Origin of the sequence: Mumia flava (genome assembly GCF_002797495.1) — a bacterium.
Classification (GTDB): Bacteria; Actinomycetota; Actinomycetes; order Propionibacteriales; family Nocardioidaceae; genus Mumia; species Mumia flava.
In genome coordinates this window covers 2,487,758-2,545,428 of sequence record NZ_PGEZ01000001.1, presented here as the reverse complement: position 1 = coordinate 2,545,428, position 57,671 = coordinate 2,487,758, and the positions used below count along the sequence as shown (strand labels likewise).

The window sequence follows — 57,671 nt, the reverse complement described above, 5'->3', positions numbered from 1 at the left end:
CGCCGGAGGTCGTGTCCTGGGCGTCGCCGGCCTTCTTCGCAGCGGCCTTCGGCGTCGCGGCGGCCGACGTGGCCGCACGCTTGCGGGTGGCGGTGGTGGTGCTCACGGTCTCTACTTCCTCGTCTGCCTCTGGGTGGTGATGGTGTGACGCATCAGCGCATCAGCGCCCCTGCGCCCTCGGCGAGCATCTCGGCAGCGAGACGCTCGCCGACCCCGGCCGGATCACGCACGGACCCGGTCGCGGACAACCTGATGAACGGTGTGCCGGACTCGGCGCCGACGAAGCCGCGCAGCCACAGCTCGTCGCCGTCGTCGCCGGAGACGACCTCGGCCCAGGCGCCGACCGGTGCCGAGCATCCCGCCTCCAGCGCGGAGAGCAGGCTGCGCTCGGCAACCACGGCGGTCCGGGTGGCCGGGTCGTCCAGCCGGGCGAGCAGCGGCTCGACCTCGTCGCCCGCGCGGCACTCGCACGCCAGCGCGCCCTGGCCGGGGGCCGGAAGCACCTGGAGCGGGTCGAGCAGCTCGGTCGCCTCGTCGATCCGGCCGAGCCGGCGCAGGCCGGCTGCGGCCAGGACCACGGCGTCGAGCTCGCCGGAGCGGACCTTGCCGATCCGGGTGTCGACGTTGCCTCGCAGACCGACGACCTCGAGCCCGAGCCCGAGCGCGTTGATCTGAGCAGCACGACGCGGGGACCCCGTCCCGAGCCGCGACCCGGGCGGCAGCTCGGCGAGCGTGAGCCCGTCGCGGGCGACCACCGCGTCGCGGGGGTCGACCCGGGTCGGGACGGCGGCGAGGGCGATGCCCGCTGCGGGCGCCGTCGGCAGGTCCTTGAGCGAGTGGACGGCCACATCGACCTCACCGGCGAGGAGCGCCTCGCGCAGCGCGGAGACGAACACGCCCTGCCCGCCGAAGTCGGTCAGCGGCCGGTCGTTGCGGTCACCCTCCGTCGAGACGGTGACGAGCTCGGTGGCGATCCCGGTCAGCTCGGTGATCCGGTCGGCGACGAGCCCCGACTGGGTGGTCGCGAGCGCGCTCGCGCGGGTCCCGATCCGCAGGGTGGTCATGGACGATCACCCCCGTGGTCCTCGACGGACGTGACGGCGTCGATCGTCGCGCGGTCCAGCGCGAACAGGTCAGCGAGCGCGTCGGCGTACGACAGGGCGTCGGGACGCCCCGCCATCTCCTTGATCCGCACCGTGGGCTGGTGCAGCAGCTTGTCGGCGACGCGTCGCACGGCGTGCCGCACCTCGTCCAGGACGGCGGGATCCACCTCGCGGAGGCGTCCCTCGAGCCGCTCCATCTCGGAGTCGACCACCTCGGTCGCCATCGACCGCAGGGCCACGACCGTGGGCGTCACCCGGGCGGCGCGGCGCGCGGCCAGGAACGCCGTGACCTCACCGGACACGATCGAGCGGACCTGGTCGACGTCGGCGGTGCCCTGCGCGTCGGTCAGCCGCCGCTGCAGCTCGGCCAGCCCGAGCACCGCGACCCCCGAGAGGTCGGCGACCTCGTCGGCCACGTCGTGCGGCAGCGCCAGGTCGACCAGGACGTACGGGCGGTCGCGGTCGGCGACGACGGGGGCGACGGTGTCGACGCCGATCACGGTGCCGGTCGCGCCCGTGCAGGAGATCACGAGATCCGCCTCGGCCAGGGCGGCCTCGCGCTGACCCCAGTCGACCGCCGTGGCGCCGATCGTCTCGGCGAGGCGGCGGGCGTTCGCGTACGTCCGGTTGGCGACGGTCACCGACCGCACGCCACGGCGCGAGGCGGTGGTCGCGGCGAGCGCGGCCATCGAGCCCGCGCCGAGCACGAGCACCCGCAGGTCGGACAGCCGGTGGCCGGCGCGCTCGACCTCGTCGAGCGAGGCCTGCACCAGCGACGGACCGGCCTGGTCGATGTCGGTCTCGGCGTGGCCGCGCTTGCCGATCCGCAGGGCCTGCTGGAACAGCACGTTGAGTGCGGGTCCGACCGTCTCGCCGTCCTGGCCGCGCTGGAGGGCGGCGCGGACCTGCCCGAGGATCTGGCTCTCGCCCACGACCATCGAGTCGAGGCCCGCTGCGACGGAGAAGAGGTGGGCGACCGCGGCGTTGTCGTAGTGCACGAACAGGTGACGAAGGAGCGTCTCGCGGCTCAGGCCGGACCGCTCGATCAGCAGGTCCGTGACGTGCTCGACCGAGCCGTGGAACCGCTCCGCCTCGACGTAGATCTCGGTGCGGTTGCAGGTCGCCACGACGAGAGACTCCGCGACGTCCTCGGCCTCGAGAGCGGACTGCGCGACCTTCGCCGCGTCCTCGGCGGTCAGTGCGACACGCTCGAGCACCGGCACCGGGGCGCTGCGATGGGAGATCCCGACGACGAGGACGCTCATGACCGCACCTCCCCCGGGAGCCGCTTGCGCTGCTCGTGGTACGCGAGGATCTGCAGCTCGATGGACAGGTCGACCTTGCGGACGTCGATGCCGCTCGGGACCGTCAGCACGGCGGGGGCGAAGTTCAGGATGCTGGTGACGCCCGCGCTGACCAGCCGGTCGGCGACGCCCTGGGCGGCGTCGCCCGGGGTCGCGATCACGCCGATGGAGATGTCGTTCTCCTTCACGATCCGGTCGAGGTCGCTCATCGACTCGATCACCAGGTCACCGTGCTGCTCGCCGACCCGTGCGGGATCACCGTCCACGAGGGAGACGATGCGGAAGCCACGTGACCGGAACCCCCCGTAGTTCGACAGCGCCTGACCGAGGTTGCCGATCCCGATGATGACGACGGCCCAGTCCTCGTTCAGGCCGATCTCACGGGCGATCTGGTAGCGGAGGTACTCCACGTCGTAGCCCACGCCACGGGTGCCGTACGATCCCAGGTACGAGAGGTCCTTGCGGAGCTTCGCGGAGTTGACGCCCGCCGCCGTCGCGAGCTGCTCCGAGGAGACGGTCCGAAGGCCCGTCTCGCCGAGTGCCGTGAGCGCCCGGAGGTACAACGGGAGCCGCGCGACGGTGGCCTCCGGGATGCCCGGTGCCACCGGACGGTCTTCCGCCGGGGGTCGCAGGTCGTTCACGTCGCTCCTGGGCGCTGCGTACGGTGGACGTTCGGTTGCCGGCGGGTGAACACCCGCGGACCGACTGATCCACTGTAAGAGCTTGTGAACGTGAGAACAAAATCCGCGGGGCTCCCGACGGGGGTGACCCGGCTCACCCGCGTCCCTCAGGGCCGCAGCGCCGCGGCCAGCCGCGACGGATCCACCCGCCAGAAGTCGTGCTGGGCCCCGTCGACGAACGTCACGGGGATCTGCTCGCCGTAGATCCGCATCAGCTCGGCGTCGCCGCTGATGTCGACCTCGCGCCAGGTCGCGCCCTGGTCGGAGCACACCGCGGCGACCACCGCGAGGGCGTCCTCGCACAGGTGGCAGCCCGGCTTCGCGTACACCACCACCCGGGCGTCACCCGGCCCCGACGCGCTCACAGCAGCCCCTGGATGCCGCGCCGGGCCTCGGCCGCGCGCAACCGGCTCTTCGAGATCTCCCCCGTCGCCGTGTGCGGCAGCGCGTCGGTGACCTCGATGTCGCGCGGCACCTTGAACGCAGCCAGACGCAGCGCCGCGTACGCCCGCAGCCGCTCCGCCGTCTCCTCGGGGTCGGCGTCGGGCACGACCGGGACGACGTACGCGCGGACCGCCTCGCCGGTGTAGGGGTCCCCCACCCCGACGACCGCGACCTCGGCGACACCGGGCGCCTCCGCCAGCACCTCCTCCACCTCGCGCGGGTAGACGTTGAAGCCCGACACGATCACGAGCTCGCGCAGGCGGTCGACCAGCACGAGCGACCCGTCCGGCGCCCGGATGCCGACGTCGCCGGTCGCGAACCACCCGTCGGCGTCCGGACCGTCGGTCCCGTCGGGCCAGAATCCGGTCAGGAGGTTGGGGCCCCGCAGCCAGATCTCGCCCGGATCGTCCGGGTGGGCGTCGGAGCCGTCGGAGTCGACCAGCCGCACCTCGAGCCCCTCGACCGGGGTCCCCACCGAGCCGGGCACGGGGTCGGTCTGCGCCAGGGTCGTGGTGACCACGGGCGCCGCCTCGGTCAGGCCGTACCCCTGGTGCAGGGTCGTCCCGCCGGTCGCGCTGAACTCCTCGACCAGGTCCGCCTCGATCGGCGCCGCGCCGCTGAGGACCGTACGGACGCCGGCGAGCGCCTCGGCGACTCCCGGCCGGCCGCACCAGGCGGCGACGACCGGCGGCGCGACCGGGAGGACCGTGATCGCGCCGCGTGCGACCTCGGCCAGCGTCTGGTCGTCGAACCGGTCGAGCAGGACGGTGGTCGCGCCCTGGTGCAGCGCCTGCCCGAGCACGCCGTTGAGAGCGAAGACGTGGAAGAGCGGCAGGACCAGGAGGATCCGGTCAGCAGCCACGATGGGCTGCGGACGGATGGCTGCGACCTGGACGATGTTGGCCAGCAGCGCCCGGTGGCTGAGCATGACGATCCGAGGGCGGGTGCTGGTCCCCGACGTCGACATCAGGACAGCCAGGGACTCGGGATCCTGGGGCGGCGGCGGCAGAGCGGGTCCATCGGCCGCCAGCGCGTCGGCGAACGCGACGGCGGCGTCGGGCCGTGCCGCGGGCACGTCCTCGTCACGCAGCGGAGCGGCGATCACCGTCCGCAGGCCGGTCTCGGTCAGCGTGCTGGCCCAGCGTCGTTCGGCGACGACCACGCGGGTCCCGGTCTGCGCGCACAACGCCAGCACCTCGTCGTGTGCGCCGCGCGGGTTGACCGGCACCGCGACCAGCCCCAGACGCAGAACGGCGAGGTAGGCGACAGGCAGCTCGAGGCGGTTCTCGAGGACCAGCGCGACCCGCTGCCCGGCCACCAGGCCCTGACCGGACAGCCAGGCGGCGAACCGGTCGACCTGTGCGTCGAGCTCGCTCCACGTCAGCGTGCGACGGTCGCCGTACGCCTCCTCGAACGCCACGTCGTCGGGGCGCGCGGCGGCCTGGCGCGACGCGATCTCGGCGAGGTTGTGCACCATGGCTCGAGTCTGGCACAGCCGGTCCGACACAGACCCTCCACGCGGACGTGACGTCGTCGTAGGGTGACAGGCGTGGATCACGGCTACCGCACGCCCCGCAATCTCCGTGCTCGTTCCCTGCTCGCGGGCGAGGCGTCCGCAGCGGCCGCCGAGGTCGAGTCCGCCTTCCTCGCGACGCCGGACCCGAGTGCCGCCGCCTTCTTCGACGTCGACAACACGATCATGCAGGGCGCGTCGCTGTTCCACCTCGCGCGCGGCCTCTACAAGCGCAAGTTCTTCACGACGTCCCAGCTGCTCGACGCGGCGTGGAAGCAGACGTACTTCCGGCTCGCCGGTGTGGAGGACCCCGAGCACGTCGAGTCCGCCCGCGCGAGCGCGCTGGCGTTCATCGCCGGGCACGAGGTCGCCGAGCTCGAGGCCGTCTGCCTGGACATCTTCGACGAGCAGATGGCGTCGCGGATCTGGCCCGGCACCCGCGCCCTCACGCAGATGCACCTCGACGAGGGCCAGCGGGTCTGGTTGGTCACGGCCGCGCCGGTCGAGATCGCGCGCGTGATCGCCGCGCGGCTCGGCCTGACCGGTGCCCTCGGGACCGTCGCCGAGTCCGTCGACGGCGTCTACACCGGCCGACTGGTCGGCGAGATGCTGCACCACGAGGCGAAGGCCGACGCCGTGCGCGCGCTCGCGCGGACCGAGGGTCTCGACCTGGAGCGCTGCTCTGCGTACTCGGACTCCGCGAACGACCTCCCGATGCTGTCGCTCGTCGGCCGTCCCTGCGCGATCAACCCGGACCGGCGACTGCGCGAGCACGCACGCAGACACGGCTGGCAGGTCTGGGACTACCGCACCGGGCGCAAGGCGGCGAAGGTCGGCGTCCTCGGTGCCGCGGTCGCCGGTGGGCTCGCCGGTGCGGCGTTCGGCGTCTCGCGAGCCCGCCGCGGCTGACCCGCCTCATCCTGCTCGCGAGTCCGCCACGGGTGGCTCGCGGTCAGCCGAAGGGGTGGCCGCGATCCACGAGCAGCGCGTACAACGTCTGCTGGATCGTCTCGCGGACCTGGTCGGTGACGTTGAAGACGAGCATCGGGTCGTCTGCCGCCTCGGGGGGGTACGCGTCCGTCCGGATCGGGTCGCCGAACTCGATGATCCACTTCGACGGCAGCGGGATCAGACCGAGCGGGCCGAGCCAGGGGAAGAACGGCGTGATCGGGACGTACGGGAGCCCGAGCAGGCGCGCGAGCGACGGGACGTTCCCGATGAGGGGGTAGATCTCCTCGGCCCCGACCACCGAGACGGGGATGATCGGCACTCCGGCCCGCATGGCAGCCGAGACGAAGCCGCCGCGACCGAAGCGCTGGAGCTTGTAGCGCTCGCTGTACGGCTTGCCGATCCCCTTGAACCCCTCGGGCCACACACCGACGGCATGACCCTCGGCGAGCAGCCGCTCCGCGTCCTCGGTGCACGCCAGGGTCGCACCGATCTTGCGCGCGGTCGCGCCGACGAACGGCAGGGTGAAGACCAGGTCGGCTCCGAGCAGGCGCAGCTTGCGGTCCGCGTGGTCGTTCACGACCAGCGTGGTCATGGCCGCGTCGACCGGGATCGTGCCGGAGTGGTTGGCGACGAGCAGCGCACCACCGGCGGTGGGGATCTTCTCGGCCCCGCGGACCTCGATCCGGAACCACTTCTCGGCGATCGGGCGCAGTGCCGCCATCACGATCGCATGCAGCTGGGGGTCGAGCCCGAACTCGTCGATCTCGTAGTCGCCCTGGATCCGGCGGCGCAGCTGCGCCAGGAGCTGCGCGGCCTTCGCCTCCCAGTCCTCCCCGAGCACGGTCCGTGCGCCTTCGATCAGGGCGGCGACCCAGTCGGTGAGCGGGATGCCGGTGTGCTCGTCCTGCGTGTCGTCGTCCTCGGTCACGATCAACGACAGCCGGGGCCGTGCGTCGTCAGCGGCCGCAGCGTCCGCGGGTGCGGTGTCGTCGGTCGACGGATCGGGCTCGCCCGACGTCCGGTCCGCCGCCTCGCCGTCCGACGTGCCCCGGCGCTCCGAGCCGAGCACCTCGACCGGGCTCCCGATCGGCGGGACGTCCGCGCGCGGGACGATCAAGCGCTGCGGCTCTTCACGCGGAGTCTCCGACGAGCTCGACCCCGGCGTGGGTTCGACCGGCGGCGCGGTCTCCGACGGAAGGTCCTTCGGCGCGACCCGCTTCGGTGCACGCTTCGGCGGGGTCGCCTTCTTCGCCGGCGCAGCCTTCGTCGCCGCCGCCTTCGTCGCCGCCGCCTTCGGCGCTGCTGACTTCTTCGCTGGTGACTTCTTCGCCGGCGCTGACTTCTTCGCCGGCGCCTTCGGTGCTGCGGCCTTCTTGGCCGCTGCTGCCTTCGCCGGGGCCGCCTTCTTCGCCGCTGCCGCCTTCTTCGCCGCTGCCGGCTTCTTCGCGGCCTCGCCGTTCGCGCGCTTCGGCCGCGTCGACCCGGCCAGCGAACGCGCGGCCGAGGACGGTGTCGACCGGCCGGCCCCGCGCCCGGGGCGACCGCGCGTCCCGAGCGGGGTCGCCTCGTCGGGTCCTCCTGCGTCGGGCGCCTCAGCCACGCGGGCCTCCCACGGTCGTGAGCAGTCCAGGGTCGATCGCCTCGGCGAACGCGTCGAGCGTCTGGGGGGTCGAGTAGAGCATCTCGTACCCGAGGTCGCGCGTCAGCCGCTCGCCGTCGACCACGCGACCGTACATCAGCAGCCGGCTCAGCTCCGGGTAGTAGTCGGAGTTCATCAGCCGCACCACGCGGCTGGTCGTCGGGCTGAAGCCGATCGACGGGATCCGCAGCAGCGGACGCGACAGGCGACGGGCCATCTGGCTCACCGTCGTGACCTGCGGACCCGCGACGTTGTACGTCCCGTCGACGTCGCCGGTCGCCGCGAGGGTCAGCACGTTGAGCACGTCGTAGGGGTGCACGAACTGCAGGCGCGGGTCGTACCCGAGGGTCGCGGGGATCACCGGGAGGCGGAGCAGCTCACCGAACGGGCTGAGCACGTCGCCGGCCAGCACGCTCGCGACGCGCAGGGTGGCCACGGCGATGTCGGGACGACGCCGTCCGAACCCGCGGACGTAGCCCTCGACGTCCACGACGTCCTTGCCGAATCCGCTGGACACGCCGGCGCGCGCCGACATCTGCTCGGTGAACATCGCCGGGTCGCGCGGCGACGAGCCGTAGACCGCGGCCGACGAGCTCACCACCAGCCGCTCGACGGTGCGCGAGCTCTGGCAGGCCGCCAGCAGCTGCATCGTCCCGATGACGTTGGTCTCCTTGACCGCGGTCCGGGACCCGAGCTGTCGCTGCGGCGGTGCGAGCGCGGCGTGGACGACGGTGTCGACGTCCTCCACGGCCAGCACCTTGCCGACGACCGGTGTGCGGATGTCCGCACGGACGAACTTGACGCCGTGCAGGTCGCCGCCGGGCGGCAGCACGTCGAGACCGACGACCTTGTCCACCCCGGGAGTCGTCGCCAGCCGCCGCGCGAGCCTCGAGCCGAGGTCGCGCGCGACGCCGGTGATCAGGACGACGCGCCCCATCGCGGCGTCTCGCGACTACTTGCCGAGCTTGCGGCGCTGCACGCGCGTGCGCTTGAGGAGCTTGCGGTGCTTCTTCTTCGACATCCGCTTGCGGCGCTTCTTGATGACAGAACCCACGGTTCACCTTCTCTTGCTGCTTCGGTGCCCCGGGCGAGGCGACCGAAGGTCAAGCGTACGGGCTGGACGCACAGGAGCGTCAACCGGCTGTCAGCACGGCCACATCCGACGGGTGGGCGCGGGTCCACCGGCCCGGCACCGGGCCTCAGGTCGGACAGCTCAGGGCATCGGGTCGAGGCCGTAGAGCGGGAAGATCTCGTTGCGGGTGGCCAGGATGGTCCGGTCGAGCCAGCTGGCGGGGTCGTAGCCGTCGGTCCAGGAGCGGTACGCGGTGGAGCGGCCGTCGGTCATCCGTGTCGGCGCGCTGCCGCCGCCCTTGAGGCTCACGACGCGCTCGCGCCACTGCGGAGGGGTGAGGGTCTCCGGCTCGATCGGGTGCCCGGCGACGATCGCGAGCAGGTGCGTCCAGGCGCGGGGGACCACGTCGAGGACCGAGTAGCCGCCGCCGCCGAGCGCGACCCAGCGGCCCGACGCGGTCTCCTCGGCCAGGTCGCGCAGGGCGAGGTACGAGGCCCGCTGGCCGTCGACGCTCAGCATCAGGTTGGTCAGCGGGTCGTCCATGTGGGAGTCGCAGCCTTGCTGGGTGACAAGGATGTCCGGCTTGAACTCGCGGACCACCGGCGGGACCACCGCGTGGAACGCGCGGAGCCAGCCGGCGTCGGAGGTGCCCGGCGGCAGTGCGACGTTGACCGCCGTGCCGGCGGCGTCCCCACCGCCGATCTCGCTGGCCATCCCCGTCCCGGGGAACAGCGTCTGCCCGGTCTCGTGCAGCGAGACGGTCAGCACCCGCGGGTCGTCGTAGAAGATCTTCTGCACCCCGTCGCCGTGGTGGGCGTCGACGTCGATGTAGGCGACCCGGGCCGCGCCGTTGTCGAGCAGCCAGCGGATCGCGATCGCGACGTCGTTGTAGATGCAGAAGCCGCTGGCGCGTCCCGGCATCGCGTGGTGCAGCCCGCCGCTGACGTTCAGGGCGTGTCGCGCCTGACCGGTCCACACCCGGCGGGCGGCCTCGATGCTCGCCCCGGCGATCAGCGCCCCGGCGTCGTGCATGTGCGCGAAGGTCGGGTTGTCGTCGGTGCCGAGGCCGACGTCCGGGCGCCGACGCTCCGGGTGCTCGCTGACCGCTCGCACGGCCTCGATGTAGGCGTCGGTGTGCACCGTCGCGAGCGTCGCGTCGTCGACCGCCGACGCGCCTGCGCGGGCGAGGTCCGCGCCGCACACGCCGAGCTCCTCGGCCAGCCGCAGGGTGAGATCGACGCGGACCGGGGCCATCGGATGGCTCGGGCCGAAGTCGTACCCGATCAGCCGTTCGTCGTAGACGAGGCAGGCGGGATCTGGACCGGCGGTCATGCAGCCAGCGTAGCCGCCGCGTGACGCGCGTCTCGTCGCGCCGTCCTGTGCACCGCTCGCCGACGGCGGCACACGGCCGACGACGGTCAGCCGGCGAGCTCGCGGGACCGGTCGCGCGCAGCCTCGAGCGCGGCCAGGAACGCCGAGCGGAGACCGTGGTCCTCGAGTGCCCGCAGCGCCGCCGCGGTCGTCCCGGCGGGCGAGGTCACCTGCTCCCGCAGGAGCGCAGGGTGCGTCCCGCTCTCGTCCAGCAGCGTCGCGGCCCCCCGTACGGTGTGGACCGCGAGCTCGGTCGCGGTCGCGCGCGGCAGGCCCAGGTGGACACCGGCCTCGATCATCGCCTCGGCGACGAGGAAGACGTACGCCGGCCCGGAGCCCGACACGGCCGTGACGGCGTCCTGCTGCGACTCGGGGACACGGACGACGTGACCGACGGCCGCCATCAGCTGCTCCACGAGCTCGAGGTGCTGCTCGCTCGGGTGGGCGCCGGGTGAGATCGCCGCCGTGCCGGCCCCGACCTGGGCGGGGGTGTTCGGCATCACGCGCACGACCGGCGTGCCGGGTGCCAGGGCCGCCTCGATCGTCTCGGTGGTGACCCCCGCCGCGAGCGAGACGACGAGGGCCGAGGGCGCCAGGTGCGCGGCGACCTCGCCGAGGACGGCCGGGAGATCCTGGGGCTTGACGACGAGCGCGACCACGTCGGCGCTGCGCACGACGGCGTCGATGTCGCCGACCTCGACGCCGTGCCGGTCCCGGAGCGTGGCTGCGTGGTCGGCGCGCTTCTCCGCGATCGCCACGTCACCGGCGTCCCAGCCGTTGCGGAGCATCCCGGCCACCAGCGTCTCGCCCATCACGCCGCCACCGATCACCGCGACCGTCGTCATGCTCGCCCTCCTCGGCTCGTCGAGGACGTCCGGCCGGTCCCGGCCGCACGCCTCGGACCGAGGATAGGCCGACGGCCCCGCCGCCGCGCAGGGGCGGGGCCGGCGGCTCGCTCCATCTCAGTCGAAGGCGAGCGCCACGTCGCGCTCGGCCTCCGCGACCGCGGCCGGGTCGTAGCCGGCGCGCGGACCCGGCAGGTAGCGGACCGTGCGCAACGTCCCGCTCCACCGGTACGCCCCATGGCGCTGGTAGACGTCCCAGTCCACCGGCCCCGGCCGGTCGAGACCCACGTCGATCCCGCTGAACGGGGCCATCCCGAGCAGCATCCACACCGGCCCGCCGCGGGCGACCGTACGGCCGTCGAGGAGGACGCGGACGCCCCACTTGAATCCGGGCCACGCGTCCATCTCGAGGCGTACGAGGTGGTCGCCCGCGCCGATCGGGCCGGCGTCGAAGCGGCGCAGCCGCCCGTACTCGTTGTACGACAACCGCAGCCGGTCGTCCTCGACGATCAGTGCGTAGCCGCCGCCCTGGTCCCCGTGCGCGACGAGGACGCCGGCGTCGTCCCCGCTGGTGGCGAGATCGACCTCCACCGCGAACGAGCGCAACGACGTCAGCACGCTGGAGCGGTAGCGCTCGAGCCGCGGCGTCCCCGGGAGCAGGGTGACCGGCTGCTCGAGCTCACGCTCGGCCGGGCGGCGCACGGCCGCGAGGCCCGGCGCGTCCGGGAGGGGGAAGACGGTGTTCTCCCACGCGGCCCGCTCCCAGGCCAGCGCCATCGCCCGCAGCCGCTCGGGCTCGTCGGCGGCGAGGTCGCGGACCTCGGTCGGGTCGGACTCGACGTGGTAGAGCTCCCACTCGGCGTCGTCGAACGGGGTGCCGGGTGCGTGCTGCGTGACGACCTTCCAGCCGTCGGCGTAGTAGCCCCGGTTGCCGCCGAACTCGGCGTACTGCTCGTGCCGTGTGCCGCCCGCGCCGGCCGTGCACAGCGTCTCGGCGAAGCTGACCCCGTCGATCGCCTGGGTCGGCGACCCGTTGCGGCGACCGGGATGCGTGATCCCGGCGAGGTCCAGCAGGGTGGGAAGCACGTCGGTCACGTACTGGTAGCCGCGCCGGTAGCCGTCGTCGTCGTGACCCGCGCGGAGCCGGTCACCGTAGGCGACGATCATCGGCACCCGCACGCCGCCGGCGAACGTCTGGCCCTTGGCGAAGCGGAACGGCGTGTTGGAGACCATCCCCCACCCGCGCGGATAGTGCACCATCGTGCGCGGCCCGCCGATCAGGTCGAGGTCGCGGTCGACGTCGGCCTCCCAGTCCCGCGGCACCCCCGGGACGTGCACGAAGCGGGAGAAGTACGAGCGGGTGCCCTCGGCGCCACCCTCGAAGGTGCCGCCGTTGTCGGAGGTGAAGACCACGATGGTGTCCTCGAGCTCGCCGAGCGCGTCGACGACGTCGAGGATCCGACCGAGGCTCGCGTCGATCGAGGCGACCATCGCCGCGTAGACCTCCATGTAGCGGGCGTAGCGGATCTGCTCGGCCTCCGACAGGCTGTCCCACGCGGCGACGTCGAAGCCGGGCGACTTCTCGGCGTCCGGGAGCACGGTGCCGGTCGGCAGCAGGCCGGAGGCGATCTGAGCGGCGTGCCGGCGGCGGCGTACGGCGTCCCACCCGTCGTCGTACCGGCCGCGCTGCGCCGCGAGGTCCTCGGGCTTCGCGCCCAGCGGACCGTGCATCGCGTGGTGCGCGAAGTAGAGGAAGAACGGCTTGCGGGAGTCGTTCGCGCGCAGCCCCTTGATCATCGCGACGGCCTCGTCGGTGAGGTCGTCGGTCAGGTAGTAGTCGGGCGGCAGCTCGGTGACGTCCACCGCGCCGTTGTCGCGGATCAGCTGGTTGGGGTGGAAGAAGCTGTTGCAGCCCTCGAGGGTGCCGTAGTAGCGGTCGAAGCCGCGCTGCAGCGGCCAGGTCCCCTTGTCGGCAGCGTGGTTCATCAGCGCGTCCCGGGTCAGGTGCCACTTGCCGATCCCGAACGTCGCGTACCCGTGCTCCCGCAGGGCCTCGGGCAGGGTGAGGACGTCGTCGTCCAGCTCGAGTCGGAGGTTCGGGAAGCCCGGGTCGGAGTTCGCGACGCTGCCGTAGCCGGCGCGGTGCGGGTTGAGCCCGGTCAGCAGGGCGGCGCGCGCCGGAGAGCAGACCGGCGTCGTGTGGTAGTTGGGGAGCACGATCCCGCGGCGCGCCAGGCCGTCGAGCACCGGCGTCGCGATCTCGGACCCGAACGGGCCGACGTCGCTGTAGCCGAGGTCGTCGACGACCACGACGACGATGTTCGGGCTGCCGTCGGCGGCGCGACGCTCCCGCGGCCACGCCCGTTCGGACTGCGACGCCGTGCGCCCCACCCGGCCGGGGAACCGCTCGTAGCCCCGTGCGTACTCCGGCACGCCCTCGCGCGGCCCGCTCTGGCCGCCGGTGCCGCTCGTGTCCGGGGCGCTCACGAGCCGGCTCCCGTCAGCACGTCGTTGAACCGGTCGTCGAACTGGGCGGAGACGTCCAGCTTCTCCTCGATCAGGCCGAGCCGGTGGTACGCGTCGGCCTGCTCCTGCTGCTGCGCGATCACGGTGTCGTCGATCGGCACGTACCGCGATCCCTCGCGCTCCAGCACGGCCTCGGCGATGTCCGCGGGCAGCCCGCTGACCTCGGTGTAGACCGGCAGCCAGGCGTCCGGGTTCTCCACCGCCCACGCCTGGGCGCGGGCGAGCCGCTGCACGAAGTCCTCGACGTCGGCGGCCCGCTGCTCGTCGGCCAGCGCGGCGTCGGTCGCGACCACGACCGAGTAGCCGCTCGTGGTGCCGACGCCGTCGCCGATCACCTGCGCCCCTTCGGCGACCATCTGGGCCCGTTGCGGGTCCAGGGCCGTCACGGCGTCGACGTCACCGGACGCGAACGCCGCGGCTGCGTCCGGCGGTGCGAGCGGGACCGGCTCGATGTCGTCGTAGCTCAGCCCGGCCTCCTCCAGTGCCCGGACCAGCGTGTACTGGAGGATCGTCGCCTCGGTGGTCGCGACCTTCTTGCCCTTCAGGTCGGCGACCGAGTCGATGCCGGACCCCGGGGCGGCGAGGATCTCGACGGTGGAGGTGTCCGGGGCGGTCGACTCCTCGACCGCGACGATCTTGGTCCCGATCCCGGCGACCTGACCGAAGATCGGAGGCGTGTCGGCCATGGACGCGACGTCGACGGACCCGCTCGGGACCGCCTCGAGGAAGGCCGGTCCGCCGGCCGGGTACAGGCTCCACTCGATCTCGTACGGCAGGTCGTCGGCCTCACCGGAGGCTTCGAGGAGCGCCTCCTCGATCTTCGTCGCGCCGAGCTGGCCGACGTTCAGGGTCCGGGTGGCGTCGTCGCCGGAGGCCGAGGTGCACCCGGTCAGCGCGGCGAGCGCGACCAGGGCGAGACCGGCGGCGAGCGCGACGATGACGGGGCTGGACGGTCGGTGCTTCATACGTCTCCTTCGTTTGCGGGTTTGCGTTGCCGGCAACGGAAGCTGGCTCCGGGCACCGCGACAGTGCGCGTTTCCTCGGTGACGGGAGCGAGTTCTCGGTGCCCGGTCAGTGGTCGTCGTCGCCGACTCCGAGCTCGGCGAGCAGCCGGGAGCGGAGCGCGCCGAAGGCCGGGGACTGGCGTCGCCCGGTGGCGGGGAGCCGGACCGGGAGGTCGAGCGAGAGCCGCCCGTCGGTGAGGACGAGCACCCGGTCGGCGAGCAGCACGGCCTCGTCGACGTCGTGGGTGACGAGCAGCACTGCCGGGCGGTGGCGGCGGACCAGGTCGCGGACGAGCCGGTGCATCCGGATCCGGGTGAGCGCGTCGAGGGCGCCGAACGGCTCGTCCATGAGCAGGAGCCCGGGCTCGCGTACGAGCGCCCGGGCGAGCGCGGCACGCTGGGCCTCGCCGCCGGACAGGGTCTTCGGCCAGTCCCCGGCACGGCCGTCGAGGCCGACCTCGGCGAGCAGCGCCTGGGCGCGGGCTCGGGCCGCCCGGCCCCGCAGCCCGAGCGTCACGTTCTCGAGCACCCGGGCCCACGGCAGCAGGCGGGAGTCCTGGAAGGCGACGGCGGGCCGGCCCGGCACCTCGATCGAGCCGCGGTAGTCGCCGTCGAGCCGGGCGAGGATCCGCAGCAGCGTGCTCTTGCCGGAGCCGCTGCGTCCGAGGAGGGCGACGAACTCGCCCCGCCGGATCGTGAGGTCGATGTCGTGCAGGATCCCGCGGCCGTCGAACGAGCGGCTGACGCCGTGCGCGCGGACGATCGCGTCGGTGGTCGGCGCCTCTAGCGCGCCTGCAGGGTGGAGCGCCATGACAGCGCCCTCCTCTCGATGAGTCGGACGAGGGTGTCGGAGGTGAGGCCGAGCAGCGCGTAGACCACGAGGCCGACGACGATCACGTCGGTCGCGCTGATACTGCGGGCCTGGGTCATCAGGTAGCCGATCCCGCTGCTGGCGTTGATCTGCTCGCTCACGACCAGGACGAGCCAGGCGATCGCGACCGCGAAGCGCAGCCCGGTGAAGAAGCCGGGCAGGGCGCCGGGAAGCACGACCCGGCGGATCAGGGCCAGCCGGGACAGTCCGACCGTGGTCGCCAGGTCGACGTATCTCGCGTCGACGCTGCGGATCGCGGCGTGGGTGTTGAGGTAGACGGGGAAGGTCACGCCGAGCGCGACGAGCACGATCTTGACCTCCTCCCCGATCCCGAACCAGACGATGGCGAGCGGGACCAGTGCGAGGATCGGCATCGCGCGGAGCATCTGGAGGTTCGAGTCGAGCAGCACCTCGCCGGTCCGGCTGAGGCCGGAGAGCAGGGCGAGCAGCACCCCGGTCACCACGCCGATCAGCAGCCCGGCGCCGGCCCGCTGGAGCGAGACCAGGAGGTGCTCCTGGAGCTCGCCGGCGCGCAGCATCTCCGCGGCTGCCGCGAAGACCTGCCCGGGCGACGGGAGGGTCGTCTCGGGGACCAGGCCGGTCGCGGTGAGGACGAACCACGCCGCGAGCGCGATCAGCGGACCCGTGAGCTTCAGTCCGACGTCGCGAGCGGCACGGCCCGCGCTCGCCGACCGGCGCGGGAGGGCGAGACGGTCGTCGACCCCGGGTCGGAGGGCCTCGTCCTCTATTTTCTCGCTAATCTCTACTGACATAGTCGAGATACTAGACAAGCGGTGGCGCCGTTGTCACGAGTGACCTGGATCACCCGCGTGTCGGCGCCGCGCGACGGGTCAGGCGGAGAGGGCGACCGGGACCGCGAGGCACTGCTGCACCAGCGGTCCGTGCAGAGCGACGACCTCGGACCGCGGCATCGACGCCAGCGGCTCCAGCCGACTCACGTAGCGGGCCGCCATCATCCCCAGGACGTGCGACATCGCCGTGCAGACCGCGACGTCGGAGAGTCCCCGGTCGCGCAGGGCGACCGGGATGGGGCCGTCGGTCAGCAGCGCGCGGAGCAGCCCCGCCTGCTCGACGTCCCCGACGCCGATCCGCATCGCTGCGGTGACGGCGTCGGCCCACGAGGGGTCGTCCCACGCCCGCACGAGGCTCTCGACCAGGGCCTCCCCGGTCCGCTCGAGCGGCGCGGCCAGCACCGGCGCGAGAAACGGCTCCACGTCGATCGCGGGCACGATCGCCGCGTCCGCGAGGTCGGCCTTGTCACGGAAGTAGTGGTGGACGAGCGCGGGATCCACGCTCGCCCTCCGTGCGACTGCGCGCAGCGATGTCGCCGCGAAGCCGTGCACCGCGAACTCGGCACGTGCCGCCGCCACGATCTCGCCCCGAGTGTCCGGCGATCCTGGTCGTCGTCCTGCTGCCATGCCCGCAACGTACCCACGTCTTCAGGCCCGTGACCTGGAGTTGCGAGAAACTTGTACGACATCACAGCCCCCACGGACGAGGCGGCGGGCCGCCCGTCAGACCGCGAGCGCGGCCAGGTGCAACCGCGCGAAGGCCAGCGCCTCGGCCAGGTCGGCCTCGCGCTGAGGCCGACCGGACGCCTTGCGCGTGGTCACCTCCACGGCCACGTCACCGCCGTACCCCTGCTCGGCGAGCATGCCCAGCAGCTCCGCGACCGGCTGGTTGCCGCGACCCGGGACGAGGTGCTCGTCGCGCACCGAACCCGAGCCGTCACCCAGGTGGACGTGGGCCAGCCGACCGCCGAGCGCCTTGGCCATCTCGACCGCGTCCGACCCCGAGGTGGCGCAGTGCGACGCATCGAGCGTGACGTGGGCGTAGTCGAAGTCGAGCGGGTCCCAGCCCGGGGCGTACGCCTGGAACTCGCGCCGGCCCGTGCGCCACGGGTACATGTTCTCGACCGCGAAGACCACGCCGGTGCTCGACTCCAGCCGGGCGATCCCCTCGACGAAACCCCGGGCGTAGTCGCGCTGCCAGCGAAACGGCGGGTGCACCACGACCAGGCCCGCCCCGGTGACGCGCGCCATCTCCGCGCTGCGCTCGAGCTTGCCCCAGTTGTCCGTGCCCCACACGCGCTGCGTGATCAGCAGGCACGGCGCGTGCACCGACGTGACCGCGATCTCGTGCGACTCGGCCAGCGCGGCGACGGCGTCGATGTCGGTGCTGGTGGCGTCCGTGCCGACCATCACCTCGACCCCGTCGTACCCCAGCCGCTTGGCCATCTCGAACGCCGCCTCGGTCGGCTCGGGGTAGACCGACGACGTCGACAGCGTCACCCGCGAGGCGGGCACTCGTACGGCGTGGTCGGCGGGGTCGGGCACGGTCCCAAGCCTACGCCGACCGGTCACATGTGGTCGTGCCGCTCGAGCAGCACGCCCTCACGCAGGGCCCACGGGCAGACCTCGAGCCCGCCGAGGTCGAACAGGTCCATCACGGCATCGGCGACGACGGCACCGGCCACCATCTGGTGCGCGCGGTTCGCGGAGACGCCCGGCTGCATCGCGATCTCGTCCACCGGCATCCGCCGCAGCTCCTCCAGCACCGCCGCGAGCGCGTCACGCTCCAGCATCCGCCGGACGTACGGGCCCTGCTCGGACGGCGCAGCGCCGCTGAGCCGGGCGAGCGACCGGAAGGTCTTGCTGGTCGCCACGGCGTGGTCGAACCCGCCGGCGCGCATCAGCGACCCCGCCTGCTCGGCGATCCGCTGGCGCACCGCCAGGCGCAGCGCCTCGTACTGCTCGTCCGTCGGCACCCCGGTCGGGAACCACTCGCGGGTCAGGCGCCCGGCGCCCAGCGGGAGCGACGTGCACACGTCCGGGGACTCGTCGGAGCCGCACGCGATCTCCAGCGACCCGCCGCCGATGTCGAAGACCCCCAGCCGCCCGGACGACCAGCCGAACCAGCGCCGCACCGCGAGGAACGTCAGCCGGGCCTCCTCCTCGCCGGGCAGGACCTGCAGCGCGACCCCGGACTCCCGCTCGACCAGGGACAGCACGTCGTCGGCGTTCACCGCGTCACGGACCGCGGAGGTGGCGAACGCGATCACCTCCGAGCAGCCCTTCTCCGCCGCGACCACCCGAGCCTCGTCGACGAACCGGACGAGGGCCTTCCGGCCGCGCTCGTCGACCGCTCCCTGCTCGTCGAGGTGCTCCGCGAGCCGCAGCGGCTCCTTGTAGGTGTAGGCGGGCAGCGGCGGGGCACCGCGATAGGCGTCGACCACGAGCAGGTGGCCCGTGTTCGACCCGATGTCCAGGACTCCGATCCGCATGCGATTCAGCCTACCGAGCCTGCTGCCACGCAGCCGCGACCCGCGCCCCGTTCGACGAGCGCCGACTCGCGCTACGGTGGAGCTGTGCCCGAGGTGCTGGACGATTTCCCTCGCGCCTGGGTCGAGTTCGCCGACCCGGCCGACGAGACGCAGGTCTTCCGCTGCGACCTGACCTGGCTGACCTCGCGCTGGACCTGCATCTTCGGTCAGGGCTGCCGCGGCATCTACGCGAGCGCACCCGACGTCGGATGCTGCACGCTCGGCGCGCACTTCGCCGACTCCGACGACTACAAGCGCGTGAAGAAGTACGTCAAGAAGCTCGGTCCCGCCGACTGGCAGCACCACGACGTCGGACGGGCCGAGGGGTGGACGGAGCGCGACGAGGACGGCGAGCTCAAGACCCGGACGGTCGGGGGCGCGTGCATCTTCCACAACCGGGAGGGCTTCGAGGGCGGCTACGGCTGCGCCCTGCACAAGTGGGCGCTGGACCACGACGTCAAGCCGCACGAGACGAAGCCGGACGTCTGCTGGCAGCTGCCGATCCGACGGGAGTACCGCGACGTCGACCCTGGTGACGGGCAGACCTACACGGAGGTCTCGATCGGCGAGTACACCCGGGCCGGCTGGGGCCCCGGAGGCCACGACCTGGACTGGTACTGCTCCTCCAACACCGAGGCGCACGTCGGGATGGAGCCGGTCTACCTCGCCAACGCCGACGAGCTGGCCGCGCTGATGGGCGACGCCGGGTACGCCGAGCTCGTCCGGCACTGCGAGGAGCACCTCGCACGGATGCCCGACCTCGTCCGCCACCCGGCCGACCCGTCCTGAGACCCCACCCGTACGGGGTGTGACGGTGCTCACGCACAATGGCGCCCATGCACCTCGACCACCTCTCCTTCGCCGCCGGACCCGACGGCCTGGATGCGACGACCGCCCGGCTCGCGGACCTGCTCGGCGTCCCGTGGTTCGACGGCGGGGTCCACCCCCGGTTCGGGACGCTCAACCGGCTGTTCCCGCTGCGCGGCGGCCAGTACGTCGAGGTGGTCGCCGTGCTCGATCACCCCGCGAGCGACAAGGCGCCCTTCGGCCAGGCGGTGCGGGCCCGCTCCGACATGGGCGGCGGCTGGCTCGGCTGGGTCGTGCGGGTGGACGACATGGCGCCGGTGGAGAAGCGGATGGGCCGCCACGCCGTGCCGGGCAACCGTCGCCGCCCCGACGGGTTCAACCTCCGGTGGCGACAGATCGGGGTCCGGGGTACGCAGGCCGACCCGCAGCTGCCCTTCGTCGTGCAGTGGGACGTGGACGCCGACGAGCACCCGTCGCGCGTCGGCCCGGCGCAGGCCGGGCTCGTCTCGCTCGAGATCGCCGGCGACCCCGGGCGCGTGACCGACTATCTCGGCGAGTCCGTGCTCGAGGCCCTCGAGGACGTCGACGTCCAGTGGGTCGCCCCGAACGGGATCCCCGGGATCGTCGCGGCGACCTTCGCGACACCGGACGGGGACGTGCGGGTCTGAGGCTCCGGCCGTCGGCGACCGTGCGGGAGACGGCACGACGAGAACGGTGTTCGGCACGCAACTAGTTGAAACTGAGTAGGACAACGGATACCGGCACGCGGTCCGGTCGGCGACGCTGGAGCGCATGAGCAGTGTGCTGGGACTGCACGGCCCGTTCGGCCCCGCCACGTCCGTCGTCGGCTCCGTGGGCATCACGCTCGCACTCGGCGTCGCGGCCACCGACGTGGTCGTCGACCAGCACCCTGACCGCTCCGGCTACGCGACCGGCGCCGTGCTGCTCTCCGTCGTGGCGTTCACGTGCTTCGCCGGGGCGGTCGCGATGATCCGGATCACCCGACGGCTCCGGCCGGCGCTGTGGGGATACCTGCCGGGCCTCGGTGCCGTGCTGGCGATCGGGCTGCTCGTGAGCGAGGCCCAGCGCTCGACGAGCGCGGGGACGCTCTCGCCGTGGTGGGGCCTCGTCGTCCTCGCCTCGCCCACGGTCTGGGTGCCGCTGTACGCGGTGATCCGGGTGCACCTCGAGTCCCGGCGCGTCGACAGCCGGGTCCGGTCCTGGCGCGGGCGGATCTGAGCTCGACCCGTACGCCGCGCCTGTCGCAGCGCCGGCCACCGCTGCCGATGCGTGTCTGCCGAGCGCTGTCGGTGCCGCACCGTAGCGTGTGCGCCATGGCGAAGACCACCACGACGTTCCGCTGCGCCGAGTGCGGCTGGTCCACGACGAAGTGGGTCGGTCGGTGCGGCGAGTGCCAGGCCTGGGGCACGGTCGACCAGGCGGGCGGCCCCAGCCCGTCGCGTCGGACCACCGCCACCAGCGTCAGCCGGACCGCCCAGCCGATCGCGCAGATCGACGTCGAGGCCTCGCGTGCGCGGAGCACGGCGATCGGCGAGCTCGACCGGGTGCTCGGCGGCGGTCTCGTCCCGGGAGCCGTCGTCCTGCTCGCCGGTGAGCCCGGCGTCGGCAAGTCCACCCTGCTGCTCGAGCTCGCCGCACGCTGGGCCCGCTCGCTCGCGACGACGCTGTACGTCTCGGGCGAGGAGTCGACGTCCCAGATCCGGCTGCGCGCCGACCGCACGCGCGCCGTGCACGACTCGCTCTACCTCGCGGCCGAGACCGACCTCGGTGCCGTGCTGGCGCACATCGACGAGGTCGACCCGTCGCTGCTCGTGCTCGACTCCGTTCAGACCGTCGGCTCCTCCTCCGTCGACGGCATCCCCGGCGGCGTGACGCAGGTCCGCGAGGTCGCCTCGACGCTCGTGCAGGTCGCCAAGGCCCGCAACATCCCGACCATCCTCGTGGGTCACGTGACGAAGGACGGCAGCATCGCCGGACCCCGGGTGCTGGAGCACCTCGTGGACGTGGTGCTCCACTTCGAGGGCGAGCGTGATTCCCGGCTCCGGCTCGTCCGGGCCGTCAAGAACCGCTTCGGACCGGTCGACGAGATCGGATGCTTCGACCTTGCCGACCACGGGATCGTGGAGGTCCCGGACCCGACGGGGCTGTTCGTCTCCCGTCACCAGCAGCCCGTCTCGGGGACCTGTGTGACGGTCACCATGGAGGGCCGACGCCCGCTCCTGGCCGAGGTGCAGGCACTGGTGTCGACGAGCGAGATCCCGCAGCCCCGCCGCGCCACCAGCGGCCTCGACCCCAGCCGGCTGGCGATGATCCTCGCGGTGCTGTCGCGGCGCTGCTCGATCCACCTCGCCAAGTCGGACGTCTACGCCGCCACCGTCGGCGGGGCTCGTCTGCGTGAGCCGAGCGCCGATCTCGCGACCGCGCTCGCCGTCGCGTCCTCCACCCACGACGTGGTCGTCCCGACCGACGTCGTCGCGCTCGGCGAGGTCGGGCTGGCCGGTGAGGTCCGTCGCGTCGCCCACCTGGAGCAGCGGCTGCGGGAGTGCGCACGCCTCGGGTTCCGCCGCGCGATCGTGCCGCAGGACGGCTCGAGCGACCTGTCCGGGCTCGAGGCGCTCGACGTGATCCGGGTCGCCGATCTCGCCGCGGCGCTGCGGGCAATCGGGGTCGGGCGATGATGCCGCGCCGCGTGGTCTCGGCGCCGCTTACACTGAGCAGGACGTCGTAGGAAGCCCGTCGGGGGAGCACCGTGGCCAGCAACGAGCGATCGACCGGGACACCGGCGAGCATTCGCGCGACCCTGGGGTCGGTGGCGCCCGGGACCGACCTGCGTGAGGGACTCGAGCGGATCCTGCGCGGGAGGACCGGTGCGCTGGTCGGCCTCGGTCTCGACAAGCAGGTCGAGCAGATGTGCACCGGCGGCTTCGTCCTCGACATCCCGTTCTCCCCGACCGCGCTGCGCGAGCTCGCGAAGATGGACGGGGCCATCATCCTCGACCGGGACGCCACCCGGATCCTCCAGGCGGGCGTCCACCTGATGCCGGACCCGGCCATCCCGACGCAGGAGACCGGCACCCGCCACCGCACCGCCGACCGGGTCGCGCGCCAGGCCAGCGTGCCGGTGATCTCGGTGTCGGCCTCGATGCACATCATCGCGCTCTACATCGACGGCACTCGCCGGGTGCTGGAGGAGGCCAGCGCGATCCTGGGCCGCGCGAACCAAGCGCTCGCCACGCTGGAGCGCTACAAGCTGCGCCTCGACGAGGTCTCCGGCGCGCTCTCCGCGCTGGAGATCGAGGACCTGGTCACGGTCCGCGACGTCGCAGCGGTGGCCCAGCGGCTCGAGATGGTGACACGGATCGCCGCAGAGATCGAGGACTACGTGCTCGAGCTCGGCACGGACGGTCGCCTGCTCTCGCTCCAGCTCGACGAGCTGGTCACCGGGGTCGAGGTCGAGCGGGAGCTGCTCGTGCGCGACTACGTGCCGGCAGGCCGGCGGGCGCGCTCGCTGGACGAGGTGCTCGACTCGCTGTCGTCCATCGTCGGCGGCGACCTCGTCGACCTGCCCGCGGTGGCTCAGGCGATCGGGCTGGGGGCCACCGAGCACCTCGACTCCGCGGTCTCTCCGCGTGGCTACCGCCTCCTCGCCAAGGTCCCCCGCCTCCCCAACAGCGTCGTTGACCGCCTGGTCGACCACTTCGGGACCCTCCAGAAGCTGCTGGCCGCGAGCACGGAGGACCTCCAGGCCGTCGACGGTGTCGGCGAGCTCCGGGCCCGCAGCGTCCGCGAGGGCCTGTCCCGGCTCGCCGAGTCGAGCATCCTCGAGCGCTACGTCTGAGGGTCCGACCCGCCCGCCGTCGGCTTCTTCTCGGGCTTCGCTTGGTCGGTCCCGTCCTCGGCCGTCCCGTTGCCGTCGTCGTCTCCGCCGGCGTCTTCGTCGGCCCCGGGCTTCTTCTTCGTCGGCTTCGCGGTCGGCTTCGGCGTCGGCTTCGGCGTCGGCTTCGGCGCCGGGGGCTCGGTCAGGGTGAACTCCTGCTGAGCAGGCTCACCTCCCAGCAGCGCGGCCTTGATCGTGTAAGCACCGGGCGAGGCGTACCCTCCGTCGCCGCACTCGTCGTCGCCGGCACGGCCGTCCCACGACACGGCGACGACCGTGTCCCAGCCCTTGCGGACGTCGACCGTCCGGCGGTCGATCCCCCCGCAGCGCTGGCTGTCCCACACGGTCGAGTCCCCGGTGGCGACCGCGAGGACCAGCGAATCGTCGTCCAACCTCACCGTGCACGGCTCGGGCCCGGTGAGCGAGAGCCTCAGGAGGATCCGGGCGGCATCGCCGGTGTGCGTCCCCGCCGGCACCGCCGGGGCCACGGTCACGTCCTCGGCCGGGCACGCCCCGGCCACGTCGTCGAGGGCGACGTCGACGACGACGTTCTTCGCCTTGCGGTCCTTCGGCCCGGCCTCGGGCTGCGGCTCGGCCGTCGGCGCCGGGGCCGTGGCCTCCGTCTCGGCCGGAGCGGCACTCGAGGCGGGATCCTCGTTCCCTCCGCCGGAGAACGTCCTCAGCACGAGCCACCCGAGCAGCACCACGATCGCCAGGAGCACGAGCCGCCGCCGCCAGTACACGCGCGGGGAGAGCTTCCCCGACGGCCGCACGACGCTGCTCACGGCCTCACGCTAACCCGCGGGCCGGCCGTGGCAGGATCGACTCGCCATGGCGATCCGACTCGATCTCGACCACCTCGATCCCCTCCACGACGCCGTCCTCACCTGGTACGACGCCGAGCGCCGCGACCTGCCCTGGCGCTCGCCCGGCACCTCTCCGTGGCAGGTCCTGGTCTCGGAGGTCATGCTCCAGCAGACCCCGGTCGCCCGGGTCCTCGAGCCGTACGCCCGCTGGATCGAGCGCTGGCCGACGCCCGCGGCCCTGGCCGCCGAGCCGGCAGGCGAGGCGGTGCGGGCGTGGGGTCGTCTGGGGTACCCCCGCCGCGCCCTGCGGCTGCACGCGTGCGCCGTCGCGCTCACCGAGGTCTACGACGGCGTCCTGCCCGAGGACGTCGACGAGCTCCGCGCGCTGCCCGGGATCGGCGAGTACACCGCCGCCGCTGTCGCCGTCTTCGCGTACGGGCGCAGGCACGCGGTGCTGGACACGAACGTACGGCGTGTCCTGTCGCGCCTGGTCGACGGCGAGCCGTACCCACCGTCGACGCTCACCGTCGCGGAGCGGCGACGAGCCCGGGCCCTGCTCCCCGACGCCCCGGCGCGGTCGGCCCGCTGGTCCATCGGTCTGATGGAGATCGGCGCCCTGGTGTGCCGTGCTCAGACGCCGAGGTGCGATGCCTGCCCCGTCCGGACGTGGTGCCGCTGGGAGGGCGCCGGGCGTCCGGCGTACGACGGACCGCCGCGCCGAGGCCAGTCCTACGCCGGGACCGACCGGCAGTGCCGGGGACGGCTGCTGGCCGTGCTGCGGTCCAGCGCGGCCGCGGTCCCGGGGGCGGTGCTGCGTGGTGCGTGGGACGACGACACCCAGCGCGAGCGGGCGCTCGACTCGCTGCTCGACGACGGCCTGGTCGTGATCACCGCGGACGGGAAGTACGCGCTGCCGGCCTGAGCCGGGCTCGGACGGAGCGCACCGTCCACGGATCCGAGACGGGCCGCGATCCTGGCCTCAGCCCTTCCGGAGCCCGCGGATCGCGCTCAAGGGCCCCCGCCGACGCTGCGGCTCGGACGTCTGCGCGGTCTTGCGGCGAGCGCCCTGGGCGTGGTTGCGCCGGGGCTTGCGCACCCGCCGGAAGTGGTCCGTCGCCAGCGCCACCGACGCGGCGTGCACGCTCGCGTACCGCGCCGCGAGCGCGTCGAACGACGCGTCGTCCGCCTCGTCGGTCTCGATCAGCCCGGCGTAGGCCTCCCAGAGGGACTCCCCGATCGCTTCGAGCGTGTCCGGAACCTCCAGCGAGGACCAGTCGACCTGGGAGCGGCGCAGGCCCGCGTCGAGGAACTCGTCCACGGGGTGCTGGGCGAGGCTCGTGGGCGGATCGAGGCGCAGGTCGAGCGCCGATCCGATCCGGTCGGCCTGCCGGCGCCAGTCCTCCAGGAGGTCCGGGTAGCGGACCGTGACCCGGCGGTGGCCGCGGGTGACGCGCTCGGAGATCAGGGCGATGTTGACCCAGCCGGCGATCTGTCGGACGGCGAGCGCGCGGCGTCGGTCGGCGTCGTCGGACTTCGCGTAGTGCATGGTCCGGCTCCCCGAGACCTCGGCCGGGTGGCGCATCATCGTCAGGAAGCCGGGCTCGACGCCGAGGTCGGTGGCCGCATCGATCCACAGCTGGGACAGCAGGACCGTGCGCGGGTCCTTGATGATGATCTGCCGCGACTCGGTGAGCGCGCCGGCCAGCCACTCGCGGAGGCGGTCGGGCGCGTCGCCCTCGCGTGCGGCCTTCTCGGCGACCTCCGGGGCGTCCGGGGCCACATCGAGGGTGCTGACGTTCGCACGGCCCAGGATGTCCTTGTGGAAGTCCACCACCCACTGCGGCTCGTAGAACCCGCGCGGGTTGGAGTTGTTCGGTGGGACCTCCGGCTTCGGGACGTCCACCCCCATCCGCGCCAGGGTGCCCGCGACCGAGCTCGTGCCGCTGCGGCCCGGGCCGAACAGGATCACCAGGCGGTGGTCGGAGAGATCGGGCGAATCAGACATCAGGGAGTACCTCGGGCGGACGAGACGGATGGGGAGGAGCCGCCGGCGTCACCGTAGCACCGCGGCTTCGGGCGGATCAGCGACGACGGACGGCGCGGGAGACGCGGCCGAAGGCCTGCCGAGCACGGCGGCCGGCACGCGTGGTGAGCGACGATCCCGGCGCCTGAGCGGCCGACGGCGCCTGGGCGGCGTCGCGTGCCTTGCGCTGCGCGGCCTGCTTCTTGGCACGGGCCTCGGCCCGCTGGAGCCGCTTGCCGCGCTTCTCGGCCGCCATCTGCGTGTACCAGGAGACGGCTTCGGCCTCGGCGTAGTCGTCCGCGAACCGTTCGGACAGGCTGTCCAGCGCCGCCTCGGCCTCCGCGGAGCGACCGTCGGGCGCGTCGGCGAGGACGGCGAGCGCGTCCCAGACGCCCTGCGCCACCTCCTGCAGACGCGCAGGGGCGTTCAGGTCGTCCCACGTCGTCGAGGCCCGCCGCAGACCCGGCTCGATGAACCCGTCGACGGTGGCCTGGGAGGCCTCGTCGTCGGGGAGGTCGAGCCCGAGCGCCGGACCGATCCGCGCGACGACCGAGCGCCAGTCGGACAGCAGATCGCCGTACCGGACGAACGCGCGCGCACTCCCCCGGGTGGCACGCTCGGCCATCAGGTTGGCGTTGATCCAGCCCGTGAGGTTGGTCGACAGGAAGTTGATCCCGAGTCGGTCGCGGCGGGCGCCGTAGTGCGTCTCACGGGACCCGTGGACCTCAGCCGGGTGGCGCAGCATCATCAGGTCGGCGGTCTGCAGGCGCAGCTCCTCGGCAACCTCGTGCCACAGCGCGAGCGCCCAGACGGTCCGCGGATCCTTGACGACGGTCTGGGCCCGACCTGCGGTCTGCTCGCTCAGCCAGGCCCGCAGCCGCACCCGGTCGTCGTCGTTCAGCGCCTCGCCGACCAGCTCGAGCGCGTACGGGCGCCCGTCGGTCAGGTCCACCTCGGCGCGGGAGAGGATCCGGTTGTGGAAGTCGACGGACCACCGCGGCTCGAAGAAGCCGCGAGGGTTCGACTCGTTGGCGCCCAGGCTCGGCACCGGACTGTGCACGCCGAGGTGGTTGAGCGTGCCGGCGATCGTGCTGGTGCCGCTGCGGCCGGCGCCGCTGACGACGACGAGACGCGACGTCGGGGGGTCTGTCGGCATGGGGACCTCTCGCGCGGGACAGGGACTCGGGGATGCTACCAACGCACGGCGACGGACCCGCGGCCGATCGGCCGCGGGTCCGTCGTCAGCAGGTCAGCCGGCCGCCGAGGCTCCGCCGGTCGCGGGCCCGGACGAACCGCCGGAGCCGGTCCCGCTCGCCTCCATGGGCGTGTCGGGCAGCTCGGCCTTCGGCTCGCCACGGAAGGTGAAGGTCGCCCCTGCGCCCTCGCCCTCGACGTCGACCAGGACGATCTGGCCGGGTCGGACCTCGCCGAACAGCAGCTTCTCCGCCAACGTGTCCTCGATCTCGCGCTGCACCGTCCGACGCAGCGGGCGGGCACCGAGCACCGGGTCGAAGCCGCGGGAGGCCAGCAGGTTCTTGGCCGCGGACGTGAGCTCGAGGCTCATGTCCTTGTCCTTAAGCCGCTTCTCGACCGAGTCGAGCATCATGTCGACCATCTCGATGATCTCGTCCTGCGTGAGCGGCGGGAACACCACGATCTCGTCGACGCGGTTGAGGAACTCCGGCCGGAAGTGCTGCTTCAGCTCCTCCGACACCTTCGCCTTCATCTTCTCGTACGAGCCGAGGGTGTCGCTGGCCTGGCTGAACCCGAGGTTGACGCCCTTGGCGATGTCCCGGGTGCCGAGGTTGGTCGTCATGATGATGACGGTGTTCTTGAAGTCGACCACCCGACCCTGCGAGTCGGTCAGGCGCCCCTCCTCCAGGATCTGGAGCAGCGAGTTGAAGATGTCCGGGTGGGCCTTCTCGACCTCGTCGAACAGCACCACGCTGAACGGCTTGCGACGGACCTTCTCCGTGAGCTGGCCGCCCTCCTCGTAGCCGACGTAGCCCGGAGGCGAGCCGAACAGACGGGAGACGGTGTGCTTCTCGGAGAACTCGCTCATGTCGAGCTGGATGAGCGCGTCGTCGTCGCCGAACAGGAAGTTCGCGAGCGCCTTGGAGAGCCAGGTCTTGCCGACGCCCGAGGGGCCGGCGAAGATGAACGACCCGCCGGGACGGCGCGGGTCCTTCAGACCCGCACGCGTGCGTCGGATCGCCCGGGACAGCGCCTTGATCGCCTCGTCCTGGCCGATCACGCGCTTGTGCAGCTCCTGCTCCATGTTGAGCAGGCGGCTCGACTCGTCCTCGCTGAGCTTGACGATCGGGATGCCCGTGGCGAGGGCCAGGACCTCCGCGATCAGCTCGTCGTCGACCTCGGCGACCTCGTCCATGTCACCGGCGCGCCACTGCTTCTCCCGCTCGGTCTTGGAGGAGACGAGCTCGCGCTCCTCGTTGCGCAGCGACGCTGCGGACTCGAAGTCCTGCACGTCGATGGCGTTCTCCTTGCGACGGCGGACGTCGGCGATCTGGTCGTCGAACTCGCGCAGGTCCGGCGGAGCCGTCATCCGGCGGATCCGCAGCCGGGACCCCGCCTCGTCGACCAGGTCGATCGCCTTGTCCGGAAGGAAGCGGTCGGAGATGTAGCGGTCGGCCAGCGTCGCGGCCGAGACCAGCGCCTCGTCGGTGATCGTCACCCGGTGGTGCGCCTCGTACCGGTCGCGCAGGCCCTTGAGCATCTCGATCGTGTGCGCGATCGACGGCTCCGCGACCTGGATCGGCTGGAAGCGCCGCTCCAGCGCCGCGTCCTTCTCGAAGTGCTTGCGGTACTCGTCGAGCGTCGTCGCACCGATCGTCTGGAGCTCGCCGCGCGCCAGCATCGGCTTCAGGATGCTGGCGGCGTCGATGGCGCCCTCGGCCGCACCTGCGCCCACGAGCGTGTGGATCTCGTCGATGAAGAGCACGATGTCGCCGCGGGTGCGGATCTCCTTGAGCACCTTCTTCAGGCGCTCCTCGAAGTCACCGCGGTAGCGGGAGCCGGCCACCAGCGCGCCGAGGTCCAGCGTGTAGATCTGCTTGTCGCGCAGGGTCTCGGGGACGTCGCCGCGGACGATGTCCTGGGCCAGGCCCTCGACGACCGTCGTCTTGCCGACGCCGGGCTCGCCGATCAGGACCGGGTTGTTCTTGGTGCGGCGCGACAGCACCTGCATGACGCGCTCGATCTCCTTCTCGCGCCCGATGACCGGGTCGAGCTTGCCCTCGCGCGCCGCCTGGGTGAGGTTGCGGCCGAACTGGTCGAGCACCAGCGAGCTGGACGGAGCCGACTCCGACGGCGCGCCGGCGGCGGCGGTCTCCTTGCCCTGGTAGCCGCTGAGCAGCTGGATGACCTGCTGGCGGACGCGGTTGAGGTCGGCGCCGAGCTTGACCAGCACCTGCGCCGCCACGCCCTCGCCCTCGCGGATCAGACCGAGGAGGATGTGCTCGGTGCCGATGTAGGAGTGACCGAGCTGCAGCGCCTCGCGGAGGCTGAGCTCGAGAACCTTCTTGGCACGCGGCGTGAACGGGATGTGCCCGCTGGGCGCCTGCTGACCCTGGCCGATGATCTCCTCGACCTGCTCGCGCACGGCCTCCAGCGAGATGCCGAGGTTCTCCAGCGCCTTGGCAGCGACGCCCTCACCCTCGTGGATGAGACCAAGGAGGATGTGCTCGGTGCCGATGTAGTTGTGGCTGAGCATGCGCGCCTCTTCCTGGGCGAGCACGACCACCCGTCGGGCGCGGTCGGTGAACCTCTCGAACATGCAACTCCCCTTGATCCGGGGCCTTCGACTCCTCGGCCCCTGTCCGAACCATGCTAGTCGCGACCGACAACGCCGCCGCGTTGCGCCGATGCCGTCGGTTCCGCCTGTTCTAAGGGATCGCGGGCCCTCGGTGTTCCGTTGTTCGCCACGGGTGAACGGGATCGGGGCGGATGTTCACTGATGGCGAACACCAGCGGCGCCGAAGGGCGGGGTCAGCGCCCGAGCAGGCCCTTCAGGCGCCGCTTCACAGCGCCGGCCGCGTTGCGCATCGGGTGCCGCAGACGCTCCTCCGCGACCTTCGCTCGCCGACGCTCCGCCTCGAGCTTCGGGCGCAGCCGGTCGCGCGTGCGGCGAACGGCCTCGTCCCGCTCGCGGCGCTCCGCCGCCCGGACCTCGCGCTCGGTCTCGGCGCGGGCCTCGGCGACGGCCGCGCGGGTGGCGTCGAACGCGATCGAGGTCGCGTCGCGGTACAGCGTTTCGTACGCCGTCCGGGCGCGATCGAGCCCGTCTGCGCTGCCGGCCGGGTCGGACTCGACCGCGAGCATCCCCGCGTACACGTCGTCGGCGACGTCGCGCAGGTCCGGCGGGACGGCCAGGCCGTCCCAGTGGGACTGGTGACGACGCAGACCGGGATCGATGAACCCGTCGACGTCGGCCGCGACCGACGGGTCGTCGACACCTCGCTCGAGTCCCAGGTCGAGCGCCGTCGAGATCCGCCGGGTCTCGGCCCGCCAGTCCTCGATCAGCGACTCGTAGCGGACGACGACGCGATCGCGGCCCCGGGTGTGCCGTTCCATCAGGAGGTTCGCGTTGATCCAGCCGCACAGGTTGACCGGGACGAACGTGTCGACCTCGATGCCTTCGCGCTCCTGGTAGTAGGTCGTGCGGCTCCCGACCACCTCGGCAGGATGGCGGACCATCGTGACGAACCCGATCGGGATGCCGACCTCGTCGGCGACCTCGGTCCACAACCACGGGGCCCACGCCGCGCGGGGGTCCTTGACGACCACGTGCTCCTGCTCGGCGAACAGCGCACCCAACCAGTCGGCGAGCCGCTCGCGGTCCTCATCCGTCACGACGGCCCGCACCCGCTCGGCGGCCTCGGGACGGCCGTCGACGGTCTCGATCCTCGCGCGACGCATCAGCGACTGGTGGAAGCGCACCGGCCACCACGACTCGTAGAACCCCTTCGGGTTGGAGGCGTTGGCCTTCAGCGCGGGCAGCGGCACGTGCAGACCGAGCCTGTTCAGGGTGCCGCTGATCGTGCTGGTGCCGCTGCGGCCTGCGCCGGCGACGAGGACGAGCCGGCGGTCGCTGTCGGGACGCGGAGGGTGCCCGCCCTCTCCGGTCGTCGGGCTCATGCGCCCTCCTGGTCGTCGTGGTCGTCGGCCGCCTCCGGGCGGCCGGACAGGCGGAGGCCGAATCGTCGGTCGGCACCCGGGAGCAGCCGCACCTCGAGCGTGTCGTCCGCCAGGTCGTAGGGTACGGCGACCGCGAGCGCGGCTCGCCAGCGCAGCGGCCGCTCGGGCTGCTCCGGATCGTTCGCGAGACGACCGACGAACCTCAGGACGTAGCGTCCGTCGGGAAGCGGTCGGCCGTCCTCGGACTCGAGCGGCAGGTCGAGGGTGAACGTGCCGTCCTCGCCTGCTTCGGTCCCCCCGGCGGCTGTCCGGTCATGACGCGACACGCGGGCACCCACCTGCCCCACCGTGCCGTGCGCCTCACCCCGGATCCGCAGGGTGCCCGCGGCCAGGCCGATCGCGGTCACGGTGACCGAGGCCCGCGACGTCGGTGCGAGGCGCACGCGCGAGGCGTGGGTCAGGTACGGGCGCACGGAGGTGACCGCGGCGCGGTCCAGCACCTCCGCCGGCGCCCGCAGCCCGACCCGGTCACCGTCGACGACCGTCTCGAGCCGCCACCGCGCCTCGGGGTCGAGATCCTGCGGGGCCGCCCATACGGCTCGCCATCGCCGCTCCTGCAGAGCCCGGAGCTCGGCGGGCACGACGTCGTGCGCACCGGCGCGGGCGAGGTGGACCTCGGTGAGCGCGACGTCCGCAACCGACTCGAGCTCGACCGCGAGGCCCTCCTCCGTCTCCTCGAGGAGCCGTGCTCGGACAGGGCACCGCTGCACGTCGAGGCTCAGGACCCCGTCGTCGTGCACGCCGAGCGTTCCCGTGACGTCGGGCGCGATCCACCGCGTCGCGGGCCCACCGACCACCCATCCCGGGAACTCGGCGACCAGCGGCACCTCGCGTACGTGGGGTCCGTAGCCCAGGGTCGCGACGAGCTCCCACCGCGCGGCCCCGGCATCCGCCGGGAGGTCGCCCGGGTCGAGCACGGCCTCGAACGTGCCGTCGACGACGTCGATCCAGGGTCGCGGGCTCGCGGGCCCGGGCCATCCTTCCCGACGGGCGCGGACGCAGAGCTCGACCCGGCGTCCGGTCGTACGGTCGAGGGCGGCGACCGCGATCTCCCGGCCGGCACCGATCTCGATCGGATCGAGGTAGGCACAGCCGTGCACGCGGACGGCCCCGTCCTCGGACCACCCGACGGCGAGGGCGCGGGCGACTCCGACGATCTCCTCGGGGTCGAGCTCGAAGGCGGACGGCGGGATGCTGTGTCGGTCGTCGACCGGGAGCTCCGCGACGACTCGCCCGTCACGCACCCGTACGGGCCAGCGGTTCCGGGCGCGTCCGCCTGCGGCCACGAACCGGCGCAGCGCCTCGGGGTCGGGCCCGAGCGCCAGGTGGAGCATGACCTTGTGGAGAGCGGAGACCCCGGGGATCCGCCCGACGTCGTCGGCCGTGATCGCGCTGCGCACCATGCGTACGGCGGCTCGCAGCGGCTCGTCCTGCTCGAGCCGGGCCGTCGTGGCGAGGTAGAGCGGGAGGTGGCTGTCCATCAAGGTCCACAACCACGCGTCGCGCACGCCCTCGTCACCGCAGGCGTCGACGACCGGCCGGGTGAGGGTGATGGCCTCCTGGCGCTCGGCGATCTTGTCGGGAGCGAACATCCCCTGGGTCAGCGACGACCCGTCCGTGCGTCGCCGCCAGCGGTACGCGGCGTCGCTGACGATGTCGATCGCACCGGCGCGGCAGTACGCGTCCGTGATGAGCGGCTGGTCCTCGAACAGGACGCCCTCCCGGAACGCGAAGCCCTGTCCACGCCAGAAGGACGTGCGGAAGATCTTGTTCCAGGTGTAGAAGTCGCGGACGACCCGCGGCACGTCCGTGACCGGGACCCCGATCCGGTCGACCGCGTGCAGCGTCTCCGCCCACGGCAGGTGCACGACCTCGCCGTCGACCAGTCGCTCGGTCCGGCCGACGCAGAAGTCCGACCCGCTCTGCTCGAGCGTGCCGACCATGGCTTCGAAGGCACCCTCGGGGACCACGTCGTCGGAGTCGACGAACGTCAGGTAATGGCCCCGAGCCTCGTGGGCGCCGGTGTTGCGGGCTGCTCCGAGGCCGCCGTTGTCCCGCCGCACGATGCGGACCCGGGCGTCCTCCGCCGCGAACCGCTCGGCGATCGCGACCGATCCGTCCGGCGACCCGTCGTCGACCACGACGACGTCCAGGTGCCGATACGACTGCCCGAGGACGCTCTCGAGGCACTCGGCGAGGTAGTCCTCGACGTTGTAGACCGGGACGACGACACCGAGCACCGGCGGCGGCGCGTCCTCCTCCGGTCCCGTCCTGCGACGACGGGGGAACCGCGGGAACGTCACCACCGTCGCCCTCCAGCACCTTGCGTAGGGACGGCCCGATGCACCGGCCGTCGCGGTCATCGTAGCCAGCCACGTCGTCGACACGGCGCCGGCTCGAGCGCATCGCCGGTGTGAGCGGGCGCCGAGTTCCGTGCACCGCGAGCCAGCCGGACCGTGGCGCGCAGCCTCCTGCTCGCCCGCCCGGTTACCCTGAACGGCGACCACCGGCAGCGCCGCCACCCTCTGGGTCTGCGCTGCCACCCGACGAAGGAGATCACCCCGCATGGCTCGGAACACGGCGGTCACGCGTGCCGCGCGCCAGGTCTGGCAGCGCGTCCCCGCGCCTCTGCGTGCGCGGCTGCGCCCGCACGTGCGCACGCCTGTCCTGAGCGTGATCATCCCGGTCTACAACGTCGAGGACTACCTCGCCGAGTGTCTCGACAGCGTGCTCTCGCAGTCGCTGGAGAACCTCGAGGTGATCGTGGTCGACGACGGGTCGACCGACGACTCGCCCGCTGTCATCGAGCGCTACGCGCACGCCGACCACCGGGTCCACGCGTACCGGCAGGAGAACGCCGGGCAGGGCGCGGCCCGCAACCTCGGGGTCGAGCACGCCCGCGGGGAGTTCATCACGTTCCTCGACGCCGACGACATCATCCCGCCCGGCTCGTACGCCGCGATGGTCCGCGGGCTCCAGGCGAGCGGCTCGGACTTCTCGCTGGGCAACGTGCAGCGGATCCAGAACGGCCGGCGTTCGAAGGCCCCGTGGAACCTCGCGATCCACGACCGCGACCGGATCGGGATCACGATCGACGACTACCCCGACATCCTGCAGGACGTGATCGCCTGCAACCGGATGCTGCGCCGGGACTTCTGGGTCGAGCAGGTCGGTGGGTTCCGCGGCGGGATCGCCTACGAGGACCACGTCCCGATGGTGCAGGCGTTCACCCGCGCGACCCGGTTCGACATCCTGAAGCGGGTCACCTACCTGTGGCGGATCCGCGAGAACCAGACCTCGACCGGCCAGCAGAAGCACATGCTGCAGAACCTCAAGGACCGGGTCGAGGTGAAGGCCGAGGCCCAGGAGGTGCTGGGGCGCGAGGCGTCTGCGGAGGTCTTCGCCGCCTGGCTCGGCCGGGTCCTGGCGATGGACCTGACGCCGTTCATCCGGCACGCCCTGGCTGCGGACGACGAGTACCGCGCGGTCCTCGAGGCCGCCTTCGCCCGACACGTCGCGCTCGCCTCTCCCGAGGCCTGGGCGCACGTGCCGGTCTACCAGAAGCTCCGGGCGTGGCACGCCTCGCGCGGTCTGTGGGACCAGGTGGCCGACATCGACCACTACCGCAACCGTGCGGGCATCCCCTTCCCGACCCGCGTGGAGGACGGCCGCCTGGTCGCCGAGCTCCCGATCCTCGACGAGCTCGACCCCCAGATGCCGCGCACCCTCCTGGAGCTCTCGGAGCTCGAGACCAGGGCCAGCGCGAGGCTGATCGGCGCCACCTGGCCGGACGACCACACCGTCGCCCTGCGCGGCTGGGCGTACGTCGAGGGCCTCGACGTGGCGTCCACGCCGACGACGGAGCTGTGGTGGGAGCGCGTCGGCGGCGACGAGCGGGTCGACGTGACCGGGCTGGAGCACGTGGTCGAGCACCGCGCCTCCCTCACCACGCCCCACCCGCACGCCGAGTACTCCCGCAGCGGCTTCGCCGCCGACGTCGACGTCGCCGAGCTGGTCCGATCGGGACACGGGACCTGGAGCCTGCGGGTCCGCGTCGTGGTCGACGGGATCGAGCGCACCGGCGGATTCGTCGAGTCGGTGCCCGGCTCGTCGGCGACCCCGACGAACCTCGAGTCGCGCTGGGTCGGCGACACGCTCGTCACGCCGCGGTGGGATCCGAGCCTCGGGTTCGTCGTCGCGGTGCAGCCCCGCGCGGCGCTCCTCGTGGCCGACCGTCTGTCCGTCACCCCCGCGGGCGAGCTGACCGGCCGCCTCACCGTCCCGGACGGGACGACGCCGCGGGTGGTGCGAGCGCGACGTACCGGGATCGCCGGGACGGTGCGGGCCCACACCGGCCACGTCGACGCGGACGGCGCGGTGCCGTTCACCCTCGACCTCGCGGACGCCGAGCCCGGCAGCTGGCGTCTCGAGGTCAGCGACGGCGACGTCAAGACGCCTGCCGTGGTCGCGCCGGGGACCGATGTCCGTGGGGCCTTCGACGGCACGGCCTGGCGGGGCTCGCCGGCACTCGGTGTCGTCGGGTCCGTCCCTGCGGTCCGGGTCGAGATCGAGAACGGCGAGCTGAGCGACGACCACCTCTCCCTCGTCGTCTCCACGCTGGGGGTCGAGGGGGAGCAGCTGCGCAGCGCCGTGATGCGCAACGCGCAGCGCGACGTCGCGGTCGAGTCGGTCACCGACGTCGACGAGGGGCGGTACCGTCTGGACTTCCCGAGCCGCTGGGCGGACTTCGGCGGGACCCCGATGCCGATCCCGACCGGCTTCTACGAGTTCGTGGTCCCCGGTGGGGCCGGCGGCGACACGCTCATGGCACCGTCCGGAGCGTTCGGTGCGCTGTGCCCGCTCGAGCTCGCGAACGGCGACCTGCGAGCACGGTTGACCGCCTCGCGCGACGACGTGGTCCGCGTCGCCGTGAACGCTCCGCTGCGTGACACCGAGCGCGCCCGCGTGCACCAGACCCGGCTGCGTGCCGCCTACGAGACCGCGGATGCGGAGCCGGAGGACGCGGTCCTGCTGCAGTGCTACCGCGGGGAGTTCGCGACCGACAGTCAGATCGCCCTGCACCACGGGCTGCGACGCTCCCGCCCCGACCTGACGATCTACTGGGGCACGGCCGACACCTCGAGCGAGCTGCCCGACGGTGCGGTGCGGCTGCTGATCGGGTCGACCGAGTGGTACGAGAAGCTGGCGTCCGCACGCTACCTGTGCAACAACATCGACTTCGACGGGTTCTTCCGCAAGCGCCCGTACCAGCGCTACCTCCAGACGTTCCACGGCTACCCGTTCAAGTCGATGGGTCGCAGCTTCTGGGCCGGAAAGGGCTGGACCGAGGAGCGGATCGCGCGCGAGATCGCCCGCCGCAACGCCGACTGGGACGCGATCCTCGTCCCGGCGCCGTTCTGTGCCGACCTCTACCGCGCCGAGTACGACTACGACGGCGAGATCCTGGTGAGCGGCTACCCCCGCGCGGACGCGCTGGTGTCGCCCGAGGCCGGACGGATCCGGGCCGACGTGCGCAGCCGGCTGGGCATCAGTGATGCTCAGCGCGCGGTCCTGTACGCCCCGACGTACCGCGACCACCTGACGACCAGGACGTACGCCGCGAAGCGCTTCGACGAGCTCGACCTCGACGCGCTCGCGTCGGGCCTGGGCGACGACGCCGTGATCCTGCTCCGCGGTCACAACAACAACCAGCGCGAGCTGGACCGTGTCCGCGGAAAGGCCCGCGTGATCGACGTGACGGACTACCCCGAGATCAACGACCTGACGCTCGCCGCCGACGTCGCGGTGCTCGACTACTCGTCGCTGCGCTTCGACTGGGCGCTGACGGGCAAGCCGATGGTGTTCTTCGTCCCGGACCTCGACGACTACTTCGGCGCCCGCCCGCCGCTGTTCGACTTCGCGCCGACCGCCCCCGGCCCGCTGGTCGCGTCGACCGAGGCCGTCGTCGACGCGCTGAACGACCTGGACGGTGTCCGCGCGACCTACGCCGACGCGATCGCCACCTTCAACAAGACGTACAACGCGCTGCACGACGGCCGGGCGACCGACCGGGTGATCGAGGCCTTCTTCAGCGAGTAGAGCCGCGTCGCCGCAGGGACGCCACCTGCTGCTTGGCACGTCGGGCCACCGACGCCGTCCGTGCACGGAGCCCGGTGTCGGGAGCGTCGCGTCCGAGCGCGCGGACCTCGCGACGCAGCGCGCGGTTCTTCCGTCGCAGCGCCCGGACCTTCTTCCGTGCCCGCGTCGTCTCGCGCGTCCTGGCCGCGGTCAGCCGTTCGATCGTGCTGGCGACCGCGAAGGCCGCGAGCTCGACGGGGACCTCGTCCGGCGGTACGAAGTCGGCCTCGTCCGCACCTGGCTGATCACGCGGCACGAGGAGCACGCTCGGATCACCGACGACCCGGACACCCAGGCGCTCGATCACCGCGACCCGCTCCTCGCTCATGTCGGCAACCAGGGTGCGGGCCCAGTCCGGAAGCGGCGGCGGACGGTCGGACTTCGGAGCCTTCGGCGCGTTGCGCAGCGGCCAGATGATGCCTGACTGCACGGCCTGAAGATACAGCTCGTCAGACCAACCGCGCTCGTCGAACTGCTCGTTGATGCGACGGACCAGCTCGGTCTGGGTGTAGGAGAGCGACGAGTTCGACGACTCGTCCTCCACGCCGACCAGGAGGCCCTGCGGAAGCCCCAGCATGTCCTCGAAGGTGTGGGCCAGCAGCCCGCGATCGCTGTCGTCGCTGACGATCAGCGTGAAGCGCTCCGGACCGACCACGTCGACCCAGCGTCCGACCATCCGTTCGAGGTCGTGCGCGTTCCACACGCGGTGGGCGGCACGGGAGTCCGGGTCCCGCAGGATCGTGTCGAGCCACTGCAGGTAGGTAGCGGTCTGACGCGCCTTGACGCGCTCCTGCCACTGGGACGGCAGCAACCGGTCCAACCGCCGGGCCACGGCCACGACGTGCACGTGATCGCCTCCGAGGTCCTCGACGATGGCCGGGACACGGTCGGCCGGAGCCTGGGCGAAGTCCTCGTTGCTCACGCAGATCCTCGCGGCGTTGGTCCGGGAGACCTCGTCGACGAAGGCGTTCCACTCCTCGATCCGTGGGGTCGGGCGGCCCCGCGCAGCACCCCCGATCGCGGCCCATCCCGCGCGCCGCTCGCGCAGCCGCGACCCCGGATACGCCGCGTCGTACTCGGACAGACGCTCACGGTTGCCGTGCAGTGCGGCCTGGATCGCCGTCGACCCCGTCTTCTGAGGTCCGATGTGCAGGAGCAGGCTGCCTTCGGGCAGCAGCAGATCGGCCATGACGCGACACCTTTCCTGTGACTCGGCGCAGATGGTGAGTTGGTCCCGACCGCTCCGGGGCGCCACCGATGTCGGAGGCCACCCTAGCCGGACGGTGCGGCTTCAGCGTCCCCCGAGTGACCCGTCGAGCACGGGACCCAGGTACGGCGCGATCGTCCGGGCGTACGTCGCGGTGAGGTGGGAGCCGTCGAAGTACACGATCACACCTCCGACGACGGACTCGCAGCGGCGCGGCCCGCACACGTGGTCGTTCAGGTCGGCGTACGTGACGTTCCGGCCACCGACGTCGGCGGCCGCCTGCTCCACCGGGTCGGGCGGCAGCCAGTCGGCCCGCTCCCCCGAGCATGCGTCGAGGTCGTCGGTGTGGAGCGCCACGCACTCGGGGACCGCCCCGGTCGTCGGCGCCGGGAAGGGCGTGTCGGCCAGCGCGACGACGTCGAGCTCGGCGGCGTCCCAGCGCGCGAGCACGTCGCGATAGCCGGCGCGGAAGTCCTCGGCGGTGTCGCCGTCCACGGACTGCGCCGAGATCCGGTTCGTCATCAGCACGAGGTCGGGCTGGTCGTCGACGATGTCCTGCGCCGTGCGATCGACCCAGTCGGCACAGGCGTCGGTGCCGCTGGAGGAGTCGAAGGCCTGCGGCGTGGCGGCCATCGCGCACCGCGAGGCGAGGTAGGTCGTGATCCGCCAGCCGCGCTGCTCGGCGACGGCCTCCAGGGCCGGCAGCCACTGGCCGGCGTGCGAGTTGCCGACGAGAGCGACCGAGACCTGACCGTCGGGATCACCGAACGTGCACGTGACCGTGCGGAACCGCGGCAGGTAGGACCAGCAGTCCTGCCCGCCGACGTCCTCGTACGCCGCCGACTTGTCGGTCGCCGCCTCGGCCGGCGCCGGCACGACGTCGTCGCCGTCGACGGGCGGGCAGGTCTCCGGGGTGTCCAGCGCGGCGGCGCCGAAGCACGGGTCGTCACCGCGCACGGCCTCCGCGAGGGCGCGCTGCGCTTCCTCCTGCTGCCGCTCGAGGGCCGTCGACAGCGCCCAGGAGGCCACCAGGACCGCTGCCATCCCGACCGCCGCCAGAGCGTACGGCTTGACCAGCGGACGTCCCCACGAGCCCGTCCGGAACCGGTCCTCGACCTGCGTCTTCGTGACCCCTGCGAGCAGGAGGGTCGCCAGCACGATCACGACCTTGTCCAGCCACCCGGCGCTCCCGCCGCTCGCGTACGGCACCAGCACGATGAGCGGCCAGTGCCACAGGTAGACCGAGTACGACACGTCACCCAGCCACTGCACGGGGCGCAGGGCCATGATCCGACCCACCGGGCCGGTCTCGGCGGACGGCACCGCAGCGATCACGAGCGCCGCCCCGAGCACCGGAACGGCCGCCTGCCAGCCGGGGAACGGCGTGGCCGACGAGTACGTGACGACCGCCAGGGCGACCGCGGCGAGCCCCAGCACGGCAAGCAGGTCGCGCGCCACCGGGCCGACGCCGGCGAACCACCGCCTCGGGGCCGTCGCAGCCACCGCCACGGCGAGCAGGGCGCCGATCCCCAGCTCCCACACCCGCGTCGGCGTCACGAAGTAGGCGCGCGCCGGGTCGGTCACCGTCTCGGTCACCGAGAACGCGAACGACGCTGCCACGACCAGGCCGAGCCCCACACCGACGGCCCGCATCACCGGGAGGTTGCGGCGGCGCGCGAGCCAGACCAGCGCGAGCACGAGGATCGGCCACCCGAGGTAGAACTGCTCCTCGACCGACAGCGACCAGAAGTGCTGCACCGGCGTCGCGGCGCTCTCGGCCGCGAGGTAGTCGACGGCGTCGCCGGCGAGCAGCCAGTTCACCACGTACAGCGCGGCGGCTCCGCTCTGGCGGGCCGTGTTGGCCCACTGGGTCTCCGGAGCGACCAGGTACGTCGCCGCGAGCGTGGCGAGCAGCACCAGCAACGACGCCGGCAGCAACCTGCGGATCCGACGCGACCAGAACTGAGCGAGATCACGGCCACCGCGGGGAGGGTGCCGCAGCAGGTGGGACGTGATCAGGAATCCCGAGATCACGAAGAAGACGTCCACCCCGACGTAGCCGCCGGACAACGACGTCGGCCAGACGTGGTAGATCACCACCGCCGCGACCGCAACCGCCCGCATCGCCTGGATGTCGGTCCGGACCGGCGTCGCTGCCGTCCTCGACGCCGCTGCGGGCGGCTTCTGGGTGACGACGGACATGGCGCTGTGAGCTCTTCTGCGAGGCGACGACGAGTGGGCCGGACCGGTCACGGCCCCGCACCAGTCTGCCAGGCTGCCCGACGTTCGGTGCGCCCGCACCCGCTCGCCGCCGTACGATCGACAGGAATGAGTCACACGAGCTCCCCCGCACGCCGGTGCTTCGTGCACGTGGGTCTGCCGAAGACCGGTACGACCTACCTCCAGAACGTCCTCTGGCGCTCGCGCCGACAGCTGGGCGAGCAGGACCTCTCGATCCTTCCCGACTCCCACTCGGGCGCCTACGCGGTGATGCTCGCGGCCCGCCGCCGGCTCGACCCCGCGCTGGACGTGGTCACCTCCGAGAAGGTGCTCGACGACCTGAGGCAGCGTGCCGCGACCGCCCCCACCCGCGACGTCCTGCTGAGCCAGGAACAGCTGGCCGCGTGCACCCCGGACCAGATCGGCGACGTGCGCCGGTGCTTCGACGGGTTCGAGCTGCACATCGTGGTCACCGCACGGAGTCTGGCCCGTCAGATCCCGTCGGCGTGGCAGGAGCGGATCAAGAGCCGCCAGACCTACGGCTACCCGGAGTTCGTCGACGCCGTCGTCGCGAAGGAACCGCTCGCGCGGTCGTTCTGGCGTCACCAAGGGCTCCAGGCCGTCGCACGCCGGTGGGGCGCGGCGTCGGGACCGGAGCGGGTCCACCTGGTGGTGCTCCCCAGCGCATCCACGGACCCTCGTAGGCTCCTGGCGCAGTTCTGCTCCGTCGTCGGTGTCAGCCCGGAGACGCTCGACACCTCGGTCGACCGCGGCAATCCGAGCCTCGGCTACGTCCAGGCCGAGCTGCTCCGGCGGGTCAACGTCGCCCTCGGCCAGCGCCTCGCCCAACCGCGGGCCGGCTACGCCCAGGTCGCCAAGCCGTACATGGCCCACCTGCTGCGCGACCAGAGCAGCCCGCCGCCCCTCCTCCCGCGGCGGGTCGAGGGCTGGTGCCGCGAGACGAGCGAGCGGTGGATCACCTGGATCTCCGAGCGCGGCTACGACGTCGTGGGCGACCTGGCCGATCTGCGCCCGAGCTCGTCGTCGTTCAGCGACGACCCGCTCGCCGGGCTGGACGCGCAGGTCGAGGAGGCGGCCGTGCGGGCTCTCGCGTCGGCCCTCGCGCAGCGCGTGGACGAGCAGCGCGAGTCCGGCGAGTACGCCGCTCGCCTGCCGGCGCACCGGCGACGGGACGTCTGAGCGGACGGACCCCTAGACTCGGCACACCATGGTGTCTCTGCGACGGAAGCCCTCACGCGCCGGATCGACGAGAACGGCCGACGGCGGGCTCGCGAGCCACCTCCCGGCGGGCTCCGTCGACACGTTCGAGCGCGTCGTGGTCATCGCTCGCCGCGGGCCGAACGACCTCGGGGAGCGCGTCCTCGACACCTTCCCCGACTGCGAGACGACCGTGCTCTCGGTCCGCGCCAGACCGGTCTGGCGCCTCTCCGAGCGGCAGGTCCAGCACGTGCCGGCTCCGTCGCTGAAGGCGATCGAGCAGCACCTACGGCGCAGCGGGCCGGTCGACGCGATCGTCGACGCCTCCGACGATCCGGACCTCTCCCACGTCCGGCTGTGGCGCAGGGCGTGGCTCCACCTCCGACCCGGGGGCGTCTACGTCGTCCTGCATCCCTCCGGGCACGCCGCCGGTGCCGACATCGAGAACCTCAACCGGCGGCTCGTGGCGGGGACCACGAGCGACGGCCCCGGCCTCGCCGGCAGCGTGGAGCAGGTCACCGCGACACCCGGGACGACCGTCGCCGTGAAGCGAGGCACCCATCTGCTCCGGTTGCGCGACGGTGAGGTCGATCGCGCGCTGCCGACCCGACGCGACGGCGCGACCACCACCCTCCTGGCGCGCCGCAAGGCCCGCAGCTTCGCCATCCGGTCGACCGTGCGCTCGCACGGGGCGCGCGGGCCGGTCGACGGCCTGCCGGAGGTGATGGAGTGTCCGCCGCTCAACCTCCGCCACTACGAGGGGAGGATCGCGTGGGCGTCACACTCGCTGCTCTACACCGAGGGTTCGGTCCTGCCCGAGTCCTTCCGCTGGCACCTGCGCGACGAGCTGACGAACGCGAAGCTGGAGAACGTCACCGATGCGTTCTCCGTCGTCCCGCCCGAGCAGAACCTCGTGCCGAGGGAGGTCCTGCACGGTCACTACTACTTCCTCGACTCTCCGTACCCTGCCGCGTTCGGACACATCACGACCGAGGTGCTCTCGCGGCTGTGGGGGTGGCCGCAGGCGAAGGCGCAGATCCCGGACCTCAAGGCGGCGTTCAGGCTGTCGTGGCCGAACCAGCGCATCCCTGCGCTCGAGACCCAGCTCTTCACGTCGTTCGGCATCGCGCCCGACGACATCGTCACGGTCGACCGTCCGGTGTGGCTGGAGTCCGTCGTGGGTGCGACGCCGATGTGGCACCAGGCAGCACCGCAGTACGTCCATCCCGACATCGCCGAGACCTGGTCGGCGATCACCCGCAACCTCGCAGTCGAGCCGCCGTCGTCCGCGGACAAGATCTTCGTGTCCCGTCGCGACACGCTCGCGCACCGTCCGTGCCGCAACGCGCCGGAGGTCGAGGCGGTCTTCGCCGATCACGGGTTCGCGATCGTCTATCCCGAGGAGCTGAGCCTGCCCGAGCAGGCCGGGCTCTTCCGCGGAGCGCGGGTGGTGGCGGGCTTCGGTGGCTCCGGGCTGTTCAACGTGATGCACTGCGCGCAGCTGGAGCATCTGATCGTGCTGACCCACGAGGCCTACATCGCCCGCAACGAGCACATGTTCGCCGCAGTCCTGGGCGGACAGCTCGACTACTTCTGGTCGCCTCCCGAGATCGAGCACCCGCAGGACGGGTACGCCGCCGAGGCCTTCAAGTCGGCGTGGTCGTTCGACTTCGAGGGCAACGGCGCCGCGCTGCGGAGCCTTCTGGCCTCGCTCGGTTGACGGTCAGTCCAGCAGCCCCAGCAGGTACGCGCCGTACCCGCTGGCGACGAGCGGCTCGGCCCGCTCCCGCAGCTCGTCGTCGGTGAGGAAGCCGGCACGCCACGCGACCTCCTCCGGCGCCCCCACCTTGAGGCCCTGCCGGGCCTCGAGCGTGCGGACGAAGTTCGACGCGTCGTTCAGCGAGTCGAACGTCCCGGTGTCCAGCCACGCGGTCCCCCGAGGAAGCACCTCGACCGCCAGCCGGCCCTGCTCGAGGTACAGCCGGTTGAGGTCGGTGATCTCGAGCTCGCCGCGCGCCGACGGTCGCAGCGTCCGGGCGAGGCCGACGACGTCGGAGTCGTAGAAGTAGAGGCCCGGCACCGCGTAGCGGCTGCGCGGCTGCGCGGGCTTCTCCTCCAAGGACAGCGCCCGCCCGGCCTCGTCGAACTCGACCACGCCGTACGCGCTCGGGTCCTGCACCCAGTAGCCGAAGATCGACGCCCCGTCGACGTCGCGGAACCGGCGCAGCTGGTGACCCGTGCCGGGGCCGTAGAAGATGTTGTCGCCGAGCACCAGCGCGACCGGTCCGCCGCCGATGTGGTCGGCGCCGAGCAGGAACGCCTGCGCGAGCCCGTCCGGGCTCGGCTGGACCGTGTACGACAGCGAGACCCCGAACCGTGACCCGTCGCCGAGCAGCCGGTGGAACTGCTCGGCCTCGTGCTCGGTGGTGATGACGAGGATGTCGCGGATCCCCGCGAGGATCAGCGTGGACAGGGGGTAGTAGATCATCGGCTTGTCGTAGACCGGGACCAGCTGCTTGCTGATGCCCTGGGTCACCGGGTGCAGGCGCGATCCGGTGCCCCCGGCCAGGATGATTCCGCGCATGGCCAGCATCGTAAGGACGCACGGGGTCTTCTCGGCCGCTTGGTACCGTCGACGCGTGCGAGTCTCAGTGATCGGGTGCGGCTATCTCGGAGCCGTCCACGCCGCCTGCATGGCCGACGTCGGGCACGAGGTCGTCGGGATCGACGTCGACCCCGAGCGGGTCGACCTCCTCGAGCGCGGCGAGCCCCCGTTCTACGAGCCGGGGCTGCCGGAGGTGCTGACCCGGGCCCGGGCGACGGGTCGGCTGCGCTTCAGCACGAAGATGTCCGACGCCGCCGGGGCCCGCGTGCACTTCCTCTGCGTCGGGACGCCGCAGAAGGCCGGCGAGAACGCCGCCGACCTCACGTTCGTCGACGAGGCGTTCGCCGAGCTGATCGCCCACGTACGGCCGGGCGACGTGGTGGTGGGCAAGTCCACCGTTCCCGTCGGGACCGCCGAGCGGCTCTCCGAGGCCCTCCGTACGGCCGTCCCGGGTGCCCGGCTCGTGTGGAACCCGGAGTTCCTCCGCGAGGGGTTCGCCGTCAAGGACACCCTGCACCCCGACCGCCTGGTCTACGGTCTCGACGACGACGACACGACCTCGCAGGCGGTGCTGGACGAGGTGTACGCAGCGCCGCTCGCCGAGGGCACCCCGCTGGTCGTGACCGACCAGGCGACCGCCCAGCTGGTCAAGGTCGCGGCCAACTCCTTCCTCGCCACCAAGATCTCGTTCATCAACGCGATGGCCGAGCTGTGCGAGGTGGCAGGCGGCGACGTCAGCGCCCTCGCCGACGCGATCGGCCACGACGCCCGGATCGGCCGCAAGTTCCTCAACGCCGGCCTCGGGTTCGGCGGCGGATGCCTCCCGAAGGACATCCGCGCGTTCATGGCCCGGGCCGGCGAGCTCGGCGCCGACCAGACCCTGACCTTCCTGCGCGAGGTCGACTCGATCAACCTGAGGCGCCGCGAGCGCGCGGCCGAGGTCGCTCGCGAGATGCTCGACGGGTCGGTGTCGGGCCGCCGGATCGCCGTCCTCGGCGCGGCGTTCAAGCCCAACAGCGACGACGTGCGCGACTCCCCGGCACTCGACGTGGCACGCCGGCTGCACCAGCACGGCGCGGAGGTCCGGGTCACCGACCCGCAGGCGCTGCGGACCGCGGCCCGGACGTACGGCGAGCTGACGTTCGTCGGGGACGTCGAGGACGCCGTCGCAGGCGCCGACCTCGTGATGCTGCTGACCGAGTGGCCGCTCTACCTCGGCCTCGATCCCGCACGGGTCGCAGGGCTGGTCGCCGAGCCGCGGATCTTCGACGGCCGCAACGCTCTGGACCCGCAGGCGTGGCGCGGGGCGGGATGGACGTACCGCGGCCTGGGCCGCAGCTGAGGCGCCGCTAGGACGAGACGCCGACGGCGACGGTCCGGTCGAGGTCGTCGCGGAACCGGTCGAGGTCGAAAGACCACGACGACTGGTAGGCGGCGTAGCTCCATCCGTCGTCCGGCTGCGCCACGTCGGTGTCGCCGTAGAAGTAGTGGATGTCGGCGCCCCGGACGGCTGCGTAGAAGTACTCGTTCTGCGAGTCGTAGCTCGCGCTGCTCAGCACGACGACGCGCTCGAGGTTCCGCGCGTACATCAGGTTGAACATCGCCGACCCGCCGAAGCCGGCGACGACCCGCGCGCCCGCGAAGATGGAGGCCTGTTCCGCGAGCGGGTGGCGCTCCGGACGGACGATGCTGAAGCCGGCGTCGCGGAAGTAGTCCTCGACCGCCTGTGTGTCGCGGCACGCGCGGTTCTTCGCGGCCGGCGGTCGCGACACGAAGATCCGGGGCCCTGCCTCGACCGAGGACGCAGGCAGGCCGGCGGCGATGCGCTCCCACGTGTCGAGAATCCCAGGGTGGGCGTAGAACGGGTCGGCGTTGTGCCACATCGGCGTGGCGCAGACCAGCGTGTCGACCGTGACCGGCTCGTCGAAGACGACCACGTCGGCCTCGTCGACTCCGAAGGCGTCCAGGAAGCGCTGCTCGAGCGACGGGACCCGGTGGTGGTGCTCGCCGCGGCTGTGGATCAGCTTGAGGTCGGGGATCCGATCCTTGGCCTGCTCCCAGCCCCAGAGCTTCGCCAGCGCCTCGGTGGTGAGGTGCCCGAAGTGGCCGGGGTTCGCGTAGTCGAGGTGGTAGAACGCGCCGTCGAGGTGCCGGACCGGCGCGGCCTCCGAGCGCAGGCGCGCGAAGTGCTCGCTCGCGAAGTAGAGCCCGGCGTTGTTCGCCTGCGGCGACAGGTGCCACCGGAACGAGTCGGGAAGGACCGAGTCACCGCTGACGACGAGGCCCTCCGGAGCCAGGCCGATCGCGCCGTCGTAGCGGCGCAGGTGCAGCGTCGGGTACGTCAGCGGAACGCTGAAGCGCCCTTGGGTCTCGGGTGGACCGTGCGTCACCACGCGCGTGCCGGTCCGGACCGCTCCCCCGTCCAGGACCGCCAGCTCGTCGACCCCGAGCGACTCCGAGCGGCGCCGCAGCACGGCCGTCGCGTTCGCGTGCCGCACCTTGAGGAGGTGGTTGCCGTTCTTCTGGATCGTCACCTCGTCGGTCGAGATCGTCGTCGCCTTCACCGCGAGCGAGAGCTCCCGCTCCTCGCGTGGCAGGTCGCTCAGCTCGGAGAAGTCGAGCCCCACCCGCCTCGAGAGGTGCGCGACCCGCTTCAGGAAGCCGCCGGCCTGCCCGCCCGAGTCGACCCGGTCGTCGATCGCGGCCCGCGGCACGACGTACAGGCCCCCGTGGCGCAGATGGAAGAACGCCGCCTCGAACAGCCGACGATGCGTCTGACCGCCCTCCCGCCGCAGGTTCACGACGGCGTCGACCGGGCCGAGCACGGAGAGGACCTCGTGGATCCGGTCCGGGCGGCTCGCCTTCTGGTAGCGGGCCCCACGACGACCGAGGTCCCAGTCGGGGCGCTCGTGCGCGGCCAGCACGATCACGTCGGCGTCAGCGACGCGGTCGAGCCACATCGCCAGCTCCGGGCCGCGGACCCGGTCCGCCAGGACCACGGCCCGGCGGGCACGGGTCAGCGCCACGGCCGGGCCGTCCGGTGCCCCCGACACGACCGGTCGCTGACGCCCCCGTTCCAACCTGCGCCGTGCGCGTCCCGCCACTCCCACGCGTCCTCCGTCCCCGTCGCCGGCCCTCGCGCGACGCCGTCGAACGTACTCAGTCGCGAGCGCAGGTCGCAGACCTGCCGGGAGAACGTTGCCTGAACACTGGGTGACGTCTCGGCCCGCCGGTCGTCGGGCCCGCCGGTCGGCACCACCCGCCGACGTCCGGCCCGTCTACGCTGACCGCATGCACGTGCTGGTCACCGGCGGAGCCGGATTCATCGGCTCCAACTTCGTCCACCACCTCGCCGAGCACACCGACGCCCGGGTCACGGTGCTCGACAAGCTCACGTACGCGGCGAGTCGCGCGTCCCTGGACGGTCTTCCGCCCGGGCGCGTGGCGCTGGTCGTCGGAGACGTGGCCGACGCCGAGACCGTCGACCCGCTGGTCGCGGCAGCCGACGTCGTCGTGCACTTCGCCGCCGAGTCCCACAACGACAACTCGCTGCACGACCCGAGCCCGTTCGTGCACACCAACCTGGTCGGCACCTACACCCTGCTCGAGGCGGTCCGGCAGCACGGGACCCGCCTGCACCACGTGTCGACCGACGAGGTCTACGGCGACCTCGAGCTCGACGACCCGGCGCGGTTCACCGAGTCGACCCCGTACGACCCGTCGAGCCCGTACTCCTCGACCAAGGCCGGTTCGGACCTGCTGGTGCGCGCGTGGGTCCGTTCGTTCGCCGTCGCGGCGACGATCAGCAACTGCTCCAACAACTACGGGCCGTGGCAGCACATCGAGAAGTTCATCCCCCGCCAGATCACCAACCTGATCGACGGTCGACGCCCGAGGCTGTACGGAGAGGGCCGCAACGTCCGCGACTGGATCCACACCTCCGACCACAGTGCAGCCGTGTGGACGATCGTGCAGCACGGCCGCCCCGGCGAGACGTACCTCGTCGGCGCCGACGGCGAGCGCAGCAACCGCGAGGTGGTCGAGGCGATCCTGCGGATCATGGGTCGCTCCGAGGACGACTACGACCTCGTGGCGGACCGTCCCGGCCACGACCTGCGGTACGCGATCGACTCCACGAAGCTAAGGACCGAGCTGGGCTGGAGCCCGTCGTTCACCGACTTCGAGGAGGGCCTGGCGGCCACGCTGCAGTGGTACCGCGACCACGAGGCGTGGTGGCGTCCGCACAAGGACGCGGTCGAGGCGGCGTACGCGAGGAGCGGCCAGTGACGCCGGAGGACCTGCGCGTCGCCGGCACCGCGATCCCCGGCCTGCTCGTCGTCACCCTCCCCGTGCACGGGGACGACCGCGGGTGGTTCAAGGAGAACTGGCAGCGCGAGAAGATGATCGCGCTCGGTCTCCCCGACTTCGGCCCGGTCCAGCACAACGTGTCGTTCAACGCGAGCACCGGCACGACCCGCGGCATCCACGCGGAGCCGTGGGACAAGCTGGTCTCCGTCACCACGGGGCGTGCGTTCGGCGCGTGGGTGGATCTGCGCCCCGGCGAGACGTTCGGGACCGTGGTCACGCACGAGCTGCACCCCGGCGTCGCGGTGTTCGTCCCACGCGGCGTGGGGAACGCCTTCCAGGTGCTCGAGGACGCGACCGCCTACTCGTACCTGGTCAACGACCACTGGCGCGCGGACGCGACGTACGCCGCGGTGAACGTCGCGGACGAGACGCTGGCGATCACCTGGCCGATCGGGCTCGCCGACGCCGCGCTGAGCGCAAAGGACCGCGACGCCCCACGGCTCACCGACGTCACGCCCGTCCCGCCGCGCAGGACCCTGGTCCTCGGCGCGAACGGGCAGCTCGGCCGCGCGCTGCGCGCTGCCCTGCCCCGGGCCGACGCGTTCGGTCGCGCCGAGCTCGACATCACCGACCCGGCCGCCCTCGGCGCGCTCGACTGGTCGGCGTACGACACCGTGGTGAACGCCGCCGCCTACACCGCGGTCGACGCCGCCGAGACCCCGGACGGACGTCGCGAGGCGTGGGCGACCAACGTGACGGCGGTCGCGGCGCTCGCACGGATCGCCGTCGACCACCGGCTGACGCTGGTGCACGTGTCTTCGGACTACGTCTTCGACGGGACCCGGCCGGAGCACGGCGAGGACGAGCCGTGCTCCCCGCTGGGGGTCTACGGGCAGACCAAGGCCGCCGGGGACGCGCTGGTCTCGACGGTGCCGCGGCACTACGTCGTCCGGACGTCGTGGGTGATCGGCGACGGCGGCAACTTCGTGGCCACGATGGCGCGGCTCGCCGGCTCGGGCGTGTCCCCGTCGGTCGTCGACGACCAGGTCGGCCGGCTCACCTTCACGACGGACCTCGCTGCCGGGATCGCCCACCTGCTGCAGACCGGCGCGCCGTACGGCACCTACAACCTCACCTGCTCGGGCGAGCCGCAGAGCTGGGCAGACGTGGCCGCCGACGTGTTCGCGGCGTCCGGTCGTGACCGGGCGGACGTCACGCGGGTGAGCACGGCCGAGTACGGCGCCGGCAAGGCGATGGCGCCCCGGCCCGCGCACAGCGTGCTGAGGCTCGACAAGATCCGCGCGACCGGGTTCGAGCCACGGGACGGACGGCGCGCGCTCGCGGAGCACCTGAGCGACGGCCTCCGCGCCTAGGGCACCGAACGGACGAGTCCGTCCAGCCGCTCGCCGTGCCGAGCGAAGTCGAAGCGCCAGGCCGACTGGTAGGCGTCCGCGTCGTACACCCCCGGGGTCTTCGGCGCTGTCACGGCCTCGTTCCAGAAGTAGTGCGTGTCGACGCCGAGCAGGCAGGCGATCAGGTGCTCGTTGCGAGCGCCGTACCACTCGTGGTTCAGGATGATCAGGGTCTCCACCTGCTGGGCGAAGGCGAGGTTGAACAAACCGGATCCTCCGAATCCGGCGACGACCCGGGCGTGCGCGAAGATGCCCGCCTGGACGGCGAGCGGGTGGTCCTCCGGGTAGAGGATCTCGAACCCGCGGTCCGCGAAGAAGCGCTCGACCTCGTCGGCGTTCGTGCAGTCGCGGTTCTTCAGGCCCGTACGGCGCGACACGAAGATCCGCTCGGGTCGCGGCGCGTCGCCTGCCGCCATCCCACCCAGCCGGCTCCAGATCTCCGTCGTCCGAGGGTTGGCGTGGTAGGGCGGGGAGTTGTGCCACAGCGGGGTCACCCCGACCATCGCGTCGACCGTCACCGGTTCCTCGACGCGGACGACGTCGGCACGATCGATCCCGAACCCCTTGAGGACGGAGTACTCCAGCTGCGACGTCGTCGGCTTCCAGGGTCGGGTGCCGAACAGGATCTTCAGGTCGGGCAGCTCCCGCTTGGCCTGGTCCCAACCCCACAGACGCGACAGCGCGTCGGTCATGAAGTGCCCGAAGTGGCCGGCGAAGCGGTAGTCCAGGTAGTAGAAGCGGCCGTCGAGGTGGCGAGGTGACGCCAGCCCACGCGGACGACGCACCCACGCCGGCCCGACGTCCGGAGCCGCCGTCTTCGGGGCGCGCACCTGGTGGTAGCGGAAGGACTCGGGCAGCACCGAGTCACCGCTGATCGCCAGGCCGTTGTGACCGAGCACGATCGGGCCTTCGTAGTGACGCATGCGGATCGGAGGGTGGTCGAACGCCGTCTCCAGGTGAGGAATCGGGTGCGTCGCCTCGTAGGAGTGGATCCGAGCGGAGGACGTGAAGGTGCCGCCCGGCTCCGCCGCCAGCTCGCGGACCTCGAGCCGGTGCCGGCTTCGCACCGGCAGCAGCGCGGGCGCCTCGTACTCGCGGACCTTGAGCAGATGGCGGCGGCGCTTCGTCGCGATCAGGTAGTCCGGTGCCTGGAGCACCTCACCGATCGCGAGGAGCCGCTCTCGACGGACCCTCGGCATCGCGGGCAGGTCGTCCTCCGACGTGCCGATCAGCCACGCCGACGCCGACAGCGACCGCTCGAACACCCGATCGTCGTCCGCGACGCCCGTCCGGTCCACGACGTACGCCCCGCCGGGCCTCAGGTGGAAGAAGAGCCGCTGCCACGCACGCAGGTGATCGGCCGAGCCCATCCGCCGCACGACCACCACGAGGTCGACCGGCCCGGTCTCCTTCAGCGCCTGGTGCACGTCGTCGAGCCCCGGGCACACGCGGACCGCGACGCCGTCGCGCGCGACGGCCGGTGGGTCCGATCCGGTGAGGAGGAGGACGTCGTCGTCGCCGAAGTCGTCCAGGTAGGGGGTCACCTCCCTCGTCACCGACCCGTCGGCCACGACCGCGACGACGCGTCGCCCGCCGGACGGGAGCAGCGTGGCGTACCGGTCCACGAGCCTGGTCCCGGCAGCCTGCCGAACGCGTGACCCGGACGACCGCCGTCTCCTGCGTCGAATCCCCCGCACTCGTCCACCTCCCTGCGTGAGAATGCGCCCCACGGTAGTGACCGGCGGGTTCACCGACGCCGTCCCGCGCCCTCTCCTCGACCGTTCTGTCCGGACCCGCGCGCGTGCTAGCGTCGCCCCACGCGCGACAGGAACGGGGAATCCGGATGGGCATGCGCACCACGGTCGGCCACCAGCTCGACGCCGTCCTCGGGAAGCCACGGACGGACCGCCTCCGGGCGACCGAGCGCCGGGTCCGCACGAGGCTCGCGAAGCGCCTCCAACCACCTCCCGCGCCCGTGAGGAAGCGTCGCCGGCCGGCCGGCCGGGCCGCCTCCCGCCCGAAGAGCGTGCCGTCCGACCCGTTCGCACCACACCTCCGGCCGACGATGTCGCGGCACGAGCTGCTCGCCGCGCTGCACGAGCGCGTACGGCCTCGGACGTACTTCGAGGTCGGCGTGAACACCGGCGGGTCGCTGCGCCTCTCGCGGACGCGCACGATCGGCGTGGATCCCGCGTTCGGCGTCACCCACCCGGTTCACTGCGACCTGGATCTCGTCCGCGCCACCAGTGACGCGTTCTTCGAACGGCCCGACGCGTTCGCACACTTCGAGGGCGTGCCGATCGACCTCGCCTTCATCGACGGGATGCACCTGTCGGAGTTCGCGCTGCGCGACTTCGTCAACACCGAGCGGCACCTCGCGCGCACAGCCGTCGTCGTCCTCGACGACATGCTGCCGCGCAACCCGCTCGAGGCGGCCCGGGACCGGCGGACGGCGGCATGGGCAGGCGACGTCTTCAAGGTCGCGGACGTGCTCGCTCGCCACCGGCCCGACCTGCTCGTCGTGCCGGTGAACACCGCTCCGACGGGCACGGTCGTCATCGTCGGGGTCGACCCACAGAACGCCCTCGGCCCGTCGATCGTCGACGCCGAGCTCGCGTACTGCACGGCGCCCGACCCGCAGGAGGTGCCGTCGGAGGTCCTCCACCGGTCACGGGCCGTCGACCCCGAGCAGCTGCTCGCGCTCGAGGTCTGGCCCGAGCTCGTACGCCGTCGCGAGGCCGGCGAGGAGAAGCTCGACGACCTCTGGGACGCGCTCCGGGCGCTGCCTCCGATGGCCTGAGGCCGGCACACAGAACCGCCCGCCGCGGAGACCCCCTCGCTCCGCGACGGACGGCGTCGGTGAGCCGCGTCAGTTGGCGGCGTCGTAGGCGGCGCGGATCTCCTCGGGGACGCGTCCCCGATCCGACACCTCGTACCCGTTCTCCCGCGCCCAGGCCCGGACGTCGGCAGCCGAACCGGCTCCCGCGCTCGCCTTGCCCCGACGCGACGAGCCCGACCGACGGCGACCGCCGACGCGTCGGGCCTCGGCGATGTACGGCGCGAGTGCGTCGCGCATCTTCTGCGCATTCTTCGTCGACAGGTCGATCTCGTAGCTGACCCCGTCGAGGGCGAACGAGATCGACTCGTCGGCATCGCCACCGTCGACGTCGTCCACCAGGATTACCTGAATCTTCTGGGCCATGGAGCCGACATTAAACGACGCCACCAGAAAATGCCAAACCAAATGGCACGACTGCGAAACCGGAAAAGTCCCGAATAGTCAGGATTCTCGCGCGGCGGGGAAAAGAATGGCCTCGCGAATTCCGACGCTCATGAGCAGCATGACGAGGCGGTCGACCCCGAGACCCATTCCTCCCGCGGGGGGCATCCCGAACTCGAGCGCCCGCAGGAAGTCCTCGTCGACCTCCATCGCCTCGGGGTCGCCCGCCGCCGCGAGCTCGGCCTGCTCGGTGAGCAGCGCGCGCTGGAGCACCGGGTCGTTCAGCTCGGAGTACGCGGGGGCGAGCTCGACGCCGTTGATGATCAGGTCGAACGCCTCGGCGAGGCCCGGCTTCGTGCGGTGCGGCTTGGCCAGCGGCCGCACCGACTGGGGGTAGTCCGCCACGAAGGTCGGCTGGATCAGCGTGTGCTCGACGAGCTTCTCGAACAGCTCCAGCACGATCTCCCCGGCGCCCCAGCCGTCCTTGAGTGCGACGTCGTGGCGCGCGGCGTGCTCGCGCAGGACCTCGGCTCCCGTGTCGACGTCGACCGGAGCCCCGACCGCCTCGCCGACCAGCTCGTGGATGCTCGCCCAACGCCATTCGGCGTCGAGGTCGATCTCGACGCCGTCGCGCCCTTCCACCACGCTGCGGCCCAGCGCCGAGGCGGCATTGCGCACGAGATCGCGAATCAGGTCGGCCATCGCGTGGTAGTCGCCATAGGCCTGATAGGCCTCGAGCATCGCGAACTCGACATTGTGGGTGTTGTCCACGCCTTCGTTACGGAATGTCTTCGCGATCTCGTAGACCCGGTCGATTCCGCCGACGAGCGCGCGCTTGAGATGGAGCTCGAGAGCGATCCGCAGCAGCATCTCCTGATCGAACGCATTCATGTGGGTCTTGAACGGACGTGCCGCCGCGCCGCCGTTCGTGAACTGCAGCACCGGAGTCTCCACCTCGACGAAGCCCCGGTCGTCCAGCGTCCGGCGCAGCGACGCCAGGACCTTCGCCTTCGCGCGGACCACCTCGCGCGCCTGCGGGCGTACGACGAGGTCGACGTAGCGCATCGACGCGCGGACCTCGTCCGACAGGGGGTTGTGCTCGTTGGGAAGCGGGCGCAGCGTCTTCGCGGCCAGCTGCCACGACCCGACCTGGACGGACAGCTCGCCACGCCGGCTCGTGATCACCTCGCCGCGGACCGCGAGGTGGTCGCCGATGTCGACCAGCGCCTTGAAGTCGGCGAGCGACTCCTCCCCCACCTCCGCCAGCGACAGCATCGCCTGGAGCTCCGCTCCGTTGCCCTCGCGCAACCGGACGAAGCACAGCTTGCCGGTGTTGCGCAGGAAGATCACCCGCCCGGCGGTGGCGACCTCGACGCCCGTGTGTGCGTCCGGACCGAGCTCCGCCGCGTCGTACGACCCGACGATCTGCGAGATCGTGTGCGTGAACGGCACCGTCAGGGGGTACGGCGAGATCCCGGCGTCGATCATGCGCTGGCGCTTCTCCAGCCGCACCCGCATCTGCTCGGGGGCGTCCTCGGCGAAGGAGTCGGCGGCACTCGGGGCAACGGGACGGACGTCGGTCATGGTGCTCAAGCGTAGTCGGGCGAACCGGACGGCCTGCTCAGCAGGTCAGCGCCGCACCACCTTCGCCTCGACGAGTGCCTCGCGAAGGTACGGGGCCATCGTCTCGGCGTAGGTGGCCGTGAGGTGGTTGTTGTCGCGGTACACGTCGACGCCGCCGATGACGACGGGGCAGGTCCGGTCGTCGCAGTAGTAGCGGGACAGGTCGACGTGCGTCGCGCCGCCGGTGCGCGAGACGGCACGGGCCAGCGGATCAGGGATGTCGTCGAGCGCCTTCGTCCGCGACAGCGCGCACGAGCCGGCGCCCTCGGCCCCGACCTCCTCGAGGCACAGGTTGGGGTTGGTGCGCGGGGCCTGCCCGGCGTCGGGGTTGTCGCGCAGGGCGACGATCGGCACCCCGGCGGTCACGGCCGGCCGCCATGCCTCGAGCATCGCGGCCGTCTGATGCTCGGTGCTCCCGTGCAGGCTCGTGAACCGGGCGGTCGTGAGGACCGCGTCGAAGCGTCCCGGCTCGTCGCTCAACGTCGCCGCGAACCGCTCCTTCAGCTCGTCGCAGGCCGCGGCCCCGTCCGGTCCGATCCGGGAACCGGCACGCTGGGTGGTCCACGGACAGCCGGGGAGGCTGAACATCTCGACGGTGACGTCGCCGTGGTCGACGAGCGGTTCCAGCATCGGCGCGAGCGCGCGGGCGTGGGAGTCGCCGAACACAGCGAGGTTGGGTACGCCGGCCCGCGGGTCGCCGTACGTGCAGCCGACGAGGCGCTCGCCCGGCGGGGCGACCGACTCGGGGCACGCGCGAGGGCCCCGGTCGTCGTCCTTGGCCAGTGCAGGGTCGGGAACGATGACCCCGGCGAAGTCGTCGTCGTCGCAGCGCTGCGCGAGACCGGGATCCCGCGACGCCGCGCCCAGGCACGGGTGCGCCGCGACCTCCGCACGCTGCTCGGCCGCCACGGCCTCCCGACGCTCGACCAGCGATGCGCCCGCCACGCAGGCCGCGACCAGGGCGCCGGCCGTCGCGGCTGTCAGGGTGAACGTGACGGCCGGGCGCCGGATCCCGAACCGACGCCCCGTGCGGACCGGATCCTCGACGAGCCGCTTGGTCGCCGCCGCCAGGGCGACCGAGGCGAGCGCGATCGTGACCTTGTCGACGGTCGTCAGGCGGTGACCGGTCGCGTACGGCAGCAGCACGACGAGCGGCCAGTGCCACAGGTAGATCGCGTACGACCAGTCGCCGATCGCCTGCACGGGCCGCCACGCCAGCAGGTGCGTCGGAGACCACGCCAGCGCGGGATGGCCCGCCCACAGCACCACGCCGGTGGCGACGACCACCCAGATCGCCGCAGTCCCCGGCATCGGCGTCCTGGCGTCGAAGACCAGCGCGGATCCGACGATCACGGCGAGGCCGGCCCACGAGAGCAGCGCACGCACGGCCCGCGAGCCTCCGGCGGCCGCCGCCGGGACGAACGCGAGCAACGCCCCCGCGCCGAACTCCCAGGCACGGGTCGTGGTGACGAAGTACGCACGCGCGGGGTCGGCACCGGTCAGCCACAGCGAGTAGGCGAGCGACGCGGCCACGGCGACTCCGAGCACGGCGGCGATCGCGACCCGCTCGCGCCGGTGTCCCCCGCCGCCGGGCCGGGCACCGCGTCGCCGCGCCAGCGCGGCGATCCCGATGCCGAGGAGGATGAGCAGCGGCCAGATCAGGTAGAACTGCTCCTCGGCGGACAGGGTCCAGTAGTGCTGCGCGGGCGACGGCACGTTCGACTCGGCCAGGTAGTCGACGGCGTCGTGGGCCAGCTGCCAGTTCTCGACGTAGACCGCGGCCGCACCGATCTCCCGGGTGAACTGCCGCCACAGCCCCACCGGCACCCACAGCAGCGTGCCGACCAGCGAGACGCCGAGCACCAGGTAGGCGGCCGGGAGCAGGCGCCGCGCGCGCCGCGCCCAGAACTGGCCGAGCCGCACCCGCCCTGTCGCTGCGACCTCGCGCAGGAGATGGGACGTGATGAGGAATCCCGAGATCACGAAGAAGACGTCCACGCCGAGATAGCCGCCGCCGAGCCGGTTCGGCCAGAGGTGGAACACGACCACCAGGCCGACGGCGACGGCGCGCAGGCCCTGGATCTCGGGACGACGACGATCCTCGGACGTGCGCCTACGCGCCACGGTGCGAGCGCCGGATGTACGGGGGACCATCGGGCGGCATGCTACCGGTCGTCCTGGTCTCCCCAGGACAGCGGCCCGTCGACGCCGACGGGTGGCGCCGCGAGACCTACGCCGCGTTGCGGGCCGCGACGATGCTCAGGCCGATCAGGGTCAGGTCCGGCTCGAAGCGCGTGATCGTCGCG

The 57,671-nt window shown here is 72.4% G+C and carries 47 protein-coding genes (2 of these 47 running past the window's edge); 14 read left to right on the top strand and 33 right to left on the bottom strand.

The window, feature by feature from the left end; all coding sequences use genetic code 11:
* From CLV56_RS11975 to CLV56_RS11950, 6 genes are all read right to left on the bottom strand, one after another.
* On the bottom strand, positions 1-106 hold the 5' portion of the coding sequence (locus CLV56_RS11975; RefSeq protein WP_100414873.1) for a bifunctional uroporphyrinogen-III C-methyltransferase/uroporphyrinogen-III synthase. Its footprint begins 1,577 nt before the window's first position; the window shows 106 of its 1,683 coding nt (coding positions 1-106); the start codon lies at positions 104-106; its stop codon lies off the left edge, out of view.
* Positions 107-152: 46 nt separating this feature from the next.
* Entirely contained in the window at positions 153-1,064 is a 912-nt protein-coding gene (gene hemC / locus CLV56_RS11970; protein WP_039339846.1) for a hydroxymethylbilane synthase, read from the bottom strand.
* Positions 1,061-2,368: a glutamyl-tRNA reductase gene (locus CLV56_RS11965; RefSeq protein ID WP_100414872.1), complete on the bottom strand. Its 1,308-nt coding sequence runs from the start codon at positions 2,366-2,368 to the stop codon at positions 1,061-1,063. The genes hemC and CLV56_RS11965 overlap by 4 nt, the downstream gene beginning before the upstream one ends.
* On the bottom strand, positions 2,365-3,039 hold the full coding sequence (locus tag CLV56_RS11960; protein WP_100415142.1) for a redox-sensing transcriptional repressor Rex: 675 nt from the start codon (positions 3,037-3,039) through the stop codon (positions 2,365-2,367). The genes CLV56_RS11965 and CLV56_RS11960 overlap by 4 nt, the downstream gene beginning before the upstream one ends.
* 155 nt (positions 3,040-3,194) lie before the next feature.
* Positions 3,195-3,452: a glutaredoxin family protein gene (locus CLV56_RS11955; protein WP_039339849.1), complete on the bottom strand. Its 258-nt coding sequence runs from the start codon at positions 3,450-3,452 to the stop codon at positions 3,195-3,197.
* The gene (locus CLV56_RS11950) at positions 3,449-5,008 is read right to left on the bottom strand and encodes an AMP-binding protein (RefSeq protein ID WP_039339851.1); all 1,560 of its coding nucleotides are present in this window, start codon (positions 5,006-5,008) and stop codon (positions 3,449-3,451) included. The genes CLV56_RS11955 and CLV56_RS11950 overlap by 4 nt, the downstream gene beginning before the upstream one ends.
* A 72-nt stretch (positions 5,009-5,080) precedes the next feature.
* On the opposite strand from CLV56_RS11950, the gene CLV56_RS11945 reads away from it, so the two are divergent.
* The gene (locus CLV56_RS11945) at positions 5,081-5,953 is read left to right on the top strand and encodes an HAD family hydrolase (protein ID WP_039339853.1); all 873 of its coding nucleotides are present in this window, start codon (positions 5,081-5,083) and stop codon (positions 5,951-5,953) included.
* Between the two features lie 43 nt (positions 5,954-5,996).
* Here CLV56_RS11945 and CLV56_RS21015 read toward each other — a convergent pair whose 3' ends face one another.
* The 12 genes from CLV56_RS21015 to CLV56_RS11885 all read right to left on the bottom strand — a co-directional run bounded on the left by CLV56_RS21015 (position 5,997) and on the right by CLV56_RS11885 (position 18,627).
* Positions 5,997-7,595, bottom strand: a complete 1,599-nt coding sequence (locus tag CLV56_RS21015; protein ID WP_245857783.1) for a lysophospholipid acyltransferase family protein — start codon at positions 7,593-7,595, stop codon at positions 5,997-5,999.
* Positions 7,588-8,571 (bottom strand): NAD-dependent epimerase/dehydratase family protein, encoded by a 984-nt coding sequence (locus CLV56_RS11935; RefSeq protein ID WP_039339855.1) that lies wholly within the window; start codon positions 8,569-8,571, stop codon positions 7,588-7,590. Before CLV56_RS11935 ends, CLV56_RS21015 begins: the two co-directional genes overlap by 8 nt.
* Before the next feature lie 15 nt (positions 8,572-8,586).
* The gene (locus CLV56_RS11930) at positions 8,587-8,688 is read right to left on the bottom strand and encodes a 30S ribosomal protein bS22 (RefSeq protein ID WP_100414870.1); all 102 of its coding nucleotides are present in this window, start codon (positions 8,686-8,688) and stop codon (positions 8,587-8,589) included.
* 159 nt (positions 8,689-8,847) lie between these two features.
* The gene (locus CLV56_RS11925; protein ID WP_039339856.1) at positions 8,848-10,038 is read right to left on the bottom strand and encodes an acetoin utilization protein AcuC; all 1,191 of its coding nucleotides are present in this window, start codon (positions 10,036-10,038) and stop codon (positions 8,848-8,850) included.
* An 86-nt stretch (positions 10,039-10,124) separates the two neighbouring features.
* Entirely contained in the window at positions 10,125-10,922 is a 798-nt protein-coding gene (gene proC / locus CLV56_RS11920) for a pyrroline-5-carboxylate reductase (RefSeq protein ID WP_039339858.1), read from the bottom strand.
* Between the two features lie 117 nt (positions 10,923-11,039).
* Positions 11,040-13,409: an arylsulfatase gene (locus CLV56_RS11915; RefSeq protein ID WP_211288052.1), complete on the bottom strand. Its 2,370-nt coding sequence runs from the start codon at positions 13,407-13,409 to the stop codon at positions 11,040-11,042.
* Positions 13,406-14,413, bottom strand: a complete 1,008-nt coding sequence (locus CLV56_RS11910; RefSeq protein ID WP_039339859.1) for an aliphatic sulfonate ABC transporter substrate-binding protein — start codon at positions 14,411-14,413, stop codon at positions 13,406-13,408. The genes CLV56_RS11915 and CLV56_RS11910 overlap by 4 nt, the downstream gene beginning before the upstream one ends.
* 106 nt (positions 14,414-14,519) lie before the next feature.
* The gene (locus CLV56_RS11905; protein ID WP_100414869.1) at positions 14,520-15,263 is read right to left on the bottom strand and encodes an ABC transporter ATP-binding protein; all 744 of its coding nucleotides are present in this window, start codon (positions 15,261-15,263) and stop codon (positions 14,520-14,522) included.
* Complete coding sequence (locus CLV56_RS11900) at positions 15,236-16,096, bottom strand: ABC transporter permease (RefSeq protein ID WP_039339861.1); 861 nt, start codon at positions 16,094-16,096, stop codon at positions 15,236-15,238. The genes CLV56_RS11905 and CLV56_RS11900 overlap by 28 nt, the downstream gene beginning before the upstream one ends.
* Before the next feature lie 78 nt (positions 16,097-16,174).
* The gene (locus CLV56_RS11895; protein WP_100414868.1) at positions 16,175-16,762 is read right to left on the bottom strand and encodes a TetR/AcrR family transcriptional regulator; all 588 of its coding nucleotides are present in this window, start codon (positions 16,760-16,762) and stop codon (positions 16,175-16,177) included.
* Positions 16,763-16,858: 96 nt separating this feature from the next.
* Positions 16,859-17,680: a sugar phosphate isomerase/epimerase family protein gene (locus CLV56_RS11890; RefSeq protein ID WP_039339863.1), complete on the bottom strand. Its 822-nt coding sequence runs from the start codon at positions 17,678-17,680 to the stop codon at positions 16,859-16,861.
* Positions 17,681-17,703: 23 nt separating this feature from the next.
* Positions 17,704-18,627 (bottom strand): Ppx/GppA family phosphatase, encoded by a 924-nt coding sequence (locus tag CLV56_RS11885; protein ID WP_039339864.1) that lies wholly within the window; start codon positions 18,625-18,627, stop codon positions 17,704-17,706.
* Between the two features lie 84 nt (positions 18,628-18,711).
* Here CLV56_RS11885 and CLV56_RS11880 point away from each other — a divergent pair, with 84 nt between their 5' ends.
* From CLV56_RS11880 to disA, 5 genes are all read left to right on the top strand, one after another.
* Positions 18,712-19,455, top strand: coding sequence for a DUF3109 family protein (locus tag CLV56_RS11880; protein ID WP_039339865.1), 744 nt, complete (start codon positions 18,712-18,714; stop codon positions 19,453-19,455).
* Between the two features lie 47 nt (positions 19,456-19,502).
* The gene (locus CLV56_RS11875) at positions 19,503-20,141 is read left to right on the top strand and encodes a VOC family protein (RefSeq protein WP_039339866.1); all 639 of its coding nucleotides are present in this window, start codon (positions 19,503-19,505) and stop codon (positions 20,139-20,141) included.
* A 124-nt stretch (positions 20,142-20,265) separates the two neighbouring features.
* Positions 20,266-20,712: a hypothetical protein gene (locus CLV56_RS11870; RefSeq protein ID WP_039339867.1), complete on the top strand. Its 447-nt coding sequence runs from the start codon at positions 20,266-20,268 to the stop codon at positions 20,710-20,712.
* Positions 20,713-20,807: 95 nt separating this feature from the next.
* Positions 20,808-22,172, top strand: a complete 1,365-nt coding sequence (gene radA, locus CLV56_RS11865; protein WP_039339868.1) for a DNA repair protein RadA — start codon at positions 20,808-20,810, stop codon at positions 22,170-22,172.
* A 122-nt stretch (positions 22,173-22,294) separates the two neighbouring features.
* Positions 22,295-23,332 carry a DNA integrity scanning diadenylate cyclase DisA gene (disA, locus tag CLV56_RS11860; protein ID WP_245857895.1) on the top strand — a complete coding sequence of 346 codons (1,038 nt, stop codon included), beginning with the start codon at positions 22,295-22,297 and terminating at the stop codon, positions 23,330-23,332.
* On the opposite strand, the gene CLV56_RS11855 is transcribed toward disA, so the two are convergent.
* The gene (locus CLV56_RS11855; RefSeq protein WP_100414866.1) at positions 23,323-24,156 is read right to left on the bottom strand and encodes a hypothetical protein; all 834 of its coding nucleotides are present in this window, start codon (positions 24,154-24,156) and stop codon (positions 23,323-23,325) included. The genes disA and CLV56_RS11855 overlap by 10 nt on opposite strands.
* A 46-nt stretch (positions 24,157-24,202) precedes the next feature.
* Here CLV56_RS11855 and CLV56_RS11850 point away from each other — a divergent pair, with 46 nt between their 5' ends.
* Positions 24,203-25,099: an HhH-GPD family protein gene (locus CLV56_RS11850; protein WP_039339870.1), complete on the top strand. Its 897-nt coding sequence runs from the start codon at positions 24,203-24,205 to the stop codon at positions 25,097-25,099.
* A 57-nt stretch (positions 25,100-25,156) separates the two neighbouring features.
* Here CLV56_RS11850 and CLV56_RS11845 read toward each other — a convergent pair whose 3' ends face one another.
* The 5 genes from CLV56_RS11845 to CLV56_RS11825 form a co-directional block, all read right to left on the bottom strand.
* Entirely contained in the window at positions 25,157-26,182 is a 1,026-nt protein-coding gene (locus CLV56_RS11845; protein WP_039339871.1) for a sulfotransferase family protein, read from the bottom strand.
* A 76-nt stretch (positions 26,183-26,258) separates the two neighbouring features.
* Positions 26,259-27,356 carry a sulfotransferase family protein gene (locus CLV56_RS11840; RefSeq protein WP_039339872.1) on the bottom strand — a complete coding sequence of 366 codons (1,098 nt, stop codon included), beginning with the start codon at positions 27,354-27,356 and terminating at the stop codon, positions 26,259-26,261.
* A 93-nt stretch (positions 27,357-27,449) separates the two neighbouring features.
* Positions 27,450-29,993, bottom strand: a complete 2,544-nt coding sequence (locus CLV56_RS11835; RefSeq protein WP_039339873.1) for an ATP-dependent Clp protease ATP-binding subunit — start codon at positions 29,991-29,993, stop codon at positions 27,450-27,452.
* Between the two features lie 212 nt (positions 29,994-30,205).
* Entirely contained in the window at positions 30,206-31,354 is a 1,149-nt protein-coding gene (locus CLV56_RS11830; RefSeq protein WP_039339874.1) for a sulfotransferase family protein, read from the bottom strand.
* Entirely contained in the window at positions 31,351-33,717 is a 2,367-nt protein-coding gene (locus tag CLV56_RS11825) for a glycosyltransferase family 2 protein (RefSeq protein ID WP_157805147.1), read from the bottom strand. Before CLV56_RS11825 ends, CLV56_RS11830 begins: the two co-directional genes overlap by 4 nt.
* Positions 33,718-33,979: 262 nt before the next feature.
* Here CLV56_RS11825 and CLV56_RS11820 point away from each other — a divergent pair, with 262 nt between their 5' ends.
* On the top strand, positions 33,980-37,513 hold the full coding sequence (locus CLV56_RS11820) for a bifunctional glycosyltransferase/CDP-glycerol:glycerophosphate glycerophosphotransferase (RefSeq protein WP_039339875.1): 3,534 nt from the start codon (positions 33,980-33,982) through the stop codon (positions 37,511-37,513).
* Here CLV56_RS11820 and CLV56_RS11815 read toward each other — a convergent pair.
* Both CLV56_RS11815 and CLV56_RS11810 read right to left on the bottom strand, forming a co-directional pair.
* Complete coding sequence (locus CLV56_RS11815) at positions 37,503-38,741, bottom strand: hypothetical protein (RefSeq protein WP_100414865.1); 1,239 nt, start codon at positions 38,739-38,741, stop codon at positions 37,503-37,505. The genes CLV56_RS11820 and CLV56_RS11815 overlap by 11 nt on opposite strands.
* 102 nt (positions 38,742-38,843) lie before the next feature.
* Positions 38,844-40,961, bottom strand: coding sequence for an acyltransferase family protein (locus CLV56_RS11810; protein ID WP_100414864.1), 2,118 nt, complete (start codon positions 40,959-40,961; stop codon positions 38,844-38,846).
* Positions 40,962-41,087: 126 nt separating this feature from the next.
* Here CLV56_RS11810 and CLV56_RS11805 point away from each other — a divergent pair, with 126 nt between their 5' ends.
* Together CLV56_RS11805 and CLV56_RS11800 are read left to right on the top strand one after the other, a co-directional pair.
* Positions 41,088-42,179, top strand: coding sequence for a hypothetical protein (locus CLV56_RS11805; protein WP_157805146.1), 1,092 nt, complete (start codon positions 41,088-41,090; stop codon positions 42,177-42,179).
* 28 nt (positions 42,180-42,207) lie between these two features.
* A complete protein-coding gene (locus tag CLV56_RS11800; protein ID WP_039339879.1) occupies positions 42,208-43,917 on the top strand; it encodes a glycosyltransferase family 61 protein in 1,710 nt (569 codons plus the stop codon).
* Between the two features lie 3 nt (positions 43,918-43,920).
* Here the strand turns inward: CLV56_RS11800 and rfbA are convergent, their stop codons facing one another.
* Positions 43,921-44,781, bottom strand: coding sequence for a glucose-1-phosphate thymidylyltransferase RfbA (gene rfbA / locus CLV56_RS11795; RefSeq protein WP_039339880.1), 861 nt, complete (start codon positions 44,779-44,781; stop codon positions 43,921-43,923).
* 55 nt (positions 44,782-44,836) lie between these two features.
* Between rfbA and CLV56_RS11790 the strand changes: the two genes are divergently transcribed.
* Complete coding sequence (locus tag CLV56_RS11790; protein ID WP_039340083.1) at positions 44,837-46,144, top strand: UDP-glucose dehydrogenase family protein; 1,308 nt, start codon at positions 44,837-44,839, stop codon at positions 46,142-46,144.
* Between the two features lie 7 nt (positions 46,145-46,151).
* Here the strand turns inward: CLV56_RS11790 and CLV56_RS11785 are convergent, their stop codons facing one another.
* On the bottom strand, positions 46,152-47,828 hold the full coding sequence (locus tag CLV56_RS11785) for a glycosyltransferase family 61 protein (protein ID WP_170224786.1): 1,677 nt from the start codon (positions 47,826-47,828) through the stop codon (positions 46,152-46,154).
* Positions 47,829-48,093: 265 nt separating this feature from the next.
* Between CLV56_RS11785 and rfbB the strand changes: the two genes are divergently transcribed.
* Together rfbB and CLV56_RS11775 are read left to right on the top strand one after the other, a co-directional pair.
* Positions 48,094-49,089 carry a dTDP-glucose 4,6-dehydratase gene (gene rfbB, locus CLV56_RS11780; RefSeq protein WP_039340085.1) on the top strand — a complete coding sequence of 332 codons (996 nt, stop codon included), beginning with the start codon at positions 48,094-48,096 and terminating at the stop codon, positions 49,087-49,089.
* Complete coding sequence (locus tag CLV56_RS11775) at positions 49,086-50,483, top strand: sugar nucleotide-binding protein (RefSeq protein ID WP_039339884.1); 1,398 nt, start codon at positions 49,086-49,088, stop codon at positions 50,481-50,483. The genes rfbB and CLV56_RS11775 overlap by 4 nt, the downstream gene beginning before the upstream one ends.
* On the opposite strand, the gene CLV56_RS11770 is transcribed toward CLV56_RS11775, so the two are convergent.
* Positions 50,480-52,147 carry a glycosyltransferase family 61 protein gene (locus tag CLV56_RS11770; protein ID WP_039339886.1) on the bottom strand — a complete coding sequence of 556 codons (1,668 nt, stop codon included), beginning with the start codon at positions 52,145-52,147 and terminating at the stop codon, positions 50,480-50,482. The genes CLV56_RS11775 and CLV56_RS11770 overlap by 4 nt on opposite strands.
* A 224-nt stretch (positions 52,148-52,371) precedes the next feature.
* Between CLV56_RS11770 and CLV56_RS11765 the strand changes: the two genes are divergently transcribed.
* Entirely contained in the window at positions 52,372-53,322 is a 951-nt protein-coding gene (locus tag CLV56_RS11765) for a class I SAM-dependent methyltransferase (RefSeq protein WP_211288050.1), read from the top strand.
* A gap of 69 nt (positions 53,323-53,391) precedes the next feature.
* On the opposite strand, the gene CLV56_RS11760 is transcribed toward CLV56_RS11765, so the two are convergent.
* The 4 genes from CLV56_RS11760 to CLV56_RS11745 form a co-directional block, all read right to left on the bottom strand.
* Positions 53,392-53,724: a histone-like nucleoid-structuring protein Lsr2 gene (locus CLV56_RS11760; protein ID WP_039339888.1), complete on the bottom strand. Its 333-nt coding sequence runs from the start codon at positions 53,722-53,724 to the stop codon at positions 53,392-53,394.
* Between the two features lie 78 nt (positions 53,725-53,802).
* Complete coding sequence (lysS, locus tag CLV56_RS11755; protein ID WP_039339890.1) at positions 53,803-55,326, bottom strand: lysine--tRNA ligase; 1,524 nt, start codon at positions 55,324-55,326, stop codon at positions 53,803-53,805.
* A 45-nt stretch (positions 55,327-55,371) separates the two neighbouring features.
* Positions 55,372-57,519 carry an acyltransferase family protein gene (locus tag CLV56_RS11750; protein ID WP_100414862.1) on the bottom strand — a complete coding sequence of 716 codons (2,148 nt, stop codon included), beginning with the start codon at positions 57,517-57,519 and terminating at the stop codon, positions 55,372-55,374.
* A 76-nt stretch (positions 57,520-57,595) separates the two neighbouring features.
* Positions 57,596-57,671, bottom strand: partial view of a type III pantothenate kinase gene (locus CLV56_RS11745; RefSeq protein ID WP_039339892.1) — the final stretch only. 701 nt of this gene lie beyond the right edge of the window; 76 of the gene's 777 nt are visible here — the last part of the coding sequence; the start codon falls outside the window, past its right edge; it ends in the stop codon at positions 57,596-57,598.

Bases quoted from the DNA above. Each gene is read 5' to 3' on its own strand.
- hemC (WP_039339846.1), bottom strand. From the start codon at position 1,064: ATGACCACCCTGCGGATCGGGACCCGCGCGAGCGCGCTCGCGACCACC.
- CLV56_RS11965 (WP_100414872.1), bottom strand. From the start codon at position 2,368: ATGAGCGTCCTCGTCGTCGGGATCTCCCATCGCAGCGCCCCGGTGCCG.
- CLV56_RS11950 (WP_039339851.1), bottom strand. From the start codon at position 5,008: ATGGTGCACAACCTCGCCGAGATCGCGTCGCGCCAGGCCGCCGCGCGC.
- CLV56_RS11935 (WP_039339855.1), bottom strand. From the start codon at position 8,571: ATGGGGCGCGTCGTCCTGATCACCGGCGTCGCGCGCGACCTCGGCTCG.
- CLV56_RS11925 (WP_039339856.1), bottom strand. From the start codon at position 10,038: ATGACCGCCGGTCCAGATCCCGCCTGCCTCGTCTACGACGAACGGCTG.
- proC (WP_039339858.1), bottom strand. From the start codon at position 10,922: ATGACGACGGTCGCGGTGATCGGTGGCGGCGTGATGGGCGAGACGCTG.
- CLV56_RS11910 (WP_039339859.1), bottom strand. From the start codon at position 14,413: ATGAAGCACCGACCGTCCAGCCCCGTCATCGTCGCGCTCGCCGCCGGT.
- CLV56_RS11905 (WP_100414869.1), bottom strand. From the start codon at position 15,263: ATGGCGCTCCACCCTGCAGGCGCGCTAGAGGCGCCGACCACCGACGCG.
- CLV56_RS11900 (WP_039339861.1), bottom strand. From the start codon at position 16,096: ATGTCAGTAGAGATTAGCGAGAAAATAGAGGACGAGGCCCTCCGACCC.
- CLV56_RS11895 (WP_100414868.1), bottom strand. From the start codon at position 16,762: ATGGCAGCAGGACGACGACCAGGATCGCCGGACACTCGGGGCGAGATC.
- CLV56_RS11885 (WP_039339864.1), bottom strand. From the start codon at position 18,627: ATGCGGATCGGAGTCCTGGACATCGGGTCGAACACGGGCCACCTGCTC.
- CLV56_RS11875 (WP_039339866.1), top strand. From the start codon at position 19,503: ATGCACCTCGACCACCTCTCCTTCGCCGCCGGACCCGACGGCCTGGAT.
- CLV56_RS11870 (WP_039339867.1), top strand. From the start codon at position 20,266: ATGAGCAGTGTGCTGGGACTGCACGGCCCGTTCGGCCCCGCCACGTCC.
- radA (WP_039339868.1), top strand. From the start codon at position 20,808: ATGGCGAAGACCACCACGACGTTCCGCTGCGCCGAGTGCGGCTGGTCC.
- CLV56_RS11850 (WP_039339870.1), top strand. From the start codon at position 24,203: ATGGCGATCCGACTCGATCTCGACCACCTCGATCCCCTCCACGACGCC.
- CLV56_RS11845 (WP_039339871.1), bottom strand. From the start codon at position 26,182: ATGTCTGATTCGCCCGATCTCTCCGACCACCGCCTGGTGATCCTGTTC.
- CLV56_RS11840 (WP_039339872.1), bottom strand. From the start codon at position 27,356: ATGCCGACAGACCCCCCGACGTCGCGTCTCGTCGTCGTCAGCGGCGCC.
- CLV56_RS11835 (WP_039339873.1), bottom strand. From the start codon at position 29,993: ATGTTCGAGAGGTTCACCGACCGCGCCCGACGGGTGGTCGTGCTCGCC.
- CLV56_RS11830 (WP_039339874.1), bottom strand. From the start codon at position 31,354: ATGAGCCCGACGACCGGAGAGGGCGGGCACCCTCCGCGTCCCGACAGC.
- CLV56_RS11820 (WP_039339875.1), top strand. From the start codon at position 33,980: ATGGCTCGGAACACGGCGGTCACGCGTGCCGCGCGCCAGGTCTGGCAG.
- CLV56_RS11815 (WP_100414865.1), bottom strand. From the start codon at position 38,741: ATGGCCGATCTGCTGCTGCCCGAAGGCAGCCTGCTCCTGCACATCGGA.
- CLV56_RS11810 (WP_100414864.1), bottom strand. From the start codon at position 40,961: ATGTCCGTCGTCACCCAGAAGCCGCCCGCAGCGGCGTCGAGGACGGCA.
- CLV56_RS11805 (WP_157805146.1), top strand. From the start codon at position 41,088: ATGAGTCACACGAGCTCCCCCGCACGCCGGTGCTTCGTGCACGTGGGT.
- CLV56_RS11800 (WP_039339879.1), top strand. From the start codon at position 42,208: ATGGTGTCTCTGCGACGGAAGCCCTCACGCGCCGGATCGACGAGAACG.
- rfbA (WP_039339880.1), bottom strand. From the start codon at position 44,781: ATGCGCGGAATCATCCTGGCCGGGGGCACCGGATCGCGCCTGCACCCG.
- rfbB (WP_039340085.1), top strand. From the start codon at position 48,094: ATGCACGTGCTGGTCACCGGCGGAGCCGGATTCATCGGCTCCAACTTC.
- CLV56_RS11765 (WP_211288050.1), top strand. From the start codon at position 52,372: ATGCGCACCACGGTCGGCCACCAGCTCGACGCCGTCCTCGGGAAGCCA.
- CLV56_RS11760 (WP_039339888.1), bottom strand. From the start codon at position 53,724: ATGGCCCAGAAGATTCAGGTAATCCTGGTGGACGACGTCGACGGTGGC.
- lysS (WP_039339890.1), bottom strand. From the start codon at position 55,326: ATGACCGACGTCCGTCCCGTTGCCCCGAGTGCCGCCGACTCCTTCGCC.
- CLV56_RS11750 (WP_100414862.1), bottom strand. From the start codon at position 57,519: ATGGTCCCCCGTACATCCGGCGCTCGCACCGTGGCGCGTAGGCGCACG.